Genomic DNA, 40955 nt, shown 5'->3' on the forward strand with positions numbered 1-40955 from the left:
CTGAAGCGCTTCCTCGTCCGCGAGGTCCACGCGGCCGTCCTCGCCGACTTCTCCGCATCCCGCGTTCCAGTACGCCCGACCCGCGTGCCTAGATCACCTCGATCCGGCCCGAGCACACGCGCTGCCAGCGCGCGTGGCCGGGAACTCAAACCAACTGCGCGACGTGACCGGGCGAACCAGGTGGTGATCCCGAACCTCGGGCCGCCCCTGCCCGCCCGGCTCTCGCGCTTACCGCTTGCGGCGCAACGCCGCCGCCACGATGACTCCGCCACCGGCCATCAGAGCGAAGGCAAAGACCATGACGAGGGCCAGCATTGCGCGGATGAACGGCAACCACGAATCCCCAGTCAGCGTCGGCGCCACGAACGTCAGGACCCCGCCGAGCGCAGTTACCAGCGCGCCCACCACTGCTCCTGTGCGCGCCTTCGGGCCTTCTGAGTCCAGCTTCGATACGGTCGATACCACGACCACCGTGTCACTCCTGCCTGTCGAGGGTTCGGACCGAGCCGCGGTGCCGTATGAGCCGGGTCCGTGTGCGGCGGACATCGACTCGGAGCGGGGGCCCTGACGGGCCCCCGTTCTGCGTCTCGAGCTCGACAGCTGCGGTCCCGCCTGGCGAGCGGATGCGACTGCCGTGCGGGTTTGAGTCTCCCGATCCCACCCGCCGAATTCCGGGACCGACACGCCCCACCACGACTCGTCGCTGCGCGCCCGAACCGCGGGCTCCGCCGCGGCGCCTGAGGGCGCGGCCCCGTTGTGAGCACGTCTGGCGCAGGAAACCCAGCAGCACGTTGGGACGCTCGCACGGGGGCACGGCGGCATCAGAGCGGCCTTACGCAAGCAGCCGGTGCCCCGAATCGGCGGCTCATGTCCGGCCCGGACAGTCGCGCCGACCATGAGGGGTGTCGGGCCGTGCAGACTGTCGGCGCACGGCTCTACCCTTGATCCTCCATGCGACGTGCGACGCATGCCGGGACGCGGAAGGGCTGAGGGTGATGGCCAGGAACGGCCCTACGGTGTCGGATGTCGCGCCGCTGTTCGACCCCGAGCGCGGTGAGGTCCCGCCGCCGGGCACGATCGAGTTCTATCTGGAGACCCCGCGGACTCTGGGCCTGTTGTTCGCGGCGGCCGAGGACGCCGGGCGCTCCGACATCATCGATGCCGCCATCCGGGCGTGGGACGCCAGCTACGAGAGCTTCGTGGGCTACTTCGAGCGCTTCATCTTGCTCGAGTGCGCGCCGGTGACCCGCACCCCGGGTGGCGAGCGCATCGGGCTGTTCCTGCCTGGCCGGGTATTCGTGACCCGGGTCGGGCATGTGTTCGCCGGGGACCGTGATTTCGCCCGGTTCCACGACCACATCTATGTCGGGCCGGTTGGTGTCCGGGAGCAGCCCGACGGCCGGGAGTGGCCGCTGGACTTCACTTCGGTACGCGAAACGATGGTCGGGTTCGCCGCGGTCGCGGAGGGTGCGGTGCAGCGGTCGCTGCGCCAGAGCATCGCCACGCAGTGGACCCCCGAGCCGACCTCCGCGACGGGCTTCCGCGAACTGGTCGAGCCGCCGCTGGTCCAGCACCTCGGCCTCTGCTCGCGCAGGCTGTGCGAGGACAGCTTGGTCCCGGCGGCACAGCGCTGGAATGTCGTCGACATGCGCGATCGCGAGCGCCGGCGTTCGCCTCGGTACCGCTCGGCCTGACCACCTCCTCGCGGCCCCGACAGCTGGGACCCGGGCGGCGCCGTGCTTGTGCGGCTCGGGCGTCCTGCTCTCCGGCCGCGAGTCCGGGATGGTCAGGTCCAGTCGAGGTCGAGTTCTGCTTCGAGGTCCTGGTCGCGGCCGCGGCCGTGCCCGAGCTCGTGCGGGTCGATGCCCTGGTCGCGGCGGCGCCGGTCCTGCTCGGGGTCGACGCCGAGCTGCTCGTCGCGGTGGTGCTTCCAGCCCTCGACGCCGCGGGTGGGCTCCTGCCCGCGGAGGGCGGCGAGGATCTCGACCTGCCGTCGGGCGTCGCCGACGGTGATCTCCGGTTCGCCGTCGGTGGCCGGCGCGCGCAGCGGCTGCGCGGCCGCGATGTCGGCGGCGGTCGGGACCGCGACGAACGCGGCCAGCTGCGCCGGGTCCTGCGCACGGCCCTGGTCGCCCTCCTCGAGTTCGAGCGCTGCGGCCGGGGCGGGCTCGCGGACCAGGACCGGAGCACCGAGGTCCAGGTCGAGATCGAGCTGCGTCTCGGTCTTCCGTGTCGGTGCCTCGTCGGCGTCGTCGACGATCTCGAACAGCGACGTCTGTTCCCCGCCGCCCGATGCGAGGTCGCGCGCCAGCCCACGCCGTTCCAGCTCTTCCCCGGCCAGCTGGGCGCGCTGGTCGACGAACACCGCCGCCTGCGCCCACGCCTGCCGGGCCTGGTGAATGACTTCCAGGTGCTCAGCCCGCGCGTCCAGCTCGGCCGCCACATCGTGTGCAGCCACGACGTCACGCAGCGCGCGCAGCTGCTCGGGTGAGCCGTCCGGGAGCTGCTCGGCCTCGGCGGTGAACAGCACCGCGTCCTGCTCGTACTCGCGGGCCAGCAGCCGGGTGTCGCGCAGCTCATCGGCCACGTACTGCGGAGCGAACGAGCGCTCCCGGGTCGCCGCGGCGCGCCACTCCCGCAGCTGCGCCTCCGACGCCGCGGCGTAGTCCACCGACTCGACCGGAGCGCCGAGAGCGGCGTAGGCGCGATGCCACAGCGCCCGGTGCAGCACCTGCTCCCGGGGCGGGGCCTCACCGAGCGCGATGCTGGTCTCGGGGATCCCGCGCAGCTCGCGGTAGGCCGCGGCGATGCCCGCCCGCTGAGTCCACTCCGCGCGCGCCTGCGGCTCGACCGGCACCGTCCCGAGGTGCGCGACGGCCCAGGCCGGCTGCTCGAACGCGACCCGCTCCCCCAGCTCCTGCTGCCGCTGCTCGCACGCATGCGCCAGCACCCGGGCGTACTCGCCGGCGGCTCCGTCGACCCGGTCGGCCAGGTCGGTCCAGCTCCCGGGCGCGGCGCCGGCGAGGACGTCGCTCGGGTCGTGCTCGGGCGCGCGCCCGACCAGCACGTGCTCGCGGATCCGCCACCGCAGCACGTCGCTGACCGACTCCGCAGTCCCCAGCTCCCGCCCGTGAACAGCCTCGCGCAGCACGGCGGCGACGTCGTTGCCGGCCAGCTCGGCCTCGCGCAGCGTGCGCTCCAACCGCTGACACCCGTCCTCGCCCGCGATGGCCGCGGCCGTGTCCGCACCGAGTTCCTGCTCGAGGATCCGGGCGTAGCGGCTCGTCCCATGCTCGGCGGCGAGCAGGTCGAGCTGCCCGCCGAGGAACGACAGCTTCCGGCCTTCCTCGTCCCCGTACCGGCGCCGCAGCTCCGCGCTCAGGACCTCGACCTCGTCATGGTGCTCGAGCACCCCCGCCAGCAGCGCCCGTGCGCTGGTGTCCAGCGACTCGTGGTGGTGCTCGTCGCCCGGGCGCTGACACACCACCAGCGCGACGTTGCTCTCCCGGCCCCGGGTCATGCCCACATAGACCAGCTCGGCGTCAGCCCGCTCATCGACCAGCAGATACGCGGAATCCACAGTGCGCCCCTGCGCCGCGTACACGGTGCCCGCGTAGGCCAGCGTGACGTCATGGGCGACGTAGTCGCGCGTCAGGTGCGCCCGAACCCCGGCATCGCCCTCGACGGTCAGCGTGCCGTCCGAGCCCAGCCCCAGCACCCGGTACACGGCCCGGTTGGTCACCGACCCGGGCCCGTCCACACGCTGGTCGTAGTCGTTGCGGCGGGCCTGGACCAGGTCCCCGGCGCTCACCCCGCTGCCGTCGCGCAGGGTCGCCAACCGGCCCGGCTCAACGTGCCCGAGCCCGATCAGCTCCTCGCGGATCGCGCGGGCCAGCTCGACCGCGGTGTCGTTGTCCCGCACGACCAGCAGCGGCCGCTTCCCGGCCAGGGTGTCGGCGACATAACCGCGGACCGCGGCCTCGTCCATCTCCTCGACGGTGCCCCCGACCAGCCGCCCGGCGTCCTCGTAGACCGCCAGCACCGAGGCGTCGCGCCCGCGCAGCCGCACCGACGCCTCACGCTCCCACCCCTGGGTGAACCGGTGGATCTCCTCGAGCTCGTAGGCGCCGTTGTCGCGCACCAGCTGCTCGAACAGACCACCCGCCTCGACCGCGCCCAGCTGCTGGTGGTCGCCGGTGAACAGCAGCTTCCCACCGGCCGCGGTCACCAGCTCCGACAGCCGCTGCAGATCCCCAGTGGAGCACATGCTGGCCTCGTCGACGACGACCAGATCGCCCGCGACCAGCACGTCGCGCACGTTCCCGCCCGCATTCGGGGCGAAGCGGCCCAGGAACCGGGTCGTGTTGTAAGCCTCCAGCCCGTCACCGGCCAGGACCTCGGTCGCCAGCTGCGAGGTCGCCACCCCGATGACCCGCCCGCCGAGCTGCTCACCCCACACCCGCGCGAGCGCGCCGACGGTACGGGACTTCCCAGCCCCGGCCGGGCCGACCAGCACATCACCCATGCGACCAGACGACAGGATCCCCAGCGCCGCCTCGACCTGGTCCGGGCCCAGACCAGCGGCAACAAGCTCAACCCGCGCCAGCTCAAGATCGGGTCCGGCGAGCGCGGGCGCTCCGACCCGCCGCGCACCGGCCACGATGGCGTTCTCGGTAGCCACCTGGTCGAACGTCGCCCACCGGTCCGCGTGGTGAGGCCGGTACGGGGACATCCCGTCGGCGCGGGCGATCTCGGCCGGCACCGGCCCGGGGTCCGGCGCAGCCACCGAGACCAGCCCGAACGCCGCCGCGTTGGCGAGGACGTGCGCGGCGAGCGCGTCAGGCTCCTCCGTGATCGCCGGCGTGAAGCTCTGCTCAAGCTCCACCGCCGCGACCAGGTTGCCGACGGTCCAGCTCGCGTACTCACGCTGGACTCGCTCGACCGCCGCCGAGAGCACCTCGTCGCGCGTCCGGGACGCGAAACCCTGCTGGTCGGGGTGCCCGTTCTGGCGCACCTCGGCGCTCGCGGCCGCGACGGTCACCAGGGCGTCAGACAGGTCCGCACGCCGCGGCCGGCTCCAGTTGTCCAGCTGCGCGCCCGGCGCGAGGTCCCCGGTCTTGTGGGCACGCTCGTACAGCTTCGCCTCGCCCCACAGCTGCTTGCGCTCCCGCGGGCTGGGCTCACGCCCGTAGCTCTCCCGGAACTGCGCTATCGCCGCCTCGAGGTTGCCCTCGACCTGCCGGGCCCGGCTCGACGCCTGCGCGCAAAGTCGCTGGTCGATACCCAGAATCTCCCGCGCCTTACCGTCCGGGCGAACCCCGAACGTCACGTCCAAACGCTCCCCGAGCTCACGCTCCAACGCCCGCTGATAGATCGCGGCCGCGCCGAACTTGATCGGCCGAAACGCCTTCCCGTCCAGCGCCTGGATCTTCCGCGACGACGTGGCGATGACCCGGTTGAGCACCGCCACGTGGCTGTGCAGCTGCGGATCCTGGTTGCGGTTGGTCGAGTGATCCCACCGCGTCCACACCAGCCCGGTGGCCTCCTCGTAGACCCCCACGGAGTGCCCGTCAGCCTTCGCGCCGTGGTAGCCCGTGCGCGTCCACGCGGCCTCCCGCTCGATGTAGGCCATCGCCTCCGCGATCGCAGCCCGGTGTGACTCCACAACCTCCTGCGCGGCGTCCAGCCGTCCCTCCGAGCGGTACGCCGCGTGCAGCACACTCACCGACTTCACCGGCGAAAACGTCAGGTCGTAGTACGCGACGGCCTTGCGCCCCGACGCCCGCACCGAGTTCTCGATCTCACGCCGCCGCTCCTCACCGGCCTCCGGCTCGGCCGCCAACGCCGCCTCGATCCGCTCCGCCGAGGACTTGAACTTCCGCGGCGCCCGCCCCAGATACTCCGGGTCCTTCGGATCGCTGCCCGGCCGGGCCAGCCGCCCGAACACCGCCCGCACATCCTCCGCCGTCGCCGGCGTGCCCGGCGCGATCCCGAGCATCTCCTCCAGGCCACCGCCGAACCACACACCCGGCGCCTCCCGCTCCGCACCCGACAGCAGGTACTGCGCGCCCTCACCCTTCACCTGCCCGCCACCCGATGCGCCCGCGGCGGCGTCGGCCACCGCACCGCGCTCGGCCGGGGACGGGGCGTGCTCGTGCTCCGCGCAGCCACTGCCCCGCAACAGGTAATCCACGGAACCCGCCGACACGGCGGTGATCCCGAGGATGGCCATGCCGACGATCATACCCAAGATCATTAACTAATGCATAGGTCCGTGGGCTTTGATCGGTAGGCGGCGAGGGTGTGTGCTGGTGGTGAGGTGCGGGAGAGGTGGGGGTGTGGAGCGCGGCGAAAAGTGCAGTGGGATGCGCGGGCAAAGTTGCAGTAGGCGCGGCGAAAAGTTCAGTGACTCACGTCGGGAGCGGGGCGCCGGTGAGCAGTCGGCGACGAGAGTCCCCGGGCAGCTCAGGGTCTCCAGCGGCGGCGACGAGGTAGCGAGTCGTGGTCGGGCTGGAGACGCGGTCGGGGCGGGGCTCCTTCGAGCCGGACCCGTCCGGTGTTGACCAGTTCGGCGACGAAGGGCCGTTCGGGACTGAAGTCGCTGCGCTCGAACGAGGGAGGCAGAGCCACCTCGGCGCGCCCGGCGACGCGAGTGATGAGGTTGGCCATGGCCTGCGCGCAGTACGACGTGTCGTCCGTACGCGTCAGGAACGTGTAGGGCGGGAGCCCTCGCAGGCGGTGCTCGATCAGGGCGGCCCGCAGGATGACCTGGACCGATCCGGGGATGCGGTAGCGGCCCGGCAACAGGTCGACGTGCTCGCCGTCGGGGCTGACGCTGCGCTGCATGCACCCTGCGATGCGGCCGGGTCGGGCGTCGGTGGCCCACGCGAGCAGCAGCGCGACGGCGCTGGTCGGGCACACGATCCGGTGCAGCCGGGTCACGACCGGTGCGGGTAGGCGTGGACCGATCAGCTCCCGGAGATGTTGCGCGTCGGGCACCACGAGGGTGAGCCCCTCGATGGCGAACCCGGCGCGCGCGGCGTCCAGGCGCAGGTCCAGCTCGGCCCAGGTGGCGGCGTCGATGCTCAGCCGCTGCAGCAGCGCCCCGAGCTCGCAACCGGGCTGGGTGTAGCGGCGCTGCCGGGGCGGGGCGACCCGCCACAGCCGGGCCTCGCGCCGGGCCTCGGTGACCGCCTCGCAGTGGATCGCGTCCACCGACCGCAGCCCGACCTGCTCCGACGACACCGGTCGGACGCGGCCACGCCGGAGGGCGTCGACCGCCGCGGGCCAGGACCAGATCTCACCGATCCGGCCCGGCCCGGGTGGATCGGTGTGGTGCCAGACCAGCCAGATCGTGGTGCCGGTCGCGGCGGCCAGCTCGGCGAACCGGTCGAGCAGCGGCGGCCGCAGCAGGTGCGCACGCAGCACCACCAGGTGCTCGACGCGCTCGGCGCACATCCAGACCTGCACCAGGCGCGCGCCACCGCGCAGGCGCCGTTCCCGGGCGAGCGCGTCGCGCGGCTTGCCCAGGGCCTCGAGCAGGTCCCGGATCAGCACCGGCCAGGTCGCGCCCGGCGTGGGATGACACACCGCCCGACCGCCGGCCAGATCGTGCATCGCGGTCAGCTGCCGCAGGCAGGCGTGGTCGTCATCGGGATCGTGCACCCACCGCAGCCCTGCCCCGGCCGACGTCGCTGGCGCCGGGCCCGCGTGGCCGCCCAGCGCCGGGGCGGAGCCGGTCACGCGCTCACGCCGCCGCCGTGCAGGGTGAACGCGTTGCGGGCCACGGTCTCATCGACCCGGTCGGCGCCGGTGGCCGCGCACAGCGCGGCCGCGGTCCGGGTGAACGCCGCCCAGTGCCGCAGGTTGCCGTGCGCGAAGTGGTCATCGACCAGCAGCAGCAGCTCGGCGTCGACACCGTCGTAGAGCGCGTGATAGGTCGGGATGAACCGAACCACCTCGGCCGGGGTGAGCGGTTCCACGCTGACCCGGCGGTAGATCCGCGAGCGCAGCATCGGTTCCCGCGACAGCACCTTCCAGGTGCCGTCCCCGCCGACCAGCAGCAACGCGAACCGCGTCGCCCGGTGGTCGTGCAGGTAGCGCAAGTACTCGATGCACTCGGTGTTCAAGCTCTGCGCCTCGTCGACCACCACCACGTGCCCGCCACCGCCCGGGAGAGGGGCCAGTTCCTCGACCAGCTGCTCGGTGAGCACGAACCGGTTCCCGCGCCCGGTCGGCACCCTGGTGAGTTCGGCGAGCAGGTCGGCCGCGACCAGGCGCATCGTGGGCCGGCTGGGGAACTTCACCCAGCACGGCGCCCGCCCGGCCCGCCCGTCGACCACCGCGCGGGTCAGGGCCTGCTCGACCGCGTAGGTCTTGCCCAACCCGGCCGGGCCGTGCACCGTGCCCATCGCCTGCACCGCGAGCAGGTCGCTCACCGCCCGCTCGACCATCAGCAACGAGTCGGTGGGCAACGTGGCCGCGCCCTCGACATCCAGGAAATGCCGCACCATCCCTACCCCTTCCCGTCCTCGACCGTGCCCTCGGCCCCGTCGTCGCCGGGCTTGTCGTCCGCGCCGGCCGCCGGCCCGGCCTCAGGTGCCGCCGCCGCTGGTCCGGTCTCGGGTGCTGCCGCCGGTTTCGGGTCACGCGGCGGGTTCCAGTACTCGAAGTCACGGTGCAGCCCCAGCAGGTCGGTACGGCCCAGCCGGCGCATCTCCCGCCCGTCGTCGTCGCGGCGGCGCTCGCGTCGTTCCTGACGGTCCTGCTCGGCGGTGACCACCGTGGTGTCCTCACCCGGCCCGGGTGCGGTCAGCGGCGCCAGCCGGGCCCGAGCGCGCCGGCTCGCGCGGCCCTGCCGGCGCCCCAGCTCGGCGGCGTCGGCGTGGCGCCGCGCCAGCACCGCGGCCCGCTGCTCGGCGGTCAACTCGTCCTGCGGGTAGGCGGTGCACAACCAGGTGTCGCCGCGGAAGATCTCGATCCGCCGCAGGTCGTGCGGGGTGTAGCGGACCCCGACCCGCTCGCCGACCAGCCCGTTGAGCTCCGGGGCGATGAACCGCACCCGCTCGAAGTGCACCCCGTCCTTGTTGATCGTCCGCTCGACATCGGCCATCAACATCCACCGCAGCTGCTCGCCGGGCACCTCACGCAGTGGGGTCGCGTCCTCCCGCCAGCGCCCGAGCGGGGTCTGCCCGGCCAGCTCGCTGTGCACCCGCGCCGTGTTGTACTCGGTGATCCAGTCCGCGAAGTGGTGGCTGAACAACTCCAGGCTCATCGGGTCGGCGTCCGGCCCGAACAACCGCCCGTCCGCGCCGCGCGGGCCGTGGGTGTAGAACGGCAACCCGGACAGGAACTCCTGATCCAGGGTCCGGTTGACCCGCTCGACCTTGCCCTTGCGGTGCGGCGTGTAGGGCGGAGTGGGCAACAGGTCGATCCCCAGCGCGGCGCACGAGCGCGCCATCGCGGTCGCCATGAACTCCAGCCCGCGGTCCGGGCGCAGCGCCTCCGGCAGCCCACCGAACGGGCCCCGCGCCGCGTCGAGGACCATGCCCTGCCGCAGCGTCGCGAGCACCACCGCCGAGGTCGGGTACAGCGACAACGCCCACCCCATGATCAGCCGTGAGAAGCCGTCGATGAACAGCGTCGCCCACGGCTTCCGCGGCCGCTGCGCCCGCGGGGCGAGCACCTGCACCGGCAGCTCGGTGTGGTCGCCCTCCCACAACGCGTTGCGCCGATTCGGCGCCCACCGCAGGTACACCTCATGCCGCCGCCGGCCCTCGACCCCGTCCACCACGGCAGCCCGCTCGGCCGGGGTCAGGTCCCGGGTGAAGGCCTCCTGCAGGCGACGCAGCGACGGCGCCCCCGCCCGGCCGGCATGCAGATCCCGATGCACCGCGGCCACGTTGCCGTGCCACTGGGCGTAGGCGTCCCGGTCGGCCTCGGTGACCACGTAACGAGCCCGCGGCCGCCGCTCCAGCCCGGCCGGATCTGTGGCCAGCCACCCCCACACGGTGCGCTCGGCCACCCCCACCCCGGCCGCGGCCCGCCGAACCTCGGCGCTGGTCAACGCACCCGCCGCGCGCTGTTCCCGCAGCCGCGCCACCAACAGCGCCTTCACCTGCGCGTCGACGTGCGTCGTCACGACGACCTCGCCCGACCGAACACCTGCCGGCACGGCGGGCACGTCATCACCGGGTCCAACGCCCAGCCCTGCGCGACCAACCACCCCCCTACCGCGGGGTCGGCCGTGGGGTCGGCGTCGGCGAGCGCCCCGGCCAGCAGCGGCCCGTCCCCGCAGTACGCACACACCACCTCGCTGACCGGTCCGGACGGGACGCAGCCGCGGCAGAACCCGCGGACCACCAGCTCGCCGGCCTCGCGTACCAGCCAGCGCACCGCCAGCTCGGCGCGCAACCGCGCCGCGGACTCGACGCTGCTCGACCGCGCTCCGCACCCGGGACACCCTCCACCCGTGGGAGAGCCTCGGCGCGCGACCGCGGACATAGGCGGCTACTCCTCCCGCTCCGGCGCGCCGGGAGTGCCCGCCGCGGTCAGCGACGTCGCCGGCCGCGGTGGCAGGTGCCGATACAGCGTGGTGCGCGCGATCCCGGTCTTGGCCACGATCTCCGCGATCGTGTCCCCGGCCTCGCGCAGGTGCACCGCGTAGTTCAGCTTGTGCGGGTCCACCACCGACGGCCGCCCGGTCCGGCGCCCCTTCGCCGTGGCGACCGCGCGGGCGTGCGCAGCCCGCTCCAGCATGTAGGTGCGTTCCATCTGCCCGAACAACGCCAACAACACCACCGCCAGCTGCGCCATCGGGTCCTCCGGGCGGGAGGAGTCCACCAAGATCGGGTCGGCCAGGTTGCGCACCCCGACCCCGCGCTCGGTCAGCTCGTGGATCATGTTCAGGGTGTCGCGGACGGTGCGGCCGAGCCGGTCGAGGGTGTGCACCACGATCACGTCGCCGTCGCGGGCGTACCCGAGCAGCGCGCGCAGCCCGGGCCGGTCGGTGGTCGAGCCGGACTTCTTGTCCACGAACGTCCGCTCGGGCGCGATCCCGACCTCGGCGAGCGCGTGCAGCTGCCGGTCGAGGTCCTGCTTCGCGGTCGAGACCCGCGCATAGCCCAGATCCACACCCGGACCGTACCGATGATCAGCCTCGTAGCTGCGCCGCGACACGCGGCGGCGGACCTGACATTCGGGACGGCGCGACCAGCGCCGTTGCTGGCGGGGGAGCGGGGCGGGCGGTGGTGTCCCACAACCAAGGAACCGGAACGGCCTCCGGCTCGATGGCCCTGAAGCTGCCACGCTGTCGGTGGTCGGTGCCAGACTCCACGCCCATGAGCGACGGGCCCTGGGACGGGCACCGCATGGTCAACGCGAACACAGGCACGCTCGAGTACCGCGTTCGCGGCAACCGCGCTGTCGCCCCGAACACCGGGCAGACGGTCTACCGCATCCGCGACCAGCGGGTCGTCGACCCGAACAGCGGGCTGACCGTGTACCGCATCCGCGACCAGCGGGTCGTCGCTCCCGACTCCGGGCAGACGGTCTACCGCCTCAGAGGCTGAGACACGGCTCTGGCCGCGGACATAGATTCCGTGACAGTCGCGAGCAGACACGACCCCGCCGCGGATGTCTCACGAAGGATCTCTCCCGACACGCCCTCCACCGCCTCCACCACACGGCGCAGCCAGGAACATATACGCCCGGGGGTATGTTGGCGTAGTGGAGGTGGCGACATGGAGATGACTCCCGCCCTGGTGGGCGACGCTCTAGTGCGGTTGCGCCGCGCGCAGGGGCAGTTGGCCGGTGTGGTCCGGGCGATCGAGGGGGGTGGGGACTGTGCCGAGGTGCTGACCCAGCTCGCCGCGGTCTCGCGTGCTCTGGACCGGGCAGGCTTCAAGATCGTCGCGAGTGGGATGCGTCACTGCCAGGCGGCCCGGGAGCGGGGCGAGCAGCCGCCGATGACCGAGGACGAGCTGGAGAAGTTGTTCCTCTCGCTGGCCTGATCAGCACCCCCGGGCCCCACCCCGGGTTGTTCGAAGCTGTGACCCATGGTGGAGCTTTGTTTGGCAGGTACCCCCCCGGGTATCCCTGATGTGGAGGTGATGCGTCGTGCAGATGCGCGAGGTTGATGTGGAGCAGTTCGCGGCGGGACGTCGCAGCACTGTGGCGGTGGTGGATGTGCGCTCGGCCGAGGAGTTCGCGGCCGGGCATGTGCCCGGCGCGGTGAACGTGCCGCTGGAGCGGGTGATCACCGACCCGGGCCGCTACGCCGGGCAGGAGCTGTATGTGATCTGTCAGTCCGGTGGCCGCAGCGCGAAGGCGGCCGAGGCGCTGGGTGCTGCCGGGGCGCGGCCGGTGTCGGTGGCCGGCGGGACCGCCGGCTGGATCAGCTCCGGGCGCCCGGTGGACACCGGCGCCCGATGAGCCGGCCGAACCGGCCGAACCGACGAGACGAAGGAGATCTGACGTGATCGACGTCGAAGTGATCGAGACATCCTCGCTGGGAGACCGCAGCTACCTGGCCTCCGACGGTGAGGTGGCGGTGGTGGTCGACCCGCAGCGCGACGTGGACCGGGTCCTGGCCCTGGCCGGGCGACTCGGGGTGCGGATCACCCATGTCGTGGAGACCCACGTGCACAACGACTACGTCTCCGGCGGTCTGGAGCTCGCACGCCTCACCGGCGCCGCCTACGTGCTCTCGGCCGAGGACGACGTGGCGTTCGCCCGCACCGGCGTCGTCGACGGCGACGTGCTGGAGGCCTCGCCGCGGCTGCGGTTGCGGGTGGTGGGCACCCCGGGGCACACCTTCCACCACCTGTCCTACGTGCTGGAGGGCCCTATGCGTGATGGAGGGCGGGACGGGCCGCAGGGGGTGTTCACGGGCGGGTCGCTGCTCTACGGCACCACCGGGCGCACCGACCTGCTCGGCGACGAGCACGCGGAGGCACTGGCCCGCGCGCAGCACGCCTCGGCCGCGTCGATGGCCGACGCGCTGCCCGACGGGGCGCAGGTGTGGCCGACCCACGGGTTCGGCAGCTTCTGCACCGCCAGCCCCGCCTCGGGGGACGACTCCACCCTCGGGCACGAGAAGCAGGTCAACCCGGTGCTGCGGCTGGCCCGCGAGGAGTTCGTCCGGGAGGCCCTGTCCGGGTTGGGTGCCTACCCCGCCTACTACGCGCACATGGGTGCGCTCAACACCGCCGGTCCGGCGCCGGTGGACCTGCGCCCGCCGATGACGGCCGACCCGGCCGAGCTGGCGCGCCGGCTGGCCGACGGGGAGTGGGTGGTCGACCTGCGCCACCGCAAGGCCTACCTCGACTCGCACCTCGCCGGGACGGTGAGTCTCGGGCTGGACGGACCGATGGCGACCTGGCTGGGCTGGATGGCCCCGCACGGTGCCCCGATCACGCTGCTCGGCGACACCCCGGACCAGGTGGCGCAGGCGCAGCGGGAGCTGGTCCGGATCGGTGTGGACCGAATCGTCGCCGCCGCTACGGGTGATCCCGACGAGCTGGCCGTCGACCCGGCCCTGCTGGGCGAGCTGCCCAGCGCCGGTTTCGTCGACCTCGCCGGTGAGCTCGGCGGTCGTCGCAGTGCTGATCTGCCGCCGGCCGAGGTGGTGCTCGACGTGCGGTTGGGCACCGAGTGGGACGCCTCGCACGTGCGCGGGGCGGTGCACGTCCCGCTGCCCGAGCTACCGGACCGGCTCGACGAGGTCCCGGCCGGGTCGGTGTGGGTGCACTGCGGCAGCGGCTACCGCGCCACCGCGGCCGCGTCGCTGCTCGCTCGCGCCGGGCGCACCGTGGTCGTGATCGACGACAACTACGGCGATGCCGAAGATGCCGGTGTCCCGCTGACCACCACCCTGTGAGCAGCCCGCGGCCCTGCAGCCCGAGGCTGGCGCAGTGATCCTCGCCGGCGTGTTCGGCCTGGTCATCGGCGCCGCGCTGGGGCTGCTCGGTGCGGGTGGTTCGATCCTGGCGGTCCCGGCCCTGGTCTACGGGGTCGGCCAGCCGGTGGGGGCTGCGGTGTTCGGGTCGCTGCTGGTGGTGGCCGTGTCGGCGGCGGGCGGGTTGGCGGTGCGGCTGCGGTCCGGGGTGATCCGGTGGCCGGTGGCGATGGTGTTCGGCGCCGCGGGAGTCCCCACCGCGTTCGCGGGGGCCGCGCTGGGCCGCCTGGTCGCCGACCGGTGGCTGCTGGTGGCGTTCTCGGTGCTGATGCTCGCCGTCGCGATCGCAATGCTGCGCGGGAGCCCTGAGGAGGCGACGGGCGGTGCGTGCCGGGTCCGCGACGGGCGGGTCGACTGGCGCAGCTGCCTGCCCAAGGCGCTCACCGCCGGCGCCGGGGTCGGGGTGCTGACCGGGCTGTTCGGAGTGGGCGGCGGGTTCGTCATCGTGCCCGCGCTGACCCTGCTGCTCGGGTTGAGCGCCGCCGAGGCCATCGCCACCTCCCTGGTGATCGTGACGATCACCTCGCTGGCCGGGCTGTCCGCGCACGCCGCCGCCGCCGGAGGTGTGGACTACGCCGTGATCGGCGTGTTCGCCGGGACCGCCCTGCTCGCGTCCCTGGCTGCCGGGCGCGTAGCGGACCGGCTCCCGGCCGCGGCGCTGCGGCGCGGGTTCGCCTATCTGATCCTGGCCGTCGCGGTCGGCGTCGCCGCCGCGGCGCTGCTCGCGCCGGCCGCGCTGAGCACCGGCTGACGACAACGATCCACAACCGCTTGCGCCCCACCGACGAATGGAGACCAGCAATGGACTACGGCATGACGATCGCTCTGGACCTGCCCTACGAGCAAGCCGTCCCCGCGGTCAAGGCGGCCCTGGCCGAGCAGGGTTTCGGGGTGCTCACCGAGATCGACGCCCGCGCCACGCTGAAGGAGAAGCTCGACCACGACATGGAGCCATACCTCATCCTGGGCGCCTGCAACCCCCAGCTCGCCCACCGCGCCCTCGACGTCGACCGACAGATCGGGCTGCTGCTGCCCTGCAACGTCGTGGTCCGCGCCGACGGTGACGACCGCAGCATCGTCTCGGCCCTGGACCCGCAGGTCATGGTCAGCATCCCGGAGCGCGAGGACTTGCGCCCCGTCGCGGACGAGGCCGGGGTGCGCATCCGGGCCGCGCTCGACGCGCTCACCACAAGCTGATTCGCAGGCGCCCGCGGGCACGCCGGGCCTCAAGCGGGCGCCACCGGCACGACGAAACGAGACGAGAGGGCAACGACCATGATGAACGGCTCGATGATGGGTTGGTTCTGGATCTGGCCGGTACTGGTACTGATCGGCCTGGTGCTGCTCGGCTACCTCGCCTACCGGCTCACCCAGAACCGTAGAACCGGTGCGGGCACCGCCCCGGTGGCGGGGCCGGCCTCGGCCCGGCAGATCCTCGACGAGCGCTACGCCCGCGGCGAGATCGACGACGAGGACTACCGCAAGCGCCGCGACGAACTGACATGACCTCGGCACCGATCAGCCGACGCCGCGCGATCGTCCTGGGCGGGCTCGGCGCCGCCGCCGTCGCCACCGGGGCGACGGGCTGGATCGCCACCGGCGCCGGTGCAGGTAGTCGGTTGCGGCCCGCCGACACCGGCGCCGAGCTGCGCCAACCGCAGGTCCTCGACAGCCGGGCCGGTCGGCTGCAGGTAGAGCTCACCGCCGCCGCAGGTGTGCGACTGGCCGGCCGGGATACACGCGGGCTCGGCTACAACGCCACCGCGCCCGGGCCGACGCTGCGGGTGCGCCCCGGCGACGAGCTCGCGGTGCGCCTGACCAACCGGCTCGACGAGCCCACCAACCTGCACACCCACGGGCTGCGGGTCTCTCCGGAGACCAACAGCGACAACCCGTTCCTGCGGGTCGACCCCGGCACCTCGTTCGACTACCTCTACCGGATCCCATCCGATCACCCGGCCGGCACCTACTGGTATCACCCGCACCACCACGGCATGGTGGCCAACCAGATCTTCGGCGGGCTCGTCGGTGCGCTGCTGGTCGCCCCACCAGGGCCCGACCCCGACCTACCGGTGGTCGAGGACCGGGTACTGGTGGTCACCGACACCACCCTCGACGGTGACGGCGGGCTCGTCGAGGTGAACGCCATGGACCGGGCCATGGGCCGCCAGGGCGAGCTGGTCCTGGTCAACGGCCAGCACCAGCCCACCATCCCCGCGGCCCCCGGCGCGACACAGCGCTGGCGGATCGTCAACGGCTGCGTATCGAGGGTGTTGTCGATCCGGCTCGACGCCCACCAGCTCGTCCGGGTCGCCCAGGACGGCACGTTCCTGCCTGCCCCGGTCGCCGCGGACCGGGTGATGCTTGCCCCGGGCAACCGGGTCGACGTGATCGTGCGCCCCACCGGCACCGGCCACTTTCCGCTGATCGCCGACGCCGTCGACCGTGGCGGCATGGGCGGGATGGGCGGCGGCACCGCGACCAGCGGGCCGATCACCCTCGCCACAATGGTCTCCTCCGGGGCACCGGTCACTGCCCCGTCGCTTCCCTCAGCCCTGCCCGCCGAAGAGCCCGCCGCTGGGCCGGTGACCGGTCGGCGGCGGGTCGCCTTCCAGATGGGCATGGGCGGGATGGCCTTCACCATCGACGGTCGCACCTTCGACCCCGAGCGCGACGACCAGACCGTCACCCTGGGCGCCATCGAGGAATGGACGATCGACAATCCCGGCCCGCTCGCACATCCGTTCCACCTGCACGTCTGGCCGTTCACCGTCCTCGACTACAGCGACGCCACCCTCCCGACCGGGGTGCCCCAGGACGTCGTCCTGGTCCCGGCCCGCGGCTGGGTCCGGCTCCGCATCCCGTTCACCACCTACTCCGGACGCAGCGTCTACCACTGCCACATCCTCGACCACGAGGACGCCGGAATGATGGCCACCGTCAACGTCCGCCCGTAGCCGAGACCCGACCCGGCCGTCGCGGGGCAGGGCCCGACCGCGGCGGCCGGCTCCGCGAACCATCCAGCGCACGACCCTCTACCGACAAGGACGCCCCTGTGGCCCACGCCAGCCCCCGCCACGTCGACGCACGCACCGTTCGCGACTGGCTCGACAAGCCCGACACCGTGACCGTCATCGACGTCCGCAGTCCCGCGGAGTTCGAGACCCTGCACGTCCGCGGCTCCTACAACGTGCCCCTGACCATGGTCGGCGAGCACACCGAGCAGCTCGCCGCCCGGCTCGACCGACGGGTGGTACTCGTCTGCCAGTCCGACATCCGGGCCACGCAGGCCCACCAGCGGCTCGCCGGGGTCGGCGCCGAACGCGTCCATGTCCTCGACGGCGGCATCGCCGCCTACTCCGCCGCCGGTGGCGACGTCGTCCGTGGTCGTGCTCGCTGGGCGCTCGAGCGCCAGGTCCGCCTCGTCGCCGGGACGCTCGTGCTCGCCGGCCTCGCCGCAGGCCTGCGCGCGCCGAAAGCGCGTCTCCTCGCCGGCGGGATCGGCGCCGGCCTCACCGTCTCCGCGCTGACCGACACCTGCACGATGGGCCGGGCCCTCGCCGCCCTGCCCTACAACCGCGGTCCCCGCGACCATTCGCCGGTCGAGGTACTCGCGCAGCTCCCCGCCGCCCGGACGGCGGCATGAGCAAGTCGAGTTGTCTCGATCCACGAACTGATCCACGTAGATGCTAGTGAGCGAGAGGAATACCGCCAACGCCGCGACACACGGACATGACACCCCGGGCCGGCGCTAACCACTGTCGTTTTCCTGTCGCTCCACATCGGGGCGTAGCCGCGCCTGCCGGCCGCGCCGGCCGGGGTGTGGTCGCCGACGCGCAGCGTCGCCGTCTGATCCCTGGGCGTCATCGGTAGATGCATCGCCCGACCGTCCCGTCACGGTCTGCAGAGCCTCGTCAGTGGCCGTCCTACAGCGGCCGTCAGGGCCGCGGAGCGGCCGAGAATTCTCGGCCGCTGAGCAACTCCGTGCGTCCGTCCTTCGATCGGTTGAGGTCCGCTCCTGCGCCGCCTCATTCCGGCTAGCGTTGATCTTGTTCGTCGTCTGTAGCTCAGGGGGGACCTTGATGGTCGAGTCGACCACACCACGTCCGGGACGGGCACGCCGCCGGCCCGCCACACGAGAACATCTCGCCCGGTTGACCGCCGCTCGGGATCGGCTCGACGCCGACCAGGAGGCGCGCCGACGGGCTGAAGATGACCTGCTCGCGCAGTTCGCCGCGGCCGCGGTGGCCGCCGACGATCTCGTCGTCGAACGCGACCGGCGGCTGGCCGAGCTGGACCGGCAGCGCGCGGAGATCGAACAGAGCACCGAGGTCGAGTTGCGCGAGGTCGAGCACCGGCAGACGGCCGTGCTGCACCAGCTCCAGCAGCTCGGCCGCACGGTCGAGCAGCTCGCCGAGCTCGTCGACATCCCGGTCAAGAAACTGCGCCACCGCCTGCGGCAGCACCGGGCCAGTGGCAGCGCCGCGGCGACCAGCCCAAACCCCGCGGCGGCCGGCCACAGCACCACCTCCGGACCGGCTACACCGACAGAGCCAGAGGCCGCGACCAGCTCGGACGCCTCGACCGAGCAGACCAGCGTGGCGGTCTGACCCGCACACCTCTCCCGGCCCACAGGCACCTCGCGACCGCCGGGCGGAGCGGCTCCGGACCGGCTCCGCTGGGCCAGCGGCCGGCCTCCGGGCCCCGGCAGCCGGGCTCAGGCCGGTGGCACCGCGCCGTCGAGGGTCGCAGCCCGGGAGGCAGCGGCGAGGAACTCCTGCCGCAGCGCGGGGATGTCGGCCCGGCCGCCAACCAGCAGCGACACCAGCTCGTCGATCTCCCACCGCAGCAGCACGCCGTGGCGGGCCAGATACAGGCCGACCGCGCGGATGCCGTAGCGGTCGGCCGCGCTGTCCAGCCACGCGTAGGACAGGGCCTGCCAGAGCCAGCGGCAGGTGCGGTGCGCGTTGTCGGCGCGCAGGACGGTCTTGACCTCGATCAGGGTGTCGCCGACCAGTACGTCCCCGTCGGCCCAGTGCTCGACGAAGATCGGCGCGGCGATCCCGAGGGCAGTCCCTGGCCGCGGGTCGCCGGCCAGTGCCCGCAGCCGGGCCAATGCCCCCGATGTGTGCAGGCGGGTGGCCAGCGCGGGAAGCTCCTCGGTCACCGACGGGGCCACGGTCCTGCGGAAGTCCTCGGCGGTCGGTGGGGGTCCGCCGAGCAACCGTCGCAGGTCCTCGCTGAGCATCCCGGACCGGTAGAGGTCCTCCATCGCCGACCACGCCCCGTAGGACGGGGCCAGCCCGTGTTCAGCACCGGGTGTCCCGACACAGCCGGTCGGTGCGTGCTGGTCGTGGTAGGCGTGGGTGCGCGCGGCGAGGTCGGCCAGGCCGGCGTCGGCCCACCCCTGGCCGGTGCTGCTCGCGGTGACCGGCGTGCCGGTGATCCACCCGGTCCGGCTCGGGTGCAGCTGGAGGGCGTGCGCGGCGTCGCCGGGGTCGAGGCCGCGGTGCGACGGGTAGCCGGCCGCGATCTCCGCCGCCGCCCGCGCGGACAGCAGACCGTTCCCGACCAGCGCCAACAGGCCGAAGTACGGCGGTGCCTGCTGCACGAGCGCGGCCAGCCGCATCCCGAACGCGCCCCCGACCTCGGCCCAATGCCGGGCCCCGACCCGCCGCCCGCCCGCCGGGCGCACCGGCCCGACCGCGGCAGCCGCCGCGGCGACCTGCCCGGCCACCGCCGCCGACCCGGGCATCCGCCGGGCGAACCATCCGGCCAGCTCCCCGGCCCGCAGGTGATCGGTCAGCGCCATCGCAGCGGGTCAGCTCGGGCCAGGCATCAGCGCTGGTCCCCCGCCCGGCTGCTGCGTGCCGCGCCACGTGGGCGCCCCACGGGGGCCCGGCTGTCGGCGTAGGCCCACAACGTGCGCCGCTTGTAGCGGCCCTGGTCGTCGTCCGGGGCGGGGAACCGGCCGGGATACCGCGACCGGGTCGAGGTGATCGTGCGCTGGTCCGGATAGCCCAGCACCCGCGCCGCCTCGTCCAGCCCGACCAGCTCGTCGGGGTCCCCGCTGCGGTCGACGCTGGTCAGCTGCGCGCGCATCGCCTCCCGCCGCTGGGCGTCCCACGCGACCACCTCGGCTTCGTCCCAGAACTTCCGGCGCCCGATCGTCGCGACGTGCTCGGGGTGGCCGCTCTGGTTCCGCTGCGAATACAGCAGCGCCAGCTGCGACTCGCTGATCCCCAGCCGCTGCGCGAGCCGGCGCCGGCTGACCACTTCCCGGCCCTCGAACACTGCGACGTCGGTGACGGTGGCGGTCACGGTCTCCGGCTGGGCCCGCGCGAACTCCAGCATCGCCGCTTCGTCCCAGAACTTGCGGCGGCCCTCGACCAGCGCCACCGGGGGATGCCCGTTCTCCCCCCGCCGGGTCCACCAGCGCTCCGCGGTCGACGTCGACACCCCAACCAGCCGACACAGCTCGGCGCGGTTGATCACCACGCGGCCCTCGTAGGTCCGGCGCTCGGGAACGGGTGCAGGCACGCCGATCAGCGTAGGGACCAGCGACATCACCGCCCGCCGGTACCGGCGCCCGCTGATCGTTGGCGTCATGACCGGCCCTCCTGCGCGGTGCCGCGAGGCGGCGCTCTGTCCGGCGGGGCGAGTGGGTCCGCCTCGACAACCCCCTGCGCGGCGGCGGGGCTCACGGTTCCACCTCGGTGTCGAGATCCACCTCGACGGCGATGTGGGAAGACGCCGAGTGGTACGCCCGGGCGTGAGCGCGCGCAGCATCCAGGGCGCTGCGCAGCTCGGTCAGCCGGGCCTGCATTTCGACCAGCCGATCCGCGGGGTCGAGGCCCCTGTCATCGCGGAGCACCCGCCGATCTCCGTACCGCGACACCTGCCCGATGAGCACGGCAGCGACGTCATCAACCCGGTCGAGCAGCTCGGTGAAGGCCCATCCCCACCGGTAGAAGTCCTCATGCGCCGGGTCGCGGTCGGCTGTCTGCTTCCGCACGGCCGCGGCAAGCTGGTCACTGACCGCGTCCAGAACCCGCTCCAGGTCCTCAATCATGATCACTCCATCGCCTCTGTCGGTGTGCCACACCGGTTCGGGCCACGGGCGCCGGTGCGCGGTGGCGCCCATCCTCACCCGGCCGACGCCGGCCGAGCTGCCTTCCCGGCGGGCCGCCCGCAGATCTCGCCCCGCCGCGCTGGCCCGCAACCCATGACCAGTCGATCACCTTCGCCCGGAGCCACTCTGCCCCGAGCCAGCGCGCGGCGCCCTGCTCATGGCCGACCGCCCCTGCTCCTGGCGCCGCGGGCTCCAGTCACGGCCGGTGTCCCGGCCTCGGGGTTAGCCACCCAGTAGCCGCTGTCTGCGGGCTCTCCGACCAGGCCGTTAAGGAAGACCACGCCTTCGCCCATCTGTCGGCAGGCCCATCGCGCAGCGTCCTGCGGGGCCCACCGGGCATCGGTCTGGGCGACCGTGACGGCGTCGATCGTCAGTGACCAGCCGCCGCCCGGCTCGCGGCGGAGCTCGGTGCGGTATATCCGCCGGTCGATCGTCTCCGGCCCGGTCCCTGGGATCGGCGCCTGCCCCGGCGGCAGGGCGCTGATCCTCGCGCCTCGCTTCGTCGGGCCCGCCGGGTTCATCGGGTGGCCTCGATCCGGCGCGGCAGCCGGGCGCCGTAGGCCAGGCCGTCGTCGATGTCGCGCTCCACCTCGGCGCGGGTGGTGTTCTCGACCCCGATCTGCCCGGCGGCCGCGGCGAGCAGCACCGCGCGGGCCTCGGCCAGGTCGAGCGCACCGCCTCCGACCAGCCGCCCGAGGGTCCGCGCCGCGGCCAGCCGGGCCCAGTGCCGACCCCCGACCGGCGCGGCCGCCAGCGTGGCGGCCTCCTGCTCCACGATCTTGCGGACGTACGCCCCGGCGCGCTGTGAGGGCAGCACCACCGGCGTCGCAGGCACTGCGGGCGGGGGCGGCGGGGTGAGCGCCTCGACCAGCCACTCCGGCAGCTCGGCGACCGGCCCGCGGTGGGTCACCCGGTAGTAGCCCTCGGCCCGTACCGACGGGGCGGCCACGATGTAGCCACCGGCCGCGCGGGTGTCGATCCGCCACCCCAGCCGGGCCGCGCTGTTGCGCAGCTCGAGCCCCTGCGGCGCCCGGAAGTACAGGTGCGTGCCTCCGGTCGGGGTCGCCACGGTGTAGGTCTCGGTCGGCACCGGCTGGCCCGCGGCCGCGGCGACCAGCGCGAACACCTCGCGGCCGTGCCGCGCCCCCGCCCACGGCGCCGGGGCCTGCTGTCCGTGCGCGTCGTCGAGGTCGACGACCACCAACCCGCTCGGGCCGGTCGCCACCCCGATGTTGAACGCCCGCGTCGACCACCACGCCGCGATGACGGCCGGGTCGCGGGTGGCCTCCTGCTCCCAGTTCTCCACGGCGGGCTTCTTCGACCGCGGCCACAGCGGGAACACGGACAACCCGCCCGCGGCCAGCTCCAACGCCGCCTGGCCCAGCCCCCCCAGCCGCCGGCCCCCACCAACGCCGCGGCCGCCGGCCCCGCGCCCGGTCCGCCATCCCCGATCACTCATCGCTGCTCCTGCCTTCGGCCTGGTTGCGGCTCGTCGTCCGGGCTCGTCATTCCCGTCTGACACTATCTATTTTACCGTAATTGGATGGTGAGGGCAACCGTTGCACCCCCTCGGACCAGCGCAAATGGCGCGCGACGGCCCGGGATGCGGGGGTCGGGCCCCGCCGGTCGGGACCCAACCCCCGCGCGGCACTCAGGCCGTCAGCTCGTCCAGGTCGAGCAAGGACAGCTCACCGGTGCGGAGCTGGCGCAGGTGCAGTCGCCGCTCCCGGCCGGTCATCCCGCCCCAGATCCCGACCGGCTCGCGCATCCCGATGGCGCGGCACGGCACCCGCACCGGGCAGCGCTGGCAGATCCGCTTGGCCTGCTCGACCTGCTCGCGGACCTCCTCGCCCGCCTCGTCCTCGGGAAAGAACAGCTCCGGGTCCGCGGACCGGCAGGCAGGGGCGGCGGGATAGGTGATCGACATGGCGACCTCCAGGAAAGGGAGTGGTTGCGGGTCGTCCGCCGGGGCTTGTCATTTCCCCTCCGAACACTTGCTATATTACCGTATTCGGGAGGTGACGGCAACGGATTCGCCCCGTGCGACCAGCGGAAATGGCGAGTGGGCGGCCCGCCGAGCATGGGCCGCCCACTCCCCTGCAGTCCGTCTACGCGGCGGCGATCCTCGCCCCGGCCGCCTCGTCCCCGGTCGGCTCGTCCCCGGGCGCGTCGTCCTCGGTCGGCGCGGTGGCGTCGTAGAGCTGGCCGATGATGCGCAGGGCCTCGCGGCGGACCAGGTCGGCGGCGGCGGTGAGGACGTCCGGGTCGCCGCCGGACCATCCGGCGATGTAGGGCGTGGAGCTGGCGGCGGTGTCGATGCCGCAGGCCGTGGCGACGACGTAGGCGATGGAGTCGGCTTCGGTCTCGCGCTGGGCCCGGGAGACCTCGGGGCGGTGCTCGTGGTCGGCGCGGATGTGTCCGAGCTCGTGGGCCAGGACGTAGGCGGCCTGGGCGGGCGGGACGTCGGGCCGCACGGAGACGATGCGGTCGGTGTAGCTGGTGAAGCCCTGCCGGTCGCCGGTCTCGACGCCTCGCTCGATGGTGAAGCCTTCGGCCTCGACCAGGGCGGCCAGCTGGTCCCACAGCCCGCCGGGGTCCTCGCCGGTCAGGATGGCGGGCATCGGGACCTCGGGCAGCGGGTCGCCGTCGGTCTGGCTGATGTCGAAGACGTGCTCGACTCGGAACCCGCGCACCGCGATCGTGGGGCGTCCGTCGTTGTCGTAGGCGCCCGGCCCGGCCTTGGCGGCCTCCTCCTCGGTCAGGCGGCGCCGGACCGGGGCCAGCACGCGGTAACCGCGCTCGCCCTTGCGGACTGCCCGCCCCAGGCTGAGCCAGGTGCGGAACCCGGCCACCTGGGTCAGGCTCGCGCCGCGCTGTTCGGCCTGCGCCCACAGGAGCATCACGTTGCGGGCGCTGTAGCCGTGCAGCTTCGCGGTGACCCGCAGCATCGCCGTCCACGCCTCGCCGCTGGCCAGCTCGGCCACCGCCTCGTTGAGCTGCCCCAGCAGGGCCTCAACCTTCGCCGCCCGCTCGGCCGGGTCACTGCGGCGGGTCGATCGCCCGGTGCGGCCGCGGGTCTTCTCGCTCACGATAGGTCTCCTTCGTCCGAGTTCCTGGTTGCGGGTCGTCCGCCGGGGCTTGTCATTTCCCCTCCGAACGCTTGCTATATTACCGTACTCCGTCCCGTCGGACCAGGGGTTTTCGCTGGTCCGACGGGGTGTGGCTCGGAAATCCCGGGCCGGGAAGCGGTCAGAGGATGCGCAGCGCGGTGCACCGCCACGCGTCGCCGGGGCCCAGGTCCAGGCGTGCGGCGACCGCCCGGTAGCGGCGCCCGATCCAGGCGATGGCGGCCAGCTCGGCGGCGCCCTCGTGCGGCTGGGAGACGTGCACGGTGCGCACCCGGGTCGCGTCGGCGGGGTCGCGGTAGATGCGGGCGGCCACCCGCAGCGACCGGATCACCGGCGGCGTGGCCAGGTGCAGGACCTGCGACCAGGGCCGATGACCGTCGGTCGCCTCGAACAGCCAGCGCAGGATCCGGGTCGCGGTCTGCGCGAGGTCCGGGAACGGGGTCACGTCCACGACCAGCGGCTCCGGCGACTCGTACCGGGGCACCTCGACCACGCGGGGGGCGCCGCAGGTCGGGCACGGCTGACTGGTCGGCACCGGTCGCGCGGTCTCGTCCCCGGCCTCGAACTCGACGGAGAAGACCACCTCGACGGTGGCGGGGCCGAACTCGTCAATCATCGTGAACCTTTCGAGCGTCCGGTTGCGGGCCGGTCGAGCGAGCTTGTCAACCTCTCTCGACTAACATTATTTTACCGTATTCTGCGGGGAGATCAACCCCGGAAACCGGCTTCTAGCTGGCCAAATGGCCTCTCCGAGGGTGCGGCCGGGTCTGCGTACGGTGCCCAACGCGGGGCCGCTCGTCCCGCTACGATGGGCGCTGCTCCTGATCGAGTAGGCCTCTTCGGGTGCCTGGTTGCGGGTCAGAGCAACAGATGGCCGGTGACCTCTTGTCAACGCCTCTTCGGAGGTGGGTCCTTCGGGACTGGGTCACCGGCCATCGCCACGCCTGACGGCCGTCTCAGCGCCGGGACCAGCAGGTTTTCGGCGGGCTCTCCGAGCGAGGCCGGGTCCGGGCAGCGCCCGGCCCCCGGAGGGTCCGTCCCGCCAGGGACGGTAGCAGTTCGAAACCGGTGTGCGTGGCAGCCGCCGCCCGGGTGGCTGTGTGGTCTCTCCTCGCGTCGGCGCGACGGGTTCTGCGCGGGGTTCTGCCGGGGTGCCGGGCTCGCCGGAGGCGACCGCGGAGCGGCCGGAGCGCAGCGGAGGGCCTGGCACCCCGGCAGGTTCCCGGGCACCGTCGCTGCGTCGACGCGAGGAGAGACCACCACCTCGCCGGCCACCGCACCGACCACCCACGCCCCCGCAGCCACCCACTCGCCCGACGAGCGCCCTCACGTTTTCGCAGCGCCATGGCGGAAACCGACCCTAGGTCGAGTCAGAGGCTGGCGAGGGCCGATCAGTCGAATTGAGCCGCTAGGCGACTCGACGAGCATAGCCCGACAAATGTAGGCAACCGGATTGGTGCGATAAAGAGGTGATTACGGGCGATAAGTCCACTGTTGCAGATCGGCGCTACCGTCTCCATACTCATCGAAACGACAAGCGAGGTGCGCACGTGGCAAAAATACCGACAGGCTTACGCGATGACCTCGCGCAGGCGATCTCGCGCCAGAAGTCACTCTGGGGCTATCGCAAGCCACTGGCTAGCGTTGGCGCTCAGCTCCGACAGGATGAGCGCGTGCTTGAGGCCACAACCTGCACAAGAGCGCAGGTGCGAGTCCGCGACAAAGGCATTCTTATCGTGACAGACAAACGGCTGCTCTTCGTCGGCATATCTGCCTTTTCTAAAGCTTCGGAGGAAATTCCGTTCGCCGCCATATCTGGCGCCATGGATCGAATTGGCTTTATCAACAGCATCACGATCACTGGGTCTGGCGGGATCACCACCTCGTTTACCGGGATCCCACGGGAACGAGTCAAGGAAGTCAGCGACGCAATCCGCTCTCACCTGATCCCTTCGCCTCCGGTCGCACCTCCGGGCGCCGGGACAGGCGCTTCAGTCGCAGACGAACTGGAAAAACTCGCGCAGCTTCGGGATGCTGGCGTATTAAGCCCCAGCGAGTTCGAACAGCAAAAACAGCGCATACTCCGTTTAGGCTAGGGACCCTCAGGACGGAGCCGGAACTCCCGACCGGCGCCGACCCGGGCTCATGCCCGAGCGGCGCCCGCCGGGAGAAGTGAGCGGATCAGGCGGCCCGCTCGCGGCCCGTGTCGGGCCCACTCCCGCTCGAACCGCTGTCCCGAGATGCCTCGACCTCGTGCTGGTCAGGCACTGAGGTGTTGTCGTCTACGGGAGACGCATCGCTGGCGGTCCCGGGAATCCGGCCCTCAGGGCCGACGTCTTCGGGGTCCAGGTCCTGCCAATCGACTTCGTCTGCCAGCTCGTCGTCCTGCTCGTTTCCTGTCTCCTCGGCGGCTTCGGCGGCCCGGCGCTGGTCGAGGGTGGCCTGCTGGCGGTCGCGGTGGGCGATCTCGGCGGGGGTGAGGTCGTAGCCGAGTTCGGCCAGCCGCTGCCACCACCACAGCGCGGCGTCCTCGTCGATGCGCCAGCGGCGCCCGCCCTCGGCGATCCAGTCGATGGCCAGCACGGCGGTCGCGACCGCGTGCTGCTGCAGCCGCCCGGGCGTCCAGGACTCGACCTCGCCGAGCAGCTGCCCGGCGTAGGGGTGGCGGTGGGCGTCGTCCAGCACGCTGGGCCAGCGTGCGGTGATCGTGCACAGCAGGTCGAGGTGCTTGGCGGCGGCCTTCTGGCTGCCGATCAGGCTGCGCAGGAACTTCGCCCGCACCTCGCGGGCGGCGGCCATCTGCTCGGCGCGTTCACGCGCGAGCTGCGCCTCGGCCTCCTTCGCGGCGGCCTCGGCCGGGGAGACGTAGCCGTTGCGGAACCGGCGGGTGTGGCCGTGGGCCTCCGGGTCGGTGCAGATGTGCACCGCGGCCGGGCCGCCGTAGTGCTGGGCGTCGATGAACACGGCGTGGCCGTCGAGCTTGCCGTGCGCCTCCACGGTCAGGGTCCGGCCGTCCTCGTCGCTGAGCCGGTCCAGCTCGGTCTCGCGGCTGGAGTAGGGAAAGTCCTTGGGGCGCTTGACGATCGTGTAGCCCTCGTCGGCCAGGCGCTGGCGCAGCGCGGCGGTGTCGGCGGCGCGCTGGCGCTTGCGGCGTTCCTCGGCGACGGCGAACTCGATGTGGCTGCTGCGCAGGATCCGCGCGAGGGCTTTCTCGTCGTCGGCGAACTCGTCGAGCGCGGCGATCTCGTCGAGCCCGACCTGCCCGCTGTCGAGCGCCTCGCGGGCGGCGTCGGGCAGGGCGGCGACCTTCTGCGCGGCCCGCACCGTCGCGGGCTTCACGCCGGTCGCCCGGGCGATCGTGGCGATGTCCAGGCCGTCGTCGAGGGCCATCTGCAGGCCGCGGGCGCGCTCGGCGTCGGTGAGGCCGACCCGTTCACCGTTCTCGGCGATCTGGGTCAGCGCGTCGCGTCCGGCCAGGTCCGGGCGCACGAGGCAGGGCACCTGCTGCAGCGCCTCGATTCGGGCGGCGGCGTGCTCGGCGGTGAGTCCGAACCGCTGCGGGTCGGTGGCCAGCAACGCGCAGGCGCGCAGGATCGCGTCGCGGCGGCGGTGCCCGGCATGGATGACGTAGCGACCGGCGTCGCCGGTCGAGCCGTCGGGGACGACGATCAGCGGTTCGAGCAGGCCCAGCTCGATGATCGAGACGGCTAGGTCCTCGATCTCGCCGCGGTCGGCGCGCAGGTCGCGTTCGAGGTCGACCAGCTCGTCGACGTGCAGGGTGAGCATGGCGTGCATGTGCAGCTCCTCGGATTCGGGATTTCGGTGCGTCGTGGACCGGCTTGCCAATCCGTCCCACACGCATGATTTTACCGTAATTGGAGGCGGGGTGTGCGGCCGGAATCCGCTGTTCGCGCTGGTCGCGGGCGGTGCGGGGCGTCAGCCCCGGCGTCATCTGGGTCGTTCGCCTTTCCCGGCCGCGCCCGGCTGGATCGGCTTGTCGGTCCGGTTATCCACAGGACCGCGCGAGCTCCTTACCGGACCCGGCGGCGGCTTCTAGCCTCGAGGCGTGGATGACGTGCTGCCCGCACCGGTTGCCGGTGCCCCGCTGACCAGCGGTTCCCTGGCCTGGCTCGCGCTCGCGGCGACGGCCAGGGAGCTTTCCGATTTCGCCCGTGGACTCGTCGCCTCGCCCTCGCCGGGCGACAGCGGGTACGACGGCGCGCTGCTGGTTGACGCGCTGCGCGTGCGCGAGCTCGCCGAGCAGGTCCTGAACGCGGCAATCCTCACCGAACGCCTCACCGGCACTGGATGGTCGGAGCTGGCCGACGAGCTGGGCGCCGGCGCGGCGGAGGTCCAACAGCGATGGCAGCCCGCCGTGGCTGCGTGGGACCACCAGGTCGAGCACGCGGCCGCGTTCGGGTCCACCTCGAACACCCCTCGCGCGGTCGCCGAGCCCGTCGCCGTGGCCGACGAGCTGGATCAGTGGGTAAGCACTCACCATGAGACGGGGGACCCGCCCGTCGGGCAGCAGCCGGTCACCAGCGGGCTCGCGCAGATGGACCCCCTGCGCGAGCTGCTGCACCTCGCCGCCCTTCGGCGGCTGTACGGAGCGAAGGGCCAGTGCACCGCAGACCTGGCCGCAAGGGAAGCCACGGTCGAGCACGCACTCGGACACGCCCATCCCTGACGAGACAGGACATCACCGATGCATGAGCCCGGCCCACCACCGCTCCACGACGTGACTCAGCCGATCCCCGTCGTCGTAGGTGCAGCCGTCCTGGGTGCAGTCGTCGTGGGTGCCGCTGCGCCCGCCAGAACGACGTCGCCCGCAGCGGGCCCACACCCCACGACTCCCCAGGCTCCGCGGCGAGGTCGTTCCAGTCGGGGCCCGGTGGGAGGGTGTGCTGATGACGGCCCCTGAAGACCCGGACGCCTGGGTGCACGACGCGTTCGCCCTGGACGGCCCGCACACCCCGGAGAGCGTCACCGCGGCCGCGGCCGCGGTGGCGGAGCTGGTGCGCTACCTCAACCGCGCGACCATGACGGTGCGGCTACCGGCCCCGCAGCTGGCGTCGACGCTGCGCAACCTCGGCGTCGCGGCGGCCCGATTGCCGCAGCTCATCGACCAGCTGCACGCCAGCGCGACCCGCCTGGATGAGCACGGCGAGCCGTACTCGGACACCGACCGGCTGGACGTGAACGAGCTGCGGGCGCAGCTCGGCCGCTACCTCGGTGACGGGCGCGTGAAGTCCGACGTGGAGGGGCTACGGCTCGCGCTGGACAGCGCTGCCGAGGCCGCCAGCCACATCGGCCACCGATACGACCCGGCCAGCGACCCCGAGGTCACTACCAACCACTGATCCACCTGCACAAACCGTAGAGCGAGGGGCTCGCACCTGGCCGCGGCGCGTGCTGTCTGCGAGCTCGTCCCCGAACCCGTACCGCAGAGTGCAGTGGCGCGTCATGGAGCCGCCACGGTCAGGGGGCATGTGCCCCGGTCCGACATGCTGACCTGGTGACCGAGGAATCCACGCGCACCGTCCGCGAGTTCGCCCTCGCTGCCGGGCTGTCCGAGGAGAGCATCGAGCGGCACCACGCGGCCGGACGACTCCGCCTCGACGGGGAACCGGTACCCGATCTCGACACGCCCGTTCCGGGCGGAAGCAGAGTCCTCGTCGCGGGCTCCTGAGGCCGCCCCAGGCTTCGTTCACCGCCGGCGCGAACGGGGTCCTGAACGCCGCTGCGCGAGCGTGGGCCGGTTGCTGGCCTTGCCCTGTTGCCGGCGGCCGGTGCCGGGCCGGCGCCGCGTAATGGCCCATTGAGGGACGACGGCCGGGGCGGTGAGGACCGGCACGCCGCCGCGCTCCAGCTCGCAAGTGACCACGCCGAGCCAGAACGCGCGCTCGGTCATGACCTGGGCCCACATGATCGCCCGGACGACACCGCCCACGAACACACCACCGGATCGGTGCCCACGCCCGTAACGCTGCTGCTGAGTGAGCGCAGCGAGGTCCACCCACACCGGCACCGGCGGATCGCAGCGACGGACAGCCGGGTCCGCGCTGTCCAGCACGTCTGGCGCTTCGCCCTCGCGGTCGAACATACGTTCGATTATGAGTCATTGTCGTTGCCTCTGGGTGGCGGGTCGGGGGCCGCCCCGCCGAGCCACAGCCGATGGGTTTCTTCACGGCGATCAGTGCGGCCTCGTGGCCGTCGATCCAGCGGCCGACCCTTGGCGGTGATGCCCTGCGGGATGAGTAGCCCGTCGCGTTTCCACCCGGTACATGTCCCCGGCCAGTTCGTCGGGCGCGGTGTCGTCGCCGTCGACGACGACGACGACGAGGTCGCGGTCGGCGGGGAGCAGGGCGATCATGCCGCCGCGCTGCTTGATGTCGTCGATGTCGGCCACGCCACCCCTCCCGTCGTCGAAGCTGCTCCGAATGGGTGGAACAGGGGCACGAATTTTCACCCCCGATGCAGGCATATATTGCGATAACTGCAGCGACTTAAACATGCCGACAATGACAGAAAAACGGCTTGGCCGGCTTTCCATGGCGAAAAGACATCGGAGAAAGACAGCCCATGTGCGGCGCGACCTGCGGATCTTCCCGGTTGCTCGTTTGCTCGCCCTGCTGACCTGATCTAACCAGCTCAGACCCGGTTGCGTAGAGTCGCGTCCCCCGCGCCAGCTCCCGGTCGAGAATGACAGGACGGCGAGATCATCACCCGGTTGCGCGTCGTTTGCGGGCCCACGCCCCACTCCGGTACACATTGTCCAGAGGCCCCCGCGGCTCGCAAAACAGATACCGGCGAATCGTCCGGTGACGGTTTCTCACCCCTGGAGGGGAAAACGATGTGCAGTAGCGGAATGGGGAGCGGCATGCCTGGACACGGCGCCTGGGCGGCGTTCTGCTCGGCGGTCGCCGCCGACAGTTGGGCCCCCTGGACCCGGTGGATGATCAGCGCCGTCGTGGTGGTCCTGCTGCTGGTGATCCTCTCCGACGTGGGGGTCCTGGAGTGGTGGGGCGGGCTTCGCCGGTGACGATGTCGCCCGGCTGGGCAGGGGGCACTCGGCCGGGCGGCGCCGTGCGTGGATCAGAGGGTCGCGGCGACCTACGGAACGGCGGTCACGATCCGTCGCCCCGGCCCCCGGCCATCGCCTGTAGCTGGCGAACCACGATGACCACGACCGACCTCACCCGAGGTCAGTCGGCGCGTCGGTGAGAGAGGGAGGGCCGAGCCCTTCCCATTCCCGGGCCCGGTCGGCGAACGTGGCGAGGGCGGCGACGGTCTCGGCCGACAGGCCGTAGGCGCGGATGGCGAGGTCACGAACTGCTGGGTCGCGCAGGGCGGCGAGCAGCGCGAGGTCATCACGCAGCGCGGTGGCGGCGTCGTCGTCTAAGAAGTACGCCACGGGCACCTCGAACGCGGCGGCGAGTGCTTCCAGCGAACGCATCGTGGGCCGCTTCTCGGGGTTGTGGCGCAGCTGCCAGACGTAGCTGGGCGAGATCGCGTAGCCGGCCGCGGCGGCGCGTTCGGCGATCTCGGGGTGGGTGTACTCGCGGCCGAGCCCGCCGGCCGGCTTCACAGTCGCGAACAGCCGCTCGACCTTCTCCGGCACGCTCATCCCCGGCGCCCGCTGGGCCGCGGATTTCCTGGTGGAGGCGGTCGTCGGCGGGGATGTCGTGGACGTCGGGGCCCGTCTGGGTGATCTTGGGGCCACGGCGCCTCCCACGCTTCGCAGCCGGCCCCGGGCGGCCAGCATGATCAGTGTGGCCGATGATCACACTGATGGTGGCACTTGTCCCCGGACGGGTCACGGTCTGCTGCACCGCCACCTCGCCGCCGACGGTCGTGCTGATCCGAACGAGCTGCTCGACCGCGCGTTCCATGACCGTCGGTAGCAGTGATGCCGTCGCCGAACGGCGATGATCGCATTCTCAACATTTCCCCAGGCCAGCATGGGTTTGCCAGCACCTGTCTTGTCTGAGGAAAATGGAGATGGGTATTTGGCGCGACTCGCAGTCCCGCGTTGTCGAGATGGTTCGACGTGCTGGAGCGACCGCGCGTGGTGATCTTAGGGGGCGTCGTGGATCGGCCGCAGTGCGCGTTGCCCGACTGCACACAGACCGTGCCGGACGTCGAGGACGGGCGCCCGCCGCGCCGGTACTGCACCCCGGCACATCACGCCGCCCATCGCGCGCTGCTGCGCGGCGCGACCGCGAGCGTCGCCGGCGACATGTCCGCGGCGCGCTCCGCGGGGACGGGGCCGCGACCGGGCATCGGGCTGGCCGTCGACGCGTTGAGCAGCCTGCCCTCGACGGCCGGGCCGGGCCGGCGCCGGAAGGTGCTGGTCGATGCCGAGATCGCCGAGAAGTACCAGCGGAAGGAAGCGGCCCGCGCGGCCCGCGCGCGGGCGACGCGCCGGTTCGTCGGCGTGGTGGCCGCCGCGGGTGTGGTCGCGGCCGGTGGCACGTTCGCGGTGAAGAACCTGCCCGACTGGTTCGACCCCGACCACGCGCCGCGCGTGGTGGCGCAGGCGGACTGGGAGTCCCAGGCCAAGATCTCGCTGGCTTCGATCAACTCCCAGCTCGACTCGATCACCTCGGCCGAGGCGGTGTGGGACAGCCAGATCGCCCCGCTCTACGCCGGGGCGACCCCCGCGGTCGTGCAGGAGCTGCTGGCGCGCAAGACCTTGCTCGAGCAGCAGCGCGCCGCGCTGCAGGGCCAGCTCGCGACCGCCGACCAGCTCGCCCAAGCCCGGGGCCAGCTCGCGGACCTGGACCGCCAGCTCGCCCAGATCACCGCGGTGCTCGACGGGCTGCCCCACGGCAAGCTGACCCCGGATCAGCAGTTCGTGCGCGACTCGCTGACCGCCCGCCGCGACCTGCTCGAGCAGGAGCGGGCCGCGCGGCAGGCCGACCTGGCGCGGCTGCAGCAGAGTGTGTCCGTCGTGTCGAGCAGCCCGGTCCCCGATCCGACCGACCAGACCTCCGCGCTGGCCAGCCAAGTGCTGGACCTGCGCAACCACCGGCCCGCCCCGCCGCCGCCGGTCAGCGGATCGCACACCCCGCCGGTCACCGGGAACAGCGACCGCCGCGACCCCGCGGTGCTGGCCGACGGTGCGCCGTCGCAGGCCCGCAAGCCGGTCACGCCGATCCGCCCGGTCAGCGACACCGTCGGCACCGCCGACTCGGCCACCCAGCCGGTGCGCAACGCCGTCGAGGGCTCCCCCACGCACAGCAGCTCCGGCGCCTCGGGCTCGTCGGACTCGGGCTCCTCGGGGTCGGGCTCGTCCGGGTCGGGCTCGCAGCGCAAGGCCGCGGCCAAGCCCAGCTCGTCGGACTCCGGCTCGGACTCGGGCTCGGACTCGGGCTCGGGCTCGGGCTCGGACTCCGGCAGCAGTGCCAAGCGCTCCTCCGGTGGGGACTCCTCTGGTGGGGACTCCTCGGGTGGGGACTCCGGTGGCTCGGGTGGCTCGGGTGGGGGGATGACGCCGGCCGAGGCCTACAACACCGCGATGAACACCCCGGGTGGGCGGATGGCCCAGTTCGTCGGGGGCACCTCCGGCGCCCCAGTCGGCTGAGCCCAGGCCGCGGACGCGTCGATGTATGGCCACGAGGTGCCCTACGAGCCGGACCGCCAAGACGAACTGATGGGCGATGCCATCGCTGTGGGAGGCCGGGCGTTCATGCACGAGGTGACCTACGCGGCCACCGAGCTCACCACCTCGGACTACCCCTGGACCGACGGGCAGGAGCCGGCCGGGTATCGCGAGGCGTGGCTCGCACACGCCGAGCGGCTCATCGCCCAGCGCCGCGCCCGCCTCCGCCCGTCGTCGCCCCGGCCGTCGTCGTAGTCGCCCTTCCAAGCCTGCGTAGCAGTCGCGCGCTTCCAGGGCGGGGTCGACAGGTGTGCCGGTCGGGCGGACCGTTCGTCGTCACCGGTTGGGCCAGGTGGCCGAACCCAGGTCACGGTGGCGCATCGCGCGTAACGACACGGTCGGTCAAGATCGAACCCGGGAGAGCACGCTCCCCCCGCTCTCCCCCGGAGTCTCTTCGTGAAGATCACCCGCAAGTTCGCGGTCATCGCTGCGGCGGTGGCGATCGCGTCCGGCGCCGCTGTCGTGGTGGCCACCTCGGCGTCGGCGTCCCCCGGCGGCCGCGACGACGACGGCTTCTCCCTGTGGTGCACCCCGATCCGGCCCGGTGACACCGACGCCGGGTTCTTCTGCACGCCCACCGACGACCGGGGCCGTCAGTGGTACGGCAACGGCGGAGGGCGCCAGGCCCCGCGGCCACCCGTTGCGCCTCCGGTGCAGCCCACGGTTCCGCCGCAGGCAACACCGCCCGCTCCGCCGGTGACCACCACAGTTGCGCCGCCGGTGACCACCACCGCCGCACCGCCGACGACGAGGCGCAGCACGGTGGCTCGCACAACAGCGCCCGCCGCCGGCGCGGAATCCCTGGTGGCGCCCGTCGGATAGCGCTGGCGCGGTCGCGAGCCTTAGCGGCGTCCCTTGAGCGCGCGCAGCAGCCCGCGAGAGCGGGCTCGGTCGGGGTCGAGGATGTGCTGGGCGAGGATGCGCCCGGTGAGCTCGGCCTCGCGTTCGCGCTGCCACTCCGGGGAGCCGGGTTCGTAGGGTTCGCCGCAGCGGCCGATGACCGCACTGATCTGGGCGGGGTCGAGCGAGAGCCGGGGAGCGAGCTCGGTGAGCGGCTTTGGGTCGGCGACGGCCTCGCGGGTGGGTTGCGGGTCGTGGCCGCAGATCATGTGGCCGAACTCGTGGCAGGCGACCACGGTGCGGGCGAACGGGCTGGTGCGCCGGTCGACCCAGATCAGGTCGCGGGCGGGCCGGTCACCGGTGGCGCGCAGCTGGCTCCACAACCCGGACGGGAGTTTCAGGGTGCCGGGGTCGGTGATCTGCAGGTCGATCTCACGGCCGCGGATGGCCTCCATCCGCGCGCGGAGCTCCTCGAGGGTGTCGGGCAGCTCGGGCAGCAGGGCGCGCAGGCGCCGCCGGCAGCGGGCCAGGGTGGCGTGGTCGGTCGCCCTCAGATGCTCCCGGGCGTGCTCGGTCACAGCGTCCTCGGCGTCGGGCAGCTGCTCGGCGCGGCTCATCCGGTGCTCCTCGAACTCCTCTGACCTCTGCAGGTGGGGCCTGGGGCGGATCGCACGTTCATGATCACATGGCGCCAGCGTGGCGGGCGGTGGTTCCGTGCAGGATTTCCGCGGCCGCGGCGGCGGCGTAGTGCTCGGTGCGGACGCGCTGGACCTGGGCGAGCCAGGCGATTTCCTGGGCTTGGACGCTGGATCCGCCGAGGGCGCTCAGGTCCGCGCCGCGGGGTTCTTGGGGGTCGTCGGCCTCGACTCCGGCGATGCCGATCTCCAGACAGACGCCGACGGCGAACGCGCGGGCGTCCGGGCCCGACAGCCCGAGGCGGCGGCCGATCGCGACGGCCTGGGTGACCTCGTCGGGGTGGACCCAGCGCTGGACCGCCCAGATCCGGTCGCGGATCTCCACGACCGCGACGAACAGGTCGGCCACCGCGGCGGGGCTGGTGGTGGCGCGGCGGGTGCGGTCGGTGAGCCAGCGGTGCAGCTGCAGGACCTGTTCGTGCTGGACGTCGGGGGCGACGCCGCGCCCGCGCAGCAGTGGGCGGGCCCCGGCGGCGATGCCCAGCCCGACCAGGACGGCGAGGGCGGCGTCGAGCAGCTGGTAGACCCCCGCCGACAGCCCCCCGACGGCGAGCGCGCGGACGGTGAACACGGTGGCGGTCAGGGCCCAGGCCAGCACCGCCCCGGCCAGCGCGGCGGCCGCGGTGAGGTCGCGGCGCAGCGCGCCGGGGGCGAGGTCGAGCAGCGCCCGCGCGGTGGTCTGCACGAACAGCGCCGCGGCGAGCACGACGAACACGCAGAACGCGAGCAGCCCGACCAGCACCCCGGGCCGCCCGAGCAGCGGGAGCACCCCGTCCGGGGCGACAGAGGCCGGGCCGGGAGCGATCCCGACACCCCAGCCCGCGCACACGACGACACCGGCGACGGTGGCGACGGCCAGGAGCCGGGGCCGGCAGCGTTGGCGCAGGTGGGTGCAGGTGAGCAGGGTGACCGCGGCGATCAGCAGCAGGTCCGAGGCCAGGACGCTCAGCGCCAGCCGGCCGGTGAGGATGTCGACGCTGGCCCCGATCGGGCGGATCCGCAGCGTCACCGCCAGGGCCAGCGCCCCGATCCAGCCGAGGGTCCGGAGGCTGGTCAGCCGCACCGTCGCCACGATCAGGGCCGCCCAGAGCAGGATCGCGAGCACCCGGAACGCGACGTCGACGACCCCGCTCACCACATCCCCTTCACGGCGTCGTCCTGGGAGGGCCTGGGAGTCACTTGCGGCGGCGCAGCTTGCCGCGGCGGCTCTTCTCCTCCTGGCCGAGCTGCTCGACGAGGGCCTCGACGGCTTGCAGGGACTCCTCGTCCTCGAGGTCACCGAGGCGGGCCATGATCCCGACGACCTGCGGGCGGCTGTCCATCTGGAAGCCGCTGTCGCGCACGGCGATCGCCTGCTCGAGCTGGGCGTGGATGCCGCGGATGGTGTCGAGGTCCTCGGCGCTTCCTTCGGCCGGGTCCAGGACGAGGTAGGCCGCGAGCGCGGAGGCCCGGCCGGGTTCGGGCTCGGTGCGCGAGAGGTACTCGAATGTGCGGGCCAGGCTGCTGGCGATCTCCACCGACGGCTTGGTGCGGCTGCCATTGCGCAGCGACCGCAGATGCCCGACGGTGCAGATCGGGCGCCCGTGCAGGTGCTCCATGGCCCGCACGACCTGGGTGTTCGTCCACTCCACCCGCTCGCCGATCTCGTTGGGTGGCTGCAGGAACGCGGCGAACACCATGTTCAGCCGGTCCGCGAAGGTCAGTCCCACACCCAGCTCCTCTCCGAGCACACCCATCACCGGTAATCGGCGGCGCGCCCAACCCGTGTCCGGGGCGCGACCTCCGCTCGGCATCGCGTTCCCTCAGCCCGTCACCATCGAACCAGTAGCGGACCTGTTGACTGCACCGTACCCGGGTACACGTCTCGGTAGCTAGATCTGACACGCCTATTGCGCGGAAGAAGCGAATCTGTAGAGTTGCGCCTGCCATCGGGGGATGGCGATGTGATGTCGTTGGAAGGGGGCCTCCGGTGGCACGTGGCCGGGGCAACGGCGGGCGCGGTGGCGTCGCTGCGGGGTGGCAGATCGCCCCGGGCGTCAGCGCACCTCCCGCCGTCGCCCCGGCTCACGCCGTTCCCACGGCTTCTGCGCCTCCCGTCCCGAGGACGCCACCGATGCCGCAGCCAAGCTCGCCACCTCCGCCGCCGAGCTCGCCACCAGCGCCACCGCAGCCGTTTCCGCCCACCGGTCCTGAGTTCGTCCCTGGCGCGGTCCCGACGCGCTCACTGGCCGCTGTGTCGACGCCTGCGCTGCCGCCCGCCCCACCGGCTCCAATGCCGCCGAGGCCGATGTCGCCGGGGCCGGCCTGGTCCGGCCCTCCGCCCTTGGCCCCGTCTGCGGCGCCGGGGCCGGCCGCAGCTGATGCGGGGGTGAGGCTGTCGCCAGGTCCCGGAGCGGTAGGCGCGGCATCGTTGCAGCACCTGTTCACCGGGCCGGCGGCCGGGGCGCCGATCGCGCCGCTGCACGAGGGCGCACGCTGTGTCGCGTCCGATGGCGCCGAGCTGTGGATGCCCTCAGCGGTGGCCCCAGCCCTCATCCCGCGTCCTGATTTCGACCGTCCTGATCTCAACCGGCCCGAGCAGCCGTCACGTGAGCACTCCCGGCGGAGCTTGCGTCGCGGCCCGTGGCGGGCCGCGACGACCCTGCCGATCCCCCTCGTCGCCCCGGCGACCCCCGGCGCGGACGGGAGCCCGCCACCGCCCGATCCCGGTGGTGCCGAGGCGGCGGGGCTGGTCGGTGAGCTCGAGGGCGCGGCGTTCGCCGGGCGGTTCGTCGCGGAGTTCCTGTCCTGGGACGAGGACGACCCGACACGTCGCGCACAGGTCCTGCGGACCCTGCTGCGTGATCCCAGGGGCGCCACCCTGGGCTGGTCGGGCGCGGGCAGGCAGCGCGTGGAAGTGGTCCTTCCGGGGCGGACCCTGCGCACCGAGTGCGGTGGCCTGATCGTCGAGGTCACCGCCCGGGTGCTGAGCTTCCAGCGCACCTGCCCGCGCCCCCACACCATCACGCCCCCCACCGACACCGATCCCGCGGTGATGTCGTGTTGCCCGCCGCCGAGCGGCGCGGGCTGGGCCCCGGGCGAGTCGTCCTGGACCCGGCTGGCACCGCCGGTGGTCCGGCTGCCCTCCGGCGAGCTGAAGATCGACCTGGGGCTTCGTCCCCCGCAGCGCCCGGCCCACCCGCACGGAAGCAGAGGGACGCAGCGATGACCGATCCGTCCGCCTCGTGGATCGAGGATCCGTCTCTGATGCCGTGGCGGTTCAGCCTCAACGAGGCTGCCGGCACGGTGACCGTCAGCGCCCCAAGCGCGGCGGCGACGCCCACCGAGCCCCCGCTCACCGACCTGCCCCAGGCCGCGACGGACCCGGCCGATCCGGCACCACAGACGCCGCCGCCGTCGGCGGCGTCCAGCGCGGACCCGCCGGTACCCGACCCGGCCGCAGCAGAGGTTCCCGCGACGGCGTCCCCCGTGCCGCAGATCCCTGCGCCGCAGATCCCTGCGCCGAAGAACCCTGCCCCGGACGTCCCGGCGTCGGAGAACCCTGCGCCGGATGTCCCTGCGTCGGCGGCTCCCGCGTCGGCCCGGCCGGAGCCGCAGGCCGCCGATGCGGCCCCGGCGGTGTCAGCGGTGGTACCGCCGTGGCGGCGCAAGACCGTCCCGCCGGTGACGTCGTCGGCGTCGCACCCGGAGTGGAGTGCCGCGGTCGTGCCGCTGCGGCCCGTTCCCGCTCGGGAGGCGGCTGACCAGCCCACCGACACCGACACCGGTGGGCCGGGTGCTGCGCCCGCGGCCGCGCCGCGGCCGCCGACACTGCCCGTGGCCGTGCCGGTCCCACCAACTCCCCCACCGCCACCGCCACCGGCGCCTGTGCCCGCGGCGATTCAGCTGACGCCGGCCGCTGCTCGGCCCGCGCCTGACCCGGCGGCGGTGGCGAACGCGCAGGCGCCGACGGTGCCGGTCGGGTTCGACACCTACCTGCGCGCGCAGCTCGCCCCGGCCCCGCCGCCGCGGCGCGGGGTGCGCGGGCTGCTGTATTCGCTGTCGGGTGGTCGGGTCAACCCGGGCGCCTCGACGCGTGAGCTGGCCGAACGCGGCTACCTCGACCGGATCCGGACCCCGCTGTCGGGCTGGCACACCGTCACCGTGGCCAGCACCAAGGGCGGGGTCGGGAAGACCACCACCGCCGCGCTGCTCGGGCTCACCCTTGCCGAGCACCGCGCCGACCGGGTCGTGGCGATGGACGCCAACCCCGACGCCGGGAACCTCGCCGACCGCCTGCTCGGCCACCCGGCCACCGCCACCGTCCGCCAGCTGCTCGACCGGCCCGACCTCGACCAGCTCGTCTCGTTCCCCGACGTCGCCCGGTTCGTCAACACCGCCGGCCGGCTGCAGCTGCTGGCTTCGGATCAGGACGCGGCGAAGTCCGAGGCATTCAACCGCGACGAGTACCGCCGGGTCCTGGCCCTGCTGGTGCGGTTCTTCAACATCGTCATCACCGACTCCGGCACCGGGCTCATCCACTCGGCGATGACCGGCGCGCTGGAGAGCACGCGGAGCCTCATCGTCACCGGCGCCCCGACCATCGACGCCGCCGGACACATCGACAAGACCCTGGACTCGCTGGTCGCGCACGGGTTCGACGAGCTGGTCGCCGACGCGGTCATCGTGCTGACCTGCGACCGGCGGGCCCGCAGCGTGGACCCGGCCGCGTTACGCGCGCACTTCGAACGCCGCTGCCGCGCGGTCGTGGAGATCCCGCGTGACCCGCACCTGATCGAGGGTGGGCGTATCGACCTCGAGGCGCTGCGCCCGCGCACCCGCGCCGCGGCCCGCGAGCTCGCCGCGCACGTCGCCGACGCGTTCACCTGGGACTTCCCCACACCACCCGGGTTCACCACCGGCACCACTGGGTTGGGGAGGTAGGCGATGGGGGTTTCTGCGCTGGCCGCGGCCGCGGTGATCGCCGCGGCGACGCTCACCGGGCCGCTGTTCACCGGCCCGACGGCCACCACCGCACCGGTCCTGCTCGCCGCCTCGACCAGCACGAACGCCGCGGCGGGCGGGTGCGGGTGGCGCCAGACCGCGACCGACCTCTACGCCGCGCTCGCGCACGCCGGCGACGCCGCGGCGGCACGGCTGCGCGACAGCCTCGCCGCCGCCGGGGTCGGCACCCCCACATTCACCACCACCTGCGGCACCGGCACCGGAACCGGCACCGGCAGTACCGGTGGCGATACCGCTGGGAGTACCGGTGGCTCGGCCCGTGGTGCCGGGGCGGGGACCTCGTGTGTGGTCGGGGGACGTCCGTATTTCGGCAAGGCCGACTGGTTGTGGAACCCGATCCCCACCGGGGCCCGGCTGGACCCGCAGTCGAGTGCGATGGCCGGCGAGCTGGCCTCGGGCGATCACAGCCTCAACACCGGCGAGTTCGGCGTCGCGCTGGTCAACCCCGACCAGATCAGCGCCTCCACCCCACGCTCGACGGTGCCGCTGTCGGAGAACTGGGGCGGCAACCCGCTGGCCGGGGTGAAGGTGCCGG

General features: G+C 72.9%; 42 protein-coding genes and 1 pseudogene. 22 read left to right on the forward strand and 21 right to left on the reverse strand.

Annotated features, from left to right (window positions below):
- Nucleotides 1-228: 228 nt before the first annotated feature.
- Nucleotides 229-471, reverse strand: a complete 243-nt coding sequence (locus tag PSD17_RS01990) for a hypothetical protein (protein WP_339121132.1) — start codon at nucleotides 469-471, stop codon at nucleotides 229-231.
- A 524-nt stretch (nucleotides 472-995) separates the two neighbouring features.
- Here PSD17_RS01990 and PSD17_RS01995 point away from each other — a divergent pair.
- Entirely contained in the window at nucleotides 996-1694 is a 699-nt protein-coding gene (locus PSD17_RS01995; protein ID WP_339121134.1) for a hypothetical protein, read from the forward strand.
- A gap of 92 nt (nucleotides 1695-1786) precedes the next feature.
- On the opposite strand, the gene mobF is transcribed toward PSD17_RS01995, so the two are convergent.
- The 6 genes from mobF to PSD17_RS02025 all read right to left on the reverse strand — a co-directional run bounded on the left by mobF (nucleotide 1787) and on the right by PSD17_RS02025 (nucleotide 11133).
- Nucleotides 1787-6232, reverse strand: a complete 4446-nt coding sequence (gene mobF / locus PSD17_RS02000) for a MobF family relaxase (RefSeq protein ID WP_339121136.1) — start codon at nucleotides 6230-6232, stop codon at nucleotides 1787-1789.
- A gap of 233 nt (nucleotides 6233-6465) precedes the next feature.
- Nucleotides 6466-7743, reverse strand: coding sequence for a hypothetical protein (locus PSD17_RS02005; protein WP_339121137.1), 1278 nt, complete (start codon nucleotides 7741-7743; stop codon nucleotides 6466-6468).
- Nucleotides 7740-8513: an ATP-binding protein gene (locus tag PSD17_RS02010; RefSeq protein WP_339121138.1), complete on the reverse strand. Its 774-nt coding sequence runs from the start codon at nucleotides 8511-8513 to the stop codon at nucleotides 7740-7742. The genes PSD17_RS02005 and PSD17_RS02010 overlap by 4 nt, the downstream gene beginning before the upstream one ends.
- A 2-nt stretch (nucleotides 8514-8515) precedes the next feature.
- Nucleotides 8516-10141, reverse strand: a complete 1626-nt coding sequence (locus PSD17_RS02015; RefSeq protein WP_339121139.1) for a Mu transposase C-terminal domain-containing protein — start codon at nucleotides 10139-10141, stop codon at nucleotides 8516-8518.
- On the reverse strand, nucleotides 10138-10503 hold the full coding sequence (locus tag PSD17_RS02020; protein ID WP_339121141.1) for a hypothetical protein: 366 nt from the start codon (nucleotides 10501-10503) through the stop codon (nucleotides 10138-10140). The genes PSD17_RS02015 and PSD17_RS02020 overlap by 4 nt, the downstream gene beginning before the upstream one ends.
- A 6-nt stretch (nucleotides 10504-10509) precedes the next feature.
- Nucleotides 10510-11133 carry a recombinase family protein gene (locus PSD17_RS02025; RefSeq protein WP_100877261.1) on the reverse strand — a complete coding sequence of 208 codons (624 nt, stop codon included), beginning with the start codon at nucleotides 11131-11133 and terminating at the stop codon, nucleotides 10510-10512.
- A 206-nt stretch (nucleotides 11134-11339) separates the two neighbouring features.
- Here PSD17_RS02025 and PSD17_RS02030 point away from each other — a divergent pair, with 206 nt between their 5' ends.
- From PSD17_RS02030 to PSD17_RS02075, 10 genes are all read left to right on the forward strand, one after another.
- Nucleotides 11340-11570, forward strand: coding sequence for a hypothetical protein (locus tag PSD17_RS02030; RefSeq protein WP_339121144.1), 231 nt, complete (start codon nucleotides 11340-11342; stop codon nucleotides 11568-11570).
- Between the two features lie 171 nt (nucleotides 11571-11741).
- A complete protein-coding gene (locus PSD17_RS02035) occupies nucleotides 11742-12011 on the forward strand; it encodes a metal-sensitive transcriptional regulator (protein ID WP_013678820.1) in 270 nt (89 codons plus the stop codon).
- Nucleotides 12012-12123: 112 nt separating this feature from the next.
- Nucleotides 12124-12432 carry a rhodanese-like domain-containing protein gene (locus tag PSD17_RS02040; RefSeq protein WP_041763445.1) on the forward strand — a complete coding sequence of 103 codons (309 nt, stop codon included), beginning with the start codon at nucleotides 12124-12126 and terminating at the stop codon, nucleotides 12430-12432.
- A gap of 43 nt (nucleotides 12433-12475) precedes the next feature.
- Nucleotides 12476-13879 carry an MBL fold metallo-hydrolase gene (locus PSD17_RS02045; RefSeq protein WP_013678818.1) on the forward strand — a complete coding sequence of 468 codons (1404 nt, stop codon included), beginning with the start codon at nucleotides 12476-12478 and terminating at the stop codon, nucleotides 13877-13879.
- Between the two features lie 34 nt (nucleotides 13880-13913).
- Nucleotides 13914-14708, forward strand: a complete 795-nt coding sequence (locus PSD17_RS02050) for a sulfite exporter TauE/SafE family protein (protein WP_013678817.1) — start codon at nucleotides 13914-13916, stop codon at nucleotides 14706-14708.
- Between the two features lie 50 nt (nucleotides 14709-14758).
- Nucleotides 14759-15154 carry a DUF302 domain-containing protein gene (locus PSD17_RS02055; protein ID WP_013678816.1) on the forward strand — a complete coding sequence of 132 codons (396 nt, stop codon included), beginning with the start codon at nucleotides 14759-14761 and terminating at the stop codon, nucleotides 15152-15154.
- 93 nt (nucleotides 15155-15247) lie between these two features.
- Nucleotides 15248-15463: an SHOCT domain-containing protein gene (locus PSD17_RS02060; protein ID WP_339121150.1), complete on the forward strand. Its 216-nt coding sequence runs from the start codon at nucleotides 15248-15250 to the stop codon at nucleotides 15461-15463.
- The gene (locus PSD17_RS02065; RefSeq protein WP_013678814.1) at nucleotides 15460-16914 is read left to right on the forward strand and encodes a multicopper oxidase family protein; all 1455 of its coding nucleotides are present in this window, start codon (nucleotides 15460-15462) and stop codon (nucleotides 16912-16914) included. The genes PSD17_RS02060 and PSD17_RS02065 overlap by 4 nt, the downstream gene beginning before the upstream one ends.
- A gap of 98 nt (nucleotides 16915-17012) precedes the next feature.
- The gene (locus tag PSD17_RS02070) at nucleotides 17013-17603 is read left to right on the forward strand and encodes a rhodanese-like domain-containing protein (RefSeq protein ID WP_013678813.1); all 591 of its coding nucleotides are present in this window, start codon (nucleotides 17013-17015) and stop codon (nucleotides 17601-17603) included.
- A gap of 508 nt (nucleotides 17604-18111) precedes the next feature.
- A complete protein-coding gene (locus PSD17_RS02075; protein ID WP_339121152.1) occupies nucleotides 18112-18567 on the forward strand; it encodes a hypothetical protein in 456 nt (151 codons plus the stop codon).
- A 107-nt stretch (nucleotides 18568-18674) separates the two neighbouring features.
- On the opposite strand, the gene PSD17_RS02080 is transcribed toward PSD17_RS02075, so the two are convergent.
- The 7 genes from PSD17_RS02080 to PSD17_RS02110 form a co-directional block, all read right to left on the reverse strand.
- Complete coding sequence (locus tag PSD17_RS02080; protein WP_339121154.1) at nucleotides 18675-19769, reverse strand: hypothetical protein; 1095 nt, start codon at nucleotides 19767-19769, stop codon at nucleotides 18675-18677.
- A 26-nt stretch (nucleotides 19770-19795) separates the two neighbouring features.
- Entirely contained in the window at nucleotides 19796-20497 is a 702-nt protein-coding gene (locus PSD17_RS02085) for a hypothetical protein (protein ID WP_339121156.1), read from the reverse strand.
- Between the two features lie 160 nt (nucleotides 20498-20657).
- Nucleotides 20658-21029 (reverse strand): hypothetical protein, encoded by a 372-nt coding sequence (locus PSD17_RS02090; RefSeq protein ID WP_339121158.1) that lies wholly within the window; start codon nucleotides 21027-21029, stop codon nucleotides 20658-20660.
- Nucleotides 21030-21606: 577 nt separating this feature from the next.
- Nucleotides 21607-22548, reverse strand: a complete 942-nt coding sequence (locus PSD17_RS02095; protein ID WP_339121160.1) for a bifunctional DNA primase/polymerase — start codon at nucleotides 22546-22548, stop codon at nucleotides 21607-21609.
- Between the two features lie 192 nt (nucleotides 22549-22740).
- Nucleotides 22741-23016, reverse strand: coding sequence for a WhiB family transcriptional regulator (locus PSD17_RS02100; RefSeq protein ID WP_339121162.1), 276 nt, complete (start codon nucleotides 23014-23016; stop codon nucleotides 22741-22743).
- 181 nt (nucleotides 23017-23197) lie between these two features.
- Nucleotides 23198-24178 (reverse strand): ArdC-like ssDNA-binding domain-containing protein, encoded by a 981-nt coding sequence (locus tag PSD17_RS02105; RefSeq protein ID WP_339121164.1) that lies wholly within the window; start codon nucleotides 24176-24178, stop codon nucleotides 23198-23200.
- A gap of 160 nt (nucleotides 24179-24338) precedes the next feature.
- Entirely contained in the window at nucleotides 24339-24833 is a 495-nt protein-coding gene (locus PSD17_RS02110) for an Rv3235 family protein (protein ID WP_339121165.1), read from the reverse strand.
- An 853-nt stretch (nucleotides 24834-25686) separates the two neighbouring features.
- Between PSD17_RS02110 and PSD17_RS02115 the strand changes: the two genes are divergently transcribed.
- Nucleotides 25687-26313 carry an SHOCT domain-containing protein gene (locus tag PSD17_RS02115; protein WP_339121166.1) on the forward strand — a complete coding sequence of 209 codons (627 nt, stop codon included), beginning with the start codon at nucleotides 25687-25689 and terminating at the stop codon, nucleotides 26311-26313.
- Nucleotides 26314-26398: 85 nt separating this feature from the next.
- Here the strand turns inward: PSD17_RS02115 and PSD17_RS02120 are convergent, their stop codons facing one another.
- On the reverse strand, nucleotides 26399-28012 hold the full coding sequence (locus PSD17_RS02120) for a ParB/RepB/Spo0J family partition protein (protein ID WP_339121168.1): 1614 nt from the start codon (nucleotides 28010-28012) through the stop codon (nucleotides 26399-26401).
- 271 nt (nucleotides 28013-28283) lie between these two features.
- Between PSD17_RS02120 and PSD17_RS02125 the strand changes: the two genes are divergently transcribed.
- From PSD17_RS02125 to PSD17_RS02135, 3 genes are all read left to right on the forward strand, one after another.
- Nucleotides 28284-28904, forward strand: coding sequence for a hypothetical protein (locus tag PSD17_RS02125; protein WP_339121170.1), 621 nt, complete (start codon nucleotides 28284-28286; stop codon nucleotides 28902-28904).
- Between the two features lie 220 nt (nucleotides 28905-29124).
- On the forward strand, nucleotides 29125-29577 hold the full coding sequence (locus PSD17_RS02130; protein ID WP_013678739.1) for a hypothetical protein: 453 nt from the start codon (nucleotides 29125-29127) through the stop codon (nucleotides 29575-29577).
- A 155-nt stretch (nucleotides 29578-29732) separates the two neighbouring features.
- On the forward strand, nucleotides 29733-29906 hold the full coding sequence (locus PSD17_RS02135; RefSeq protein WP_158511365.1) for a hypothetical protein: 174 nt from the start codon (nucleotides 29733-29735) through the stop codon (nucleotides 29904-29906).
- 18 nt (nucleotides 29907-29924) lie between these two features.
- On the opposite strand, the gene PSD17_RS02140 is transcribed toward PSD17_RS02135, so the two are convergent.
- Both PSD17_RS02140 and PSD17_RS02145 read right to left on the reverse strand, forming a co-directional pair.
- Nucleotides 29925-30320: a hypothetical protein gene (locus PSD17_RS02140; protein ID WP_041763318.1), complete on the reverse strand. Its 396-nt coding sequence runs from the start codon at nucleotides 30318-30320 to the stop codon at nucleotides 29925-29927.
- A 90-nt stretch (nucleotides 30321-30410) separates the two neighbouring features.
- On the reverse strand, nucleotides 30411-30626 hold the full coding sequence (locus PSD17_RS02145; protein WP_013678737.1) for a hypothetical protein: 216 nt from the start codon (nucleotides 30624-30626) through the stop codon (nucleotides 30411-30413).
- Between the two features lie 471 nt (nucleotides 30627-31097).
- On the opposite strand from PSD17_RS02145, the gene PSD17_RS02150 reads away from it, so the two are divergent.
- Nucleotides 31098-31259, forward strand: a complete 162-nt coding sequence (locus PSD17_RS02150; RefSeq protein WP_158511364.1) for a hypothetical protein — start codon at nucleotides 31098-31100, stop codon at nucleotides 31257-31259.
- A gap of 153 nt (nucleotides 31260-31412) precedes the next feature.
- Here the strand turns inward: PSD17_RS02150 and PSD17_RS02155 are convergent, their stop codons facing one another.
- On the reverse strand, nucleotides 31413-31844 hold the full coding sequence (locus tag PSD17_RS02155) for a hypothetical protein (RefSeq protein ID WP_041763315.1): 432 nt from the start codon (nucleotides 31842-31844) through the stop codon (nucleotides 31413-31415).
- Nucleotides 31845-32306: 462 nt separating this feature from the next.
- On the opposite strand from PSD17_RS02155, the gene PSD17_RS02160 reads away from it, so the two are divergent.
- From PSD17_RS02160 to PSD17_RS02170, 3 genes are all read left to right on the forward strand, one after another.
- Nucleotides 32307-33803 carry a hypothetical protein gene (locus PSD17_RS02160; RefSeq protein WP_013678734.1) on the forward strand — a complete coding sequence of 499 codons (1497 nt, stop codon included), beginning with the start codon at nucleotides 32307-32309 and terminating at the stop codon, nucleotides 33801-33803.
- A gap of 21 nt (nucleotides 33804-33824) precedes the next feature.
- Nucleotides 33825-34076: a hypothetical protein gene (locus PSD17_RS02165; RefSeq protein WP_013678733.1), complete on the forward strand. Its 252-nt coding sequence runs from the start codon at nucleotides 33825-33827 to the stop codon at nucleotides 34074-34076.
- Nucleotides 34077-34277: 201 nt separating this feature from the next.
- Nucleotides 34278-34703: a hypothetical protein gene (locus PSD17_RS02170; protein WP_013678732.1), complete on the forward strand. Its 426-nt coding sequence runs from the start codon at nucleotides 34278-34280 to the stop codon at nucleotides 34701-34703.
- A gap of 20 nt (nucleotides 34704-34723) precedes the next feature.
- On the opposite strand, the gene PSD17_RS02175 is transcribed toward PSD17_RS02170, so the two are convergent.
- The 3 genes from PSD17_RS02175 to PSD17_RS02185 form a co-directional block, all read right to left on the reverse strand.
- Nucleotides 34724-35338, reverse strand: coding sequence for an ImmA/IrrE family metallo-endopeptidase (locus PSD17_RS02175; protein WP_013678731.1), 615 nt, complete (start codon nucleotides 35336-35338; stop codon nucleotides 34724-34726).
- Between the two features lie 64 nt (nucleotides 35339-35402).
- A complete protein-coding gene (locus tag PSD17_RS02180; protein ID WP_013678730.1) occupies nucleotides 35403-36551 on the reverse strand; it encodes a DUF6545 domain-containing protein in 1149 nt (382 codons plus the stop codon).
- 40 nt (nucleotides 36552-36591) lie between these two features.
- Nucleotides 36592-37125, reverse strand: a complete 534-nt coding sequence (locus tag PSD17_RS02185; RefSeq protein WP_143771193.1) for a hypothetical protein — start codon at nucleotides 37123-37125, stop codon at nucleotides 36592-36594.
- A gap of 899 nt (nucleotides 37126-38024) precedes the next feature.
- Between PSD17_RS02185 and PSD17_RS02190 the strand changes: the two genes are divergently transcribed.
- The 3 genes and pseudogenes from PSD17_RS02190 to PSD17_RS02200 form a co-directional block, all read left to right on the forward strand.
- Nucleotides 38025-38624: a hypothetical protein gene (locus tag PSD17_RS02190; RefSeq protein ID WP_143771191.1), complete on the forward strand. Its 600-nt coding sequence runs from the start codon at nucleotides 38025-38027 to the stop codon at nucleotides 38622-38624.
- Entirely contained in the window at nucleotides 38621-40339 is a 1719-nt protein-coding gene (locus PSD17_RS02195; protein ID WP_013678727.1) for a MinD/ParA family ATP-binding protein, read from the forward strand. The genes PSD17_RS02190 and PSD17_RS02195 overlap by 4 nt, the downstream gene beginning before the upstream one ends.
- Before the next feature lie 3 nt (nucleotides 40340-40342).
- Nucleotides 40343-40955 (forward strand): annotated as a pseudogene (locus PSD17_RS02200) (hypothetical protein); the annotation flags it as partial.

It is taken from the genome of Pseudonocardia sp. D17 (assembly GCF_036984265.1).
GTDB lineage: Bacteria > Actinomycetota > Actinomycetes > Mycobacteriales > Pseudonocardiaceae > Pseudonocardia > Pseudonocardia benzenivorans.

What these genes read in the sequence shown, in the direction of transcription:
- PSD17_RS01995 (WP_339121134.1), top strand. Translation starts at nt 996, where the DNA reads ATGGCCAGGAACGGCCCTACGGTGTCGGATGTCGCGCCGCTGTTCGAC.
- mobF (WP_339121136.1), bottom strand. Translation starts at nt 6,232, where the DNA reads ATGGCCATCCTCGGGATCACCGCCGTGTCGGCGGGTTCCGTGGATTAC.
- PSD17_RS02010 (WP_339121138.1), bottom strand. Translation starts at nt 8,513, where the DNA reads ATGGTGCGGCATTTCCTGGATGTCGAGGGCGCGGCCACGTTGCCCACC.
- PSD17_RS02020 (WP_339121141.1), bottom strand. Translation starts at nt 10,503, where the DNA reads ATGTCCGCGGTCGCGCGCCGAGGCTCTCCCACGGGTGGAGGGTGTCCC.
- PSD17_RS02030 (WP_339121144.1), top strand. Translation starts at nt 11,340, where the DNA reads ATGAGCGACGGGCCCTGGGACGGGCACCGCATGGTCAACGCGAACACA.
- PSD17_RS02035 (WP_013678820.1), top strand. Translation starts at nt 11,742, where the DNA reads ATGGAGATGACTCCCGCCCTGGTGGGCGACGCTCTAGTGCGGTTGCGC.
- PSD17_RS02040 (WP_041763445.1), top strand. Translation starts at nt 12,124, where the DNA reads ATGCGCGAGGTTGATGTGGAGCAGTTCGCGGCGGGACGTCGCAGCACT.
- PSD17_RS02055 (WP_013678816.1), top strand. Translation starts at nt 14,759, where the DNA reads ATGGACTACGGCATGACGATCGCTCTGGACCTGCCCTACGAGCAAGCC.
- PSD17_RS02060 (WP_339121150.1), top strand. Translation starts at nt 15,248, where the DNA reads ATGATGGGTTGGTTCTGGATCTGGCCGGTACTGGTACTGATCGGCCTG.
- PSD17_RS02065 (WP_013678814.1), top strand. Translation starts at nt 15,460, where the DNA reads ATGACCTCGGCACCGATCAGCCGACGCCGCGCGATCGTCCTGGGCGGG.
- PSD17_RS02080 (WP_339121154.1), bottom strand. Translation starts at nt 19,769, where the DNA reads ATGGCGCTGACCGATCACCTGCGGGCCGGGGAGCTGGCCGGATGGTTC.
- PSD17_RS02090 (WP_339121158.1), bottom strand. Translation starts at nt 21,029, where the DNA reads ATGATTGAGGACCTGGAGCGGGTTCTGGACGCGGTCAGTGACCAGCTT.
- PSD17_RS02095 (WP_339121160.1), bottom strand. Translation starts at nt 22,548, where the DNA reads ATGAGTGATCGGGGATGGCGGACCGGGCGCGGGGCCGGCGGCCGCGGC.
- PSD17_RS02100 (WP_339121162.1), bottom strand. Translation starts at nt 23,016, where the DNA reads ATGTCGATCACCTATCCCGCCGCCCCTGCCTGCCGGTCCGCGGACCCG.
- PSD17_RS02110 (WP_339121165.1), bottom strand. Translation starts at nt 24,833, where the DNA reads ATGATTGACGAGTTCGGCCCCGCCACCGTCGAGGTGGTCTTCTCCGTC.
- PSD17_RS02120 (WP_339121168.1), bottom strand. Translation starts at nt 28,012, where the DNA reads ATGCACGCCATGCTCACCCTGCACGTCGACGAGCTGGTCGACCTCGAA.
- PSD17_RS02130 (WP_013678739.1), top strand. Translation starts at nt 29,125, where the DNA reads ATGACGGCCCCTGAAGACCCGGACGCCTGGGTGCACGACGCGTTCGCC.
- PSD17_RS02140 (WP_041763318.1), bottom strand. Translation starts at nt 30,320, where the DNA reads ATGTTCGACCGCGAGGGCGAAGCGCCAGACGTGCTGGACAGCGCGGAC.
- PSD17_RS02150 (WP_158511364.1), top strand. Translation starts at nt 31,098, where the DNA reads ATGCCTGGACACGGCGCCTGGGCGGCGTTCTGCTCGGCGGTCGCCGCC.
- PSD17_RS02155 (WP_041763315.1), bottom strand. Translation starts at nt 31,844, where the DNA reads ATGAGCGTGCCGGAGAAGGTCGAGCGGCTGTTCGCGACTGTGAAGCCG.
- PSD17_RS02165 (WP_013678733.1), top strand. Translation starts at nt 33,825, where the DNA reads ATGTATGGCCACGAGGTGCCCTACGAGCCGGACCGCCAAGACGAACTG.
- PSD17_RS02175 (WP_013678731.1), bottom strand. Translation starts at nt 35,338, where the DNA reads ATGAGCCGCGCCGAGCAGCTGCCCGACGCCGAGGACGCTGTGACCGAG.
- PSD17_RS02195 (WP_013678727.1), top strand. Translation starts at nt 38,621, where the DNA reads ATGACCGATCCGTCCGCCTCGTGGATCGAGGATCCGTCTCTGATGCCG.